The organism is Pseudoxanthomonas sp. YR558, assembly GCF_900116385.1.
In the GTDB taxonomy this organism is placed as follows: Bacteria; Pseudomonadota; Gammaproteobacteria; order Xanthomonadales; family Xanthomonadaceae; genus Pseudoxanthomonas_A.
Genome location: NZ_FPCI01000001.1, coordinates 960,546 through 1,015,813 on the forward strand (window position 1 = coordinate 960,546; position 55,268 = coordinate 1,015,813).

Annotated in this window: 57 protein-coding genes and 1 pseudogene (1 of these 58 only partly in view); 12 read left to right on the top strand and 46 right to left on the bottom strand. The window is 65.3% G+C overall.

What is annotated here, in order from left to right:
• Window positions 1–142: 142 nt before the first annotated feature.
• Window positions 143–364: an AbrB/MazE/SpoVT family DNA-binding domain-containing protein gene (locus tag BM365_RS04595; protein WP_093486993.1), complete on the top strand. Its 222-nt coding sequence runs from the start codon at window positions 143–145 to the stop codon at window positions 362–364.
• 9 nt (window positions 365–373) lie between these two features.
• Window positions 374–802, top strand: coding sequence for a type II toxin-antitoxin system death-on-curing family toxin (locus tag BM365_RS04600; RefSeq protein WP_093486995.1), 429 nt, complete (start codon window positions 374–376; stop codon window positions 800–802).
• Between the two features lie 11 nt (window positions 803–813).
• On the opposite strand, the gene BM365_RS04605 is transcribed toward BM365_RS04600, so the two are convergent.
• The 3 genes from BM365_RS04605 to BM365_RS04615 form a co-directional block, all read right to left on the bottom strand.
• Window positions 814–2,913, bottom strand: a complete 2,100-nt coding sequence (locus BM365_RS04605; protein WP_093486997.1) for a putative bifunctional diguanylate cyclase/phosphodiesterase — start codon at window positions 2,911–2,913, stop codon at window positions 814–816.
• Between the two features lie 215 nt (window positions 2,914–3,128).
• Window positions 3,129–3,620: a TspO/MBR family protein gene (locus BM365_RS04610; protein WP_093486999.1), complete on the bottom strand. Its 492-nt coding sequence runs from the start codon at window positions 3,618–3,620 to the stop codon at window positions 3,129–3,131.
• Window positions 3,621–3,668: 48 nt separating this feature from the next.
• Complete coding sequence (locus tag BM365_RS04615) at window positions 3,669–4,301, bottom strand: DUF2878 domain-containing protein (RefSeq protein WP_254772656.1); 633 nt, start codon at window positions 4,299–4,301, stop codon at window positions 3,669–3,671.
• Window positions 4,302–4,624: 323 nt separating this feature from the next.
• Here BM365_RS04615 and BM365_RS04620 point away from each other — a divergent pair, with 323 nt between their 5' ends.
• Complete coding sequence (locus BM365_RS04620) at window positions 4,625–5,407, top strand: hypothetical protein (protein WP_093487003.1); 783 nt, start codon at window positions 4,625–4,627, stop codon at window positions 5,405–5,407.
• Between the two features lie 81 nt (window positions 5,408–5,488).
• On the opposite strand, the gene BM365_RS04625 is transcribed toward BM365_RS04620, so the two are convergent.
• Both BM365_RS04625 and BM365_RS18280 read right to left on the bottom strand, forming a co-directional pair.
• The gene (locus tag BM365_RS04625) at window positions 5,489–6,640 is read right to left on the bottom strand and encodes a sensor histidine kinase (RefSeq protein ID WP_093487005.1); all 1,152 of its coding nucleotides are present in this window, start codon (window positions 6,638–6,640) and stop codon (window positions 5,489–5,491) included.
• A 100-nt stretch (window positions 6,641–6,740) separates the two neighbouring features.
• Complete coding sequence (locus BM365_RS18280) at window positions 6,741–7,064, bottom strand: hypothetical protein (protein WP_139227320.1); 324 nt, start codon at window positions 7,062–7,064, stop codon at window positions 6,741–6,743.
• Window positions 7,065–7,239: 175 nt separating this feature from the next.
• On the opposite strand from BM365_RS18280, the gene BM365_RS04630 reads away from it, so the two are divergent.
• Window positions 7,240–7,464 (top strand): hypothetical protein, encoded by a 225-nt coding sequence (locus BM365_RS04630; RefSeq protein ID WP_093487007.1) that lies wholly within the window; start codon window positions 7,240–7,242, stop codon window positions 7,462–7,464.
• Window positions 7,465–7,496: 32 nt separating this feature from the next.
• Here BM365_RS04630 and BM365_RS04635 read toward each other — a convergent pair whose 3' ends face one another.
• The 18 genes and pseudogenes from BM365_RS04635 to miaA form a co-directional block, all read right to left on the bottom strand.
• The gene (locus BM365_RS04635; RefSeq protein WP_093487009.1) at window positions 7,497–7,865 is read right to left on the bottom strand and encodes a response regulator; all 369 of its coding nucleotides are present in this window, start codon (window positions 7,863–7,865) and stop codon (window positions 7,497–7,499) included.
• A complete protein-coding gene (locus tag BM365_RS04640) occupies window positions 7,862–8,806 on the bottom strand; it encodes a sensor histidine kinase (protein ID WP_233210854.1) in 945 nt (314 codons plus the stop codon). Before BM365_RS04640 ends, BM365_RS04635 begins: the two co-directional genes overlap by 4 nt.
• A gap of 33 nt (window positions 8,807–8,839) precedes the next feature.
• A pseudogene (locus BM365_RS18115) lies at window positions 8,840–9,253 on the bottom strand (PAS domain-containing protein); the annotation flags it as partial.
• 158 nt (window positions 9,254–9,411) lie between these two features.
• Window positions 9,412–9,885 carry a hypothetical protein gene (locus BM365_RS04645; RefSeq protein ID WP_093487013.1) on the bottom strand — a complete coding sequence of 158 codons (474 nt, stop codon included), beginning with the start codon at window positions 9,883–9,885 and terminating at the stop codon, window positions 9,412–9,414.
• 438 nt (window positions 9,886–10,323) lie between these two features.
• Entirely contained in the window at window positions 10,324–11,397 is a 1,074-nt protein-coding gene (locus BM365_RS04650) for an HNH endonuclease (RefSeq protein ID WP_093487015.1), read from the bottom strand.
• A complete protein-coding gene (locus BM365_RS04655; RefSeq protein ID WP_093487017.1) occupies window positions 11,397–13,271 on the bottom strand; it encodes a restriction system-associated AAA family ATPase in 1,875 nt (624 codons plus the stop codon). Before BM365_RS04655 ends, BM365_RS04650 begins: the two co-directional genes overlap by 1 nt.
• Window positions 13,268–14,881, bottom strand: coding sequence for a restriction endonuclease subunit S (locus BM365_RS04660; RefSeq protein WP_093487018.1), 1,614 nt, complete (start codon window positions 14,879–14,881; stop codon window positions 13,268–13,270). Before BM365_RS04660 ends, BM365_RS04655 begins: the two co-directional genes overlap by 4 nt.
• Entirely contained in the window at window positions 14,878–16,563 is a 1,686-nt protein-coding gene (locus BM365_RS04665; protein ID WP_093487020.1) for a type I restriction-modification system subunit M, read from the bottom strand. Before BM365_RS04665 ends, BM365_RS04660 begins: the two co-directional genes overlap by 4 nt.
• Before the next feature lie 15 nt (window positions 16,564–16,578).
• On the bottom strand, window positions 16,579–19,377 hold the full coding sequence (locus BM365_RS04670; RefSeq protein ID WP_093487022.1) for a type I restriction endonuclease subunit R: 2,799 nt from the start codon (window positions 19,375–19,377) through the stop codon (window positions 16,579–16,581).
• A gap of 111 nt (window positions 19,378–19,488) precedes the next feature.
• Window positions 19,489–19,791: a hypothetical protein gene (locus tag BM365_RS18120; protein WP_093487024.1), complete on the bottom strand. Its 303-nt coding sequence runs from the start codon at window positions 19,789–19,791 to the stop codon at window positions 19,489–19,491.
• 208 nt (window positions 19,792–19,999) lie between these two features.
• A complete protein-coding gene (locus BM365_RS04680; protein WP_233210766.1) occupies window positions 20,000–20,314 on the bottom strand; it encodes a hypothetical protein in 315 nt (104 codons plus the stop codon).
• 179 nt (window positions 20,315–20,493) lie between these two features.
• Window positions 20,494–21,786, bottom strand: coding sequence for an adenylosuccinate synthase (locus tag BM365_RS04685; RefSeq protein ID WP_056881352.1), 1,293 nt, complete (start codon window positions 21,784–21,786; stop codon window positions 20,494–20,496).
• A 221-nt stretch (window positions 21,787–22,007) separates the two neighbouring features.
• Window positions 22,008–22,193: a DUF2065 domain-containing protein gene (locus BM365_RS04690; RefSeq protein WP_093487026.1), complete on the bottom strand. Its 186-nt coding sequence runs from the start codon at window positions 22,191–22,193 to the stop codon at window positions 22,008–22,010.
• A 91-nt stretch (window positions 22,194–22,284) separates the two neighbouring features.
• Window positions 22,285–23,148, bottom strand: a complete 864-nt coding sequence (locus BM365_RS04695; RefSeq protein WP_093487027.1) for a protease modulator HflC — start codon at window positions 23,146–23,148, stop codon at window positions 22,285–22,287.
• Window positions 23,145–24,284 (bottom strand): FtsH protease activity modulator HflK, encoded by a 1,140-nt coding sequence (hflK, locus tag BM365_RS04700; protein ID WP_093487029.1) that lies wholly within the window; start codon window positions 24,282–24,284, stop codon window positions 23,145–23,147. The genes BM365_RS04695 and hflK overlap by 4 nt, the downstream gene beginning before the upstream one ends.
• Window positions 24,285–24,507: 223 nt before the next feature.
• Window positions 24,508–25,854 (bottom strand): ribosome rescue GTPase HflX, encoded by a 1,347-nt coding sequence (gene hflX / locus BM365_RS04705; protein ID WP_093487031.1) that lies wholly within the window; start codon window positions 25,852–25,854, stop codon window positions 24,508–24,510.
• A 34-nt stretch (window positions 25,855–25,888) separates the two neighbouring features.
• Window positions 25,889–26,167 carry an RNA chaperone Hfq gene (gene hfq, locus BM365_RS04710; protein WP_056881347.1) on the bottom strand — a complete coding sequence of 93 codons (279 nt, stop codon included), beginning with the start codon at window positions 26,165–26,167 and terminating at the stop codon, window positions 25,889–25,891.
• Window positions 26,168–26,332: 165 nt separating this feature from the next.
• The gene (miaA, locus tag BM365_RS04715) at window positions 26,333–27,289 is read right to left on the bottom strand and encodes a tRNA (adenosine(37)-N6)-dimethylallyltransferase MiaA (protein ID WP_093487033.1); all 957 of its coding nucleotides are present in this window, start codon (window positions 27,287–27,289) and stop codon (window positions 26,333–26,335) included.
• 233 nt (window positions 27,290–27,522) lie between these two features.
• Between miaA and BM365_RS04720 the strand changes: the two genes are divergently transcribed.
• Entirely contained in the window at window positions 27,523–29,904 is a 2,382-nt protein-coding gene (locus BM365_RS04720; RefSeq protein WP_093487035.1) for an HzsA-related protein, read from the top strand.
• A 26-nt stretch (window positions 29,905–29,930) separates the two neighbouring features.
• On the opposite strand, the gene BM365_RS04725 is transcribed toward BM365_RS04720, so the two are convergent.
• From BM365_RS04725 to rlmE, 5 genes are all read right to left on the bottom strand, one after another.
• Window positions 29,931–30,725: a c-type cytochrome gene (locus tag BM365_RS04725; protein WP_093487037.1), complete on the bottom strand. Its 795-nt coding sequence runs from the start codon at window positions 30,723–30,725 to the stop codon at window positions 29,931–29,933.
• A gap of 57 nt (window positions 30,726–30,782) precedes the next feature.
• Window positions 30,783–31,682 carry a dihydropteroate synthase gene (gene folP, locus BM365_RS04730; protein WP_093489497.1) on the bottom strand — a complete coding sequence of 300 codons (900 nt, stop codon included), beginning with the start codon at window positions 31,680–31,682 and terminating at the stop codon, window positions 30,783–30,785.
• Window positions 31,682–31,846: a glycine zipper domain-containing protein gene (locus BM365_RS17955; RefSeq protein ID WP_175502040.1), complete on the bottom strand. Its 165-nt coding sequence runs from the start codon at window positions 31,844–31,846 to the stop codon at window positions 31,682–31,684. Before BM365_RS17955 ends, folP begins: the two co-directional genes overlap by 1 nt.
• Window positions 31,847–31,949: 103 nt before the next feature.
• Window positions 31,950–33,875 carry an ATP-dependent zinc metalloprotease FtsH gene (ftsH, locus tag BM365_RS04735; protein ID WP_175502041.1) on the bottom strand — a complete coding sequence of 642 codons (1,926 nt, stop codon included), beginning with the start codon at window positions 33,873–33,875 and terminating at the stop codon, window positions 31,950–31,952.
• Between the two features lie 49 nt (window positions 33,876–33,924).
• Window positions 33,925–34,557 carry a 23S rRNA (uridine(2552)-2'-O)-methyltransferase RlmE gene (rlmE, locus tag BM365_RS04740; RefSeq protein ID WP_093487041.1) on the bottom strand — a complete coding sequence of 211 codons (633 nt, stop codon included), beginning with the start codon at window positions 34,555–34,557 and terminating at the stop codon, window positions 33,925–33,927.
• Between the two features lie 102 nt (window positions 34,558–34,659).
• On the opposite strand from rlmE, the gene yhbY reads away from it, so the two are divergent.
• The 3 genes from yhbY to BM365_RS04755 are packed head-to-tail and all read left to right on the top strand — an operon-like array spanning window position 34,660 to window position 35,978.
• The gene (gene yhbY / locus BM365_RS04745) at window positions 34,660–34,965 is read left to right on the top strand and encodes a ribosome assembly RNA-binding protein YhbY (protein WP_093487043.1); all 306 of its coding nucleotides are present in this window, start codon (window positions 34,660–34,662) and stop codon (window positions 34,963–34,965) included.
• Window positions 34,966–34,987: 22 nt separating this feature from the next.
• On the top strand, window positions 34,988–35,365 hold the full coding sequence (locus BM365_RS04750) for an Mth938-like domain-containing protein (RefSeq protein WP_093487045.1): 378 nt from the start codon (window positions 34,988–34,990) through the stop codon (window positions 35,363–35,365).
• Window positions 35,366–35,378: 13 nt separating this feature from the next.
• Window positions 35,379–35,978 (top strand): D-Ala-D-Ala carboxypeptidase family metallohydrolase, encoded by a 600-nt coding sequence (locus BM365_RS04755; RefSeq protein ID WP_093487047.1) that lies wholly within the window; start codon window positions 35,379–35,381, stop codon window positions 35,976–35,978.
• Here BM365_RS04755 and BM365_RS04760 read toward each other — a convergent pair.
• From BM365_RS04760 to surE, 5 genes are read right to left on the bottom strand one after another with little or no spacing between them, the layout of a single operon-like run.
• Window positions 35,930–36,799, bottom strand: a complete 870-nt coding sequence (locus BM365_RS04760) for an endonuclease/exonuclease/phosphatase family protein (protein WP_093487049.1) — start codon at window positions 36,797–36,799, stop codon at window positions 35,930–35,932. The genes BM365_RS04755 and BM365_RS04760 overlap by 49 nt on opposite strands.
• Window positions 36,799–37,590, bottom strand: coding sequence for a peptidoglycan DD-metalloendopeptidase family protein (locus BM365_RS04765; RefSeq protein WP_093487051.1), 792 nt, complete (start codon window positions 37,588–37,590; stop codon window positions 36,799–36,801). The genes BM365_RS04760 and BM365_RS04765 overlap by 1 nt, the downstream gene beginning before the upstream one ends.
• Window positions 37,591–37,622: 32 nt before the next feature.
• Window positions 37,623–38,276, bottom strand: coding sequence for an exopolysaccharide biosynthesis protein (locus BM365_RS04770; RefSeq protein WP_093487053.1), 654 nt, complete (start codon window positions 38,274–38,276; stop codon window positions 37,623–37,625).
• Between the two features lie 4 nt (window positions 38,277–38,280).
• Window positions 38,281–38,958 (bottom strand): protein-L-isoaspartate(D-aspartate) O-methyltransferase, encoded by a 678-nt coding sequence (locus tag BM365_RS04775; protein WP_093487055.1) that lies wholly within the window; start codon window positions 38,956–38,958, stop codon window positions 38,281–38,283.
• The gene (gene surE, locus BM365_RS04780) at window positions 38,955–39,734 is read right to left on the bottom strand and encodes a 5'/3'-nucleotidase SurE (protein ID WP_093487057.1); all 780 of its coding nucleotides are present in this window, start codon (window positions 39,732–39,734) and stop codon (window positions 38,955–38,957) included. Before surE ends, BM365_RS04775 begins: the two co-directional genes overlap by 4 nt.
• A 100-nt stretch (window positions 39,735–39,834) precedes the next feature.
• On the opposite strand from surE, the gene BM365_RS04785 reads away from it, so the two are divergent.
• Window positions 39,835–40,380, top strand: coding sequence for a Smr/MutS family protein (locus BM365_RS04785; protein ID WP_093487059.1), 546 nt, complete (start codon window positions 39,835–39,837; stop codon window positions 40,378–40,380).
• 20 nt (window positions 40,381–40,400) lie between these two features.
• On the opposite strand, the gene BM365_RS04790 is transcribed toward BM365_RS04785, so the two are convergent.
• From BM365_RS04790 to BM365_RS04835, 10 genes are all read right to left on the bottom strand, one after another.
• A complete protein-coding gene (locus BM365_RS04790; protein WP_139227322.1) occupies window positions 40,401–40,631 on the bottom strand; it encodes a hypothetical protein in 231 nt (76 codons plus the stop codon).
• A gap of 119 nt (window positions 40,632–40,750) precedes the next feature.
• Window positions 40,751–41,812 carry a tRNA pseudouridine(13) synthase TruD gene (gene truD / locus BM365_RS04795; protein WP_093487064.1) on the bottom strand — a complete coding sequence of 354 codons (1,062 nt, stop codon included), beginning with the start codon at window positions 41,810–41,812 and terminating at the stop codon, window positions 40,751–40,753.
• Entirely contained in the window at window positions 41,809–42,300 is a 492-nt protein-coding gene (gene ispF / locus BM365_RS04800; RefSeq protein ID WP_093487066.1) for a 2-C-methyl-D-erythritol 2,4-cyclodiphosphate synthase, read from the bottom strand. The genes truD and ispF overlap by 4 nt, the downstream gene beginning before the upstream one ends.
• 16 nt (window positions 42,301–42,316) lie before the next feature.
• Window positions 42,317–43,012: a 2-C-methyl-D-erythritol 4-phosphate cytidylyltransferase gene (gene ispD, locus BM365_RS04805; RefSeq protein WP_175502077.1), complete on the bottom strand. Its 696-nt coding sequence runs from the start codon at window positions 43,010–43,012 to the stop codon at window positions 42,317–42,319.
• On the bottom strand, window positions 43,009–43,353 hold the full coding sequence (ftsB, locus tag BM365_RS04810; RefSeq protein ID WP_093487070.1) for a cell division protein FtsB: 345 nt from the start codon (window positions 43,351–43,353) through the stop codon (window positions 43,009–43,011). The genes ispD and ftsB overlap by 4 nt, the downstream gene beginning before the upstream one ends.
• A 3-nt stretch (window positions 43,354–43,356) precedes the next feature.
• The gene (gene eno / locus BM365_RS04815) at window positions 43,357–44,640 is read right to left on the bottom strand and encodes a phosphopyruvate hydratase (RefSeq protein ID WP_093487072.1); all 1,284 of its coding nucleotides are present in this window, start codon (window positions 44,638–44,640) and stop codon (window positions 43,357–43,359) included.
• Window positions 44,637–45,023 carry a hypothetical protein gene (locus BM365_RS04820; RefSeq protein WP_093487074.1) on the bottom strand — a complete coding sequence of 129 codons (387 nt, stop codon included), beginning with the start codon at window positions 45,021–45,023 and terminating at the stop codon, window positions 44,637–44,639. Before BM365_RS04820 ends, eno begins: the two co-directional genes overlap by 4 nt.
• Window positions 45,024–45,112: 89 nt before the next feature.
• Window positions 45,113–45,946: a 3-deoxy-8-phosphooctulonate synthase gene (gene kdsA / locus BM365_RS04825; protein WP_093487076.1), complete on the bottom strand. Its 834-nt coding sequence runs from the start codon at window positions 45,944–45,946 to the stop codon at window positions 45,113–45,115.
• Between the two features lie 49 nt (window positions 45,947–45,995).
• Window positions 45,996–47,657, bottom strand: a complete 1,662-nt coding sequence (locus BM365_RS04830; RefSeq protein WP_093487078.1) for a CTP synthase — start codon at window positions 47,655–47,657, stop codon at window positions 45,996–45,998.
• 137 nt (window positions 47,658–47,794) lie between these two features.
• Window positions 47,795–48,046: a hypothetical protein gene (locus BM365_RS04835; RefSeq protein WP_093487080.1), complete on the bottom strand. Its 252-nt coding sequence runs from the start codon at window positions 48,044–48,046 to the stop codon at window positions 47,795–47,797.
• A 164-nt stretch (window positions 48,047–48,210) separates the two neighbouring features.
• Here BM365_RS04835 and BM365_RS04840 point away from each other — a divergent pair, with 164 nt between their 5' ends.
• Both BM365_RS04840 and parE read left to right on the top strand, forming a co-directional pair.
• Window positions 48,211–48,927, top strand: a complete 717-nt coding sequence (locus BM365_RS04840; protein WP_139227324.1) for a hypothetical protein — start codon at window positions 48,211–48,213, stop codon at window positions 48,925–48,927.
• Window positions 48,928–48,942: 15 nt separating this feature from the next.
• The gene (parE, locus tag BM365_RS04845; protein WP_093487084.1) at window positions 48,943–50,832 is read left to right on the top strand and encodes a DNA topoisomerase IV subunit B; all 1,890 of its coding nucleotides are present in this window, start codon (window positions 48,943–48,945) and stop codon (window positions 50,830–50,832) included.
• A gap of 187 nt (window positions 50,833–51,019) precedes the next feature.
• Here the strand turns inward: parE and BM365_RS04850 are convergent, their stop codons facing one another.
• A complete protein-coding gene (locus tag BM365_RS04850) occupies window positions 51,020–52,378 on the bottom strand; it encodes a hypothetical protein (RefSeq protein WP_139227326.1) in 1,359 nt (452 codons plus the stop codon).
• A gap of 106 nt (window positions 52,379–52,484) precedes the next feature.
• On the opposite strand from BM365_RS04850, the gene BM365_RS04855 reads away from it, so the two are divergent.
• Window positions 52,485–53,627, top strand: a complete 1,143-nt coding sequence (locus BM365_RS04855) for a carboxylate-amine ligase (RefSeq protein WP_093487088.1) — start codon at window positions 52,485–52,487, stop codon at window positions 53,625–53,627.
• Between the two features lie 10 nt (window positions 53,628–53,637).
• Here BM365_RS04855 and BM365_RS04860 read toward each other — a convergent pair whose 3' ends face one another.
• Together BM365_RS04860 and hutG are read right to left on the bottom strand one after the other, a co-directional pair.
• On the bottom strand, window positions 53,638–54,504 hold the full coding sequence (locus BM365_RS04860) for a DMT family transporter (RefSeq protein ID WP_233210853.1): 867 nt from the start codon (window positions 54,502–54,504) through the stop codon (window positions 53,638–53,640).
• Window positions 54,505–54,631: 127 nt separating this feature from the next.
• A protein-coding gene (gene hutG, locus BM365_RS04865; RefSeq protein WP_093487092.1) for an N-formylglutamate deformylase crosses the window boundary here: on the bottom strand, window positions 54,632–55,268 show its 3' portion. The gene runs 140 nt beyond the window's last position; the window shows 637 of its 777 coding nt (coding positions 141–777); the start codon falls outside the window, past its right edge — the gene reads right to left on this strand; its stop codon occupies window positions 54,632–54,634.

Consider the following 55,268-nt stretch of genomic DNA (forward strand, 5'->3'; position numbering starts at 1 on the left):
CCCGGGACAGGTGCCCCCGGGCGCCTGCGGTGACGAGGCCGCAGGCGCCTTTCTTTTTGTCCGGATCGCGCGCCACGGCGCGGGTTGCGGGCGCGGGACCGCGAGCGTATAACGCACGTTATAACACTCGGAACCCCGCGCCATGAAGCTCAAGATCACCACCATCGGCAACTCCGCCGGCGTCATCCTGCCCAAGGAACTGCTCGCCCGCCTGCGCCTGGAAAAAGGCGACGAGCTGCATGCGCTGGAGACGCCCGACGGCATCCGCCTGACCGTGTACGACCCCACCCTCGCCGAGCAGATGGAGGTGGCGGAACAGGTGATGCGTGATCGCCGCACGTTGCTCAACAAGCTGGCGCAGTAAGGAGCTCCGATGATCACTTGGATCAGCAGGACGCTGGCCCTGGCCATCCACGACCGTCAGCTGGCCGAACATGGTGGCGGCACCGGCGTGCGCGATGAAGGTCTGCTCGACAGCGCACTCGCGCGTCCGCAGCAGCTGTTCGCCTACGGCGATCCTCCGCCCGACCTCGCCGCGCTCGCGGCCAGCCTCGCGCATGGTTTGGCGCGCAACCATCCCTTCGTCGACGGCAACAAGCGCACGGCCGCCGTCGCCTGCGAAGTCTTCATCGTGCTCAACAGCGGCCGGTTGCATGCCACGGACCCGGAGCTCTATCCGCAGTACATCGGCCTCTCCGAAGGCTCACTCAGCGAAGCCGACTTCGCCACCTGGCTGCGTGCGCACCTGGTGGTGACACGCAAGGGCAAGCTGCAGGAAAAACGCGCGGCCTATCGCCGTTAGCGGGGAACCCCTCAGCCCAGCAACCCGTACGCCGCGATCGTGGCGGCGCGCTCGGGTTGTTCTTCCACCGGGCGCGGCGGGCTGATCAGATAGCCCTGCAGGCGCGTGCAGCCCATGCCGGCGAGCAGTTGCTTCTGCTCCAGCGTTTCGACGCCTTCGGCGACCACGTCCAGGCCCAGTTGCCGGCCCAGGTGCACGACCGATTGCACGATGGCGGCGTGGCGCGAACCGGGCACGAGCTGGCGCACGAACTGGCGGTCGATCTTCAACTCGTGCACCGGCAGGTGCGCGAGGTATGAGAGGCTGGAATAACCGGTACCGAAGTCGTCCACCGAAATGCGCGCGCCGGCCTCGGCGAGTTCTTCCAGCACGCCGGCGGTGCGTTCGGGTTCCACCATCGCCATCGATTCGGTGATCTCCAGCGTCAGCACGCCGGGCGGCAGGCCGTGGCGACGCATCGCGTTGCGCACCTGCGCGACCAGCTGCTCGCTGCGCACCTGCGCGGCGGACAGGTTCACCGACACGGTGGGCACGCGCGCGCCAGCGCGTTGCCAGGCGGCCCACTGGCGGCAGGCTTCGTCCAGCACCCACGCGCCGAGTTCGACGATCAACCCTACCCGCTCGGCCAGGGTGATGAAGCGGTCCGGCATCACCAAGCCCAGGCGCGGATGCTGCCAGCGCACCAGCGCTTCCATGCCGGCGAGGCCGTTGTCGAGGGCGCGGATCTGCGGCTGGTAATACAGCACCAGTTGGCCGCGCTCCAAGGCGCGGCGCAAGTCGTAGGTCATCTGCAGCTGGCCCTGCGCGCCTTCGCTCATCGAGGGCTCGTAGAGGGCCATGCCGTTGCGGCCGGATTCCTTGATGCAGTACATCGCCGCATCGGCGTGCGCCATCAGCGCGTCGGGGTCTTTGCCGTCGCCGGGATACAGCGCGATGCCGATGCTGGCGCTGACCATCACATCGTCGTGGTCTTCCAGCTTCATCGCTTCGCCCAAGCGCGCGAGCAGGCGTTGGCCCAGCACGGTGGCTTCGTTGGCGCCGCCCACGGCCGCGGCCATGACGAACTCGTCGCCGCCCAGCCGCGCGACCGTATCGCCGGGCGCGATCATCTGCCGCAACGTGCTGGCCACGCGCACCAGCAGCGCATCGCCCACGTGGTGGCCGAAGCTGTCGTTGACGCCCTTGAAACCGTCCAGATCGATGAAGAGCACGGCGAAGCGACTGTCGTCGCGCTGCGCTTGCGCGATCAGCTGCTGCAGGTAGTCGACCAGTTGCAGGCGGTTGGGCAGGCCGGTGAGCGCGTCGTGCAGGGCCAGGTGGGTGAGCTGCTGGTTGGCCTGTTGCAGCGAGGCCGACAGCCGCGCGGTGCGTTCGTGCAGCAGGCGGTCCAGCACGCTGGCGCCGATCGCGGTGCCGAGCACCGCCGCGTTGATGACCACCACCAGCCAGGCGAGCGAATCCGGCGAGAAGCCATCGCGCAGCGCAGCGCCGCACATCGAGCCTTCGGGGAAATGCGCGGCGGCCATGCCGGTGTAGTGCATGCCCACGATGGCCACGCCCATCACGCCCGCGGCCAGGGCGCGGTGCAGGCGTTCGTGGTGCACGTCGTCGCGCAGGCGGTAGGCGATCGCCAGTGCGCCACCGGCGGCGGCGATGGCGATCAGCACGGAGGCGATGAACCAGCCCGGGCGGTAGACGATGTCCGGGTTCATCCGCATGGCGGCCATGCCCACGTAGTGCATGGCGGCAATGCCCATGCCCATCACCACCGCCCCGCTGAAGAGGCGTGCGCGGCTCACGTGGTCACGGGTGACCAGCCACAGCGCATAGCCGCTGGCGGCGACGGCCAGCACCAGCGACAGGAAGGTGATGCCGATGTCGTAGCCCAGGCGGATCGGCAGGCGCAGGGCGAGCATGCCGATGAAGTGCATGGACCACACGCCGATGCCCATCGCCAGCGCGCCGCCGGCCAGCCACCAGCGCCGGGCCACCGGGTCGCTGGCCCGCACGCGGCCGGTGGTCTTCAGCGCGGCGTACGAGGCCAGGGCGGCCACGAAGAACGAGGTGACCACCAACTCCGGCACGTAGGTTGCGACCAGCCCCTTGTCCATCAGGTCCTGCTTGTTCCTCTTCCTGACGGCCTTAACGGCCGCCTGCCCCGCAGCATGATGGTGTATGCGTGGTTACAAGCTTTACATGCTCCGGAGTGAGGGCTGTGTCACGGAATGGGAGCGCCCCGCAGGGGCTGGCACGGGCACAGGGGCCCGAAACGGCGGCGACGGCATGGCGAGGCGGCGATGCCCCGCCTCGCCCCATGCCCCGCGCATCACCCTCCCAACGCCGCGCCGTTGGCCTGCCACACGGCGTAGTTCAGCGCGGCCGCGAAGGTGATCCACAACAGGTAAGGCACCATCAGCGCGCCCGCGATGACCCGGATCTTCCAGAACGCCGTGAGGGTCCACGCGACGAGGATCCACAGCAGCACGATGTCGGCGAAGGCGAGCGCGCCCTGCTTCCATCCGAAGAACAGCCAGCTCCATAGCGCGTTGACGAGAAGCTGCAGCACGAAGACGGTCAGCGCGGCCTTGCGACGTGCCCATCCCCCCGTGCGCCAGACGATCCAGGCGGCGAGCGCCATCATCCCGTACAGCACGGTCCACACCGGACCGAACAGCCACGCAGGCGGCGCCCAGACGGGCAACGCCAGCGAGGCGTAGAACGTGCTCGCCTCCACGGACGCCAGCGCACCCACGCCCGCCGCGGCGTAACACGCCACGATCCATCCCACCAAAGCCCATGCCTGTCGGCCACGCGTCATATCGGGTCTCCCTGTGTGTTCAACGTTGCAACGAAGTGATTGAAGCCGTCATCGCGTGTCGGCCGGTGCATCGGCATTGCACTGCCTGTCCGGTGCGACGGCGCTCCACTCCCGCGCCGCCCACAACAGACCCGGCAGCGCCGTCGCCCACGCCACGGCGAGCCAGGCGATACCCCGCCACGCGGGATCCGCGAATCGCGCCGCGTCCCACCCTTTGCTCGCGGCCAGGTACGCCAGCGGTCCGCCGATGCCTCCGACCAGCACGCCCAGCCAACGCCGCCGCTGCAGGCTGCGCATCGCCACGTTGAGGGTGACGGCGAGCGAGGCCCACAACGCCAGAATCCACGCGGGCGGCAAGCCCTCGCCCCCCGGCAGCGGCGCGGCATAGCGGAGCCACCCCTGCGACGCCGCGACGCCATCCACCACGACGCCGCACGCCAGCGCCGCGCCCACCAATTTCAGTTCCACGCGCGGCGCCGTCGCGGTGATCACCTGGACGCCGACGAACACCGCGGCCGCGAGCACGCCCGGCCACGCATGGCCATGCGACGCGGCGATCACCGCCACGAACCAGACCGCCTGATTGCCCGCCACGTTGATGAGCAGGCGCGGCCATCGCACCGCGCCCGTTGGCCGGAGGCGTCTTTCTTCCTCGGCCATGACCGTGCGTCGAGGGTTCAAGGCGTCGGCTCGTGAAAGTACGTCCGCACGCGTGCCATGCCGATCGGCAAGCCGGTGTGGAATGCATCGACGCGACGCGGGGTCATGATCGTAGGTCCTGTGATTCAAGAGGCATACGCAGAGCGATGCGCATCGGATGCGCGCGTCGCGCCGGATGCGCACGACGCCGACGAACGGCCCGCGCGTACAGCCACGTGGAGCGCGCGTGAAGCGTTCTGAAAGTACGCTTACGTCCTGCGTTCTCTTGAATCCATCTGCACCGCGTTCGCGTAGAGGACGTGCCTACAGTCGGTAGGCGCAACCCGTTCTGGTGGGAGAGGCACATGCAGATCAAACTTCTTGGCGCTGCCCTGCTGATGGCCGCAGGGCCGGCCTTCGCAGCGGGACCCGAGCAGGGAAAATTCTCGATGTCCGTGTTCGGTGGCGCCGACAGGCCGATCAGCGGCGACGTCCACACGGGTGCCGTGGCGCCGGTACCGGATCTCGGCCCGTTGAATCCCGACCTCGCCGGCGTCAGCGCGGAGTTGCGGATCCGTTCGCGCAACCACGAGCAGATCTACGGCACCGCCAAGTCGTTCGGCCTGGAAGTCGGCTATGGACTGAGCGACCGCAGCGAAGTCTTCCTCCAGGCCAAGGAGACCAGTGCCGATGACGGTCGCGTGCGCGTCGGTGCCGCCTACGTGCCGGCGCTCGATACCGAGCTCGATGTCTTCGGCCGATTCTCGCGCTACGACGCGTACACCTGGGAGGTCGGTTACCGGCACTACTTCGGCGACGGTGGCCGGGTCAGGCCGTTCGTCGCGGCGCGCCTGGGTGCGACCGAAACCGATGACATCCGGGCCACCTTCGAGATTCCCGACGCCGCGATCACCATCCCGAATGCGCCGTTCTACAAGAAGGATTGGGCGCTCAGCGGCGGGCTCGAGACCGGCGTGCATGTCCCCTTCACCGAGCGCTTCAGCATGCGGTTCACCGCCGGCGTGAACTACATCGACGAGCTGTCCGACGACGACTCCGCGATCGGCGGGCTCGGCCTGGCCGCGATCAACGACACCGGCCGCCGCGTCTCCGTGCCGCTCTCCGTCACCGGCCGCTGGGACTTCTGAGAACGTCCCAAGGGAAGGCCCCGCGATGCGGGGCCTTCTTCGTTGACGCGTGGGTGGCGGCGTGCGAACGGCGTCAGCGCGTCACGCGAAGACGTAGCGCGCCTCGTTGCCGCTGAGGTCCTCCTCGGTGGGCAGCGTCATCACGAACGTCGTGCTGCCGTCCTCCACCCGTGCGGCGACGTCGCCGCCATGGGCGCGGGCGATCTCGCGCACGATGAACAAGCCCAGGCCGAGGCTGGAGTGTTCGCCCTTGTTGGCTGCTTGAGAGCCGCGCCGCAACGGATCGAACAGGGCGTTGAGTTTTTCGCTCGGCAACGGGGCGCCGGCGTTGCTGACCGCCAGGTGCAGCCGCTCGCCCTCGCCCTTCAACGACACCCGGATCTCCTCGCTCGGCGCACCGTATTTCGCCGCGTTGGTCACCAGGTTGTGCACGGCTTCGCGGATGCGGGTGTCGTCGAAGTGTCCGCGCGTGCCGCCTTCCAGCTGCAGCGCAATCGTCGCGCCGGGCAGCGTGGAGCGCAGCAGCTCGACCTCCTCGGCCACCGCCGGCGCCAGGTCGCAATCGGCGCGCTGCAGCGTCATGCCCGCGCCCAGCGCGCTCTTGCTGTAGTCCAGCAATCCATCCACCAGCCGGCCCAGCTGCAGGCCGCCGTTGAGGATGCGCTCGGCCGGCCGCGCGTGCGGCGTGTCCTTCACGCTGTCCATCAGGAATTCCGCCGTGCCGACCACGGCCGTCAACGGGCCGCGCAGATCGTGGCCCAGCGCGCCCAGGAACACGCTGCGCCACGACTCCACCGTGCGGGAGAACTCCACCAGCGATTCGGCCACGGCCTGATCGATGGCTTCATTGAAGCGGATCATGTCGTCCAGCGCGTCGACGACCAGCGCCTGATCGGCCGCCCACAGGCGCAGCACCGAGGCGCGCAGTGCGCGGTACTCGGCGATCATCTGATTGACGCCGAAGCCATCATCGGCGCGGCTGCGTCCGTGGCTGGTGGCCGCCGACTCCGGTCCGACGTGGGCCGGCGCGCGGCCAAGGGATTTGGCGCGCTGTTGGGCCTCACTCTGCGGCGTGCGCAGGTCGGCGACGATCTCGCGCAGGATGTGCGGAATGTCGTTGCGCAGGCGCTTGATGTTCAAACGCGCGCCGCCGGGTGCCTGGCTGACGGCGAAATGCACGGCGTCGTCGAGGATCGTCTGCGTGTTGGCTTCGATGAAATCGGCAAGTCGCATAGGCGCTCCCTGGTGTGGGTACGGTGTCGTGGTCATGGGGTGGATGGCCCTTCCCTGGCGCGCCTTTCCTGGCGTGCCTCTCCTGGTGTGTCGCAGCGGATCAGTCGGCGAGTGCGCGCGGATCGCGCGGATCGTCGATGTGGGTCTGCGCATCCGGCGGTTGATCCGGTCCGCCGGGGACGTCGTCCGGATCGCCCGGATCGCGCGGCATCGGGGGCGTGGACGGTTCGTCCGGGCGATACGGATCACTCGGCGTACCCGGCGCGCTGGGCGCGCCGGGAGTCGACGGTGTCCCCGGCTCACTCGGTGTGCCGGGGACCGAAGGTGTTGGCGTGCCGTGCGCCGCAACTTCGCCTTCGGACGAAGACGATGCGGGTGTCGGCGCGGGCACCACGGGCGTGGCGCCTTGGGTCGTGGGAACCATGGCGGAGTCCTCGCTTGCGAGGGTCAAGCGTGGCGGCCGCCATGTTCGAAATCCGTGAGGAAGACACGCGAATTTTCAGCGTATTTTCACGCTCGGGGCCCCAACTCGACCGCGGGCTGAACGCGTCCACGCGATGCGCACGATCTCTTTACCGAATGCGACCCACCATCGCGGCATGCTCTGCCAAGAACGCATCGATGCACGTCTCAACGACGCCGAATTCCTGGTGCTCTCCGGTGCCGACATCGGCGATCCGCAGGCCTTCATTCGCGGTCTGTGGCTGCAGGTGTACGAGTGCGCGCCGATGCATCTGCGCTCGTCGGTGCTGCGCCGCCTGCATGCGCTATCGCGGCGACTCGGTGTGCAGTACGTGCATGGCGAGCACGACGCTTCCGCCTGATCGACGCCGCTACGCAGGCCTGACGAATCCCCTCACGCCCCCGGGCGCAAACGCGCCAAGGCGGTCTCGAGATCCTGACGGCGGAACGGCTTGGCCAGCACGGCCGCCTCGGCGAAGCGGTCCGGCAATCCCTGCTGGCCGTAGCCGGTGGTGAAGAGGAACGGCACGCCACGTTCGCGCAGCGCATCGGCGATGGGGAATGACGGCGTGCCGGCGAGGTTGACATCCACCACGGCCAGGTCGATCTGCGCGTGCTCCAGATCCGCGAGCGCCTGTTCCAGCGAACCCGCGCTGCCGGCCACGGCATAGCCCAGCGTAGGCAACAGGTCTTCCAGCAGCATCACCAGCATGGATTCGTCTTCCACGATGAAGACGCGCGGCGCGGGGTCGGAGGTCGTCATGCGGCTACGTCCAGGTCGGGCATGGGGGCGGTGATGCGGCAGTGCACGCCAGCCGGTTCGAATTCCAGGGCGACATCGCCGCCCAGGTCGTGGCGCAGGCCGCGCTCGATCAGGCGCGATCCGTAACCGCGTTGCGCAGGCGGGGCCACGGGCGGGCCATCGTGCTCCTGCCAGTGCAGGACCAGCACGCGGTGTCCGTCGCGGGCCTCGGACCGCCAGTGGATGCGCACGCGACCGTGCGCGACCGACAAGGCGCCGAATTTCATCGCATTGGTGCACAGCTCGTGCAGGGCCATCGACAGGGCCAGGGCGCGTTGCGGTTCCAGCTCGATCGGCGGGCCGTCGATGTCGAAGCGGCCGGGGCCGTCCTGCAGGCACGGCGCCACGGCGGTACGCACGATGTCGTGCAGCGGTGCGTGTTCCCACTCCTGCCGGGTCAGCACGTCGTGGGCCTGGGCCAGGGCGTGCAGGCGCGATTCGAAGCGGCTGACCGCCGGCCCCATGCCGTCGTCGCCGCGCAGGGTCTGCAGGGCGATGGACTGCACGATGGCCAGGGTGTTCTTGACGCGGTGGTTGAGTTCGTTGAGCAGCAGGCGCTGGTGGTCTTCGTGCTGCTTGCGCGCGGTGATGTCGGTGGCGGCGCCGAACCATTCGGTCACCTCGCCGCCGATCGGCTGGATGGGCACGGCCCGCGAGGCGATCCACGACCACGCGCCTTCTTCGTTGCGGACGCGGTGCTCGACGCTGTAGGTGCTCTGGGCCGCGCGCGCGCGGGCGATGGCATCGGCGACCAGCGTGCGGTCATCGGGGTGGACCAGCACGTCCAGCCAGTCCGGCGTCAGTGAGCCATGCCGGCCCAGCAGTTGGTTGCCGCCCACGATGTCCACTTCGCTCCAGTCGGCGTTGGTGCGGTAGACCAGGTCGGAGGTGGCATCGACCATGGCGGCCAGGCGTTCTTCGCTGCGGCGGCGGGCTTCTTCGTGCTGTTTGCGGTCGGTGACGTCGCGGGTGGTGCCGGCGACGGCTTCCACTTCGCCATCGGGGCCGATGACGGGCATCAGCAGGTAGTCGTAGATGCGGCGGCCGTTGGTGCCATTGAATGGGACGTCGCCGCGCACGGGCTGGCGGGTGGCGATGACCTGGTCGATCTCGCGGTCGTGCATGGCGGCGTGCCACGGTTCGTAGCCCAGTTCCAGGCAGTGTTTGCCGATGGCCTCGTCCCAGGTCTTGCCCCACATGGCCAGCAGCGCGGCATTGGCGTAGATGAAGCGGTGCTGCAGGTCCCACATGTAGACCAGGTCGGGCGTGGTCTGCAGCAGGGTTTCGTACAGGCGGACGCGCTGCTCTGCCGGGGCCTGCGCGCCGCCTGCGGTCGATGCGCTATCCATGGAAGCAGGGGTTTCCGAGGGGGATGAGGCACCTTATCGCCGGGGGGCGTGCGCTACCCGTGAAACTTGGCAGGGGTGGCGCCCCGATGGGTGCTCCGGTTCAGAAAGCAGGCAAAAGAAAGGCCCCGCGGTGCGGGGCCTTCGGTTGCGTGTGGAATTCAGTTGCCGCCGGTGCCCGCGGGTTCGCGGGTGCTGCGCCGGCTGAATCGCGCGGCCAGTTCGCGGCGGGCTTCATCCACGCCCTTGTCCTTGCCGGCCACCTTGATGACGCCGTAGACCTCCAGCGAGGCGGCCATCAGGTCGCTGCCGAGGGCGAGTTCGGTGTCGGACGCGCGTTGCATGAGGTGGGCGAGCCGGGCGGTGCGCGGGCGCAGGGCTTCGAGGGCGCGATGGTCGTGGCGGAAGGCATCGAAGTCGAAGTCGCGCGGCATCAGGCCGGCGTGCTGTTCGGCCACGGCCAGTGCGCTGGTGCAGAAGGCGCGCGATTTGTTGCCCATCTTCACCAGGTCGGAGCGTTCTTCGAGGGTGAGGGCGATCAGCAGGTCGAGGTCGGCTTCGAGGGCGGTCAGGGCGCCATCGATGCGTGCCAGGCGGTCGGCGTCGAACGTCATGGCGATGCGGTTCTGTGTCATGTGGTTGCGTCCTTTCAGGTTGTACCGGCCGGATCCGGCCGGCACAGGCAGCCTACTGCCGCCCGCCCGCATTGCGACGCCCTGCCCCGCTAATGGAGTAGTTCTCACACTGCGCGCGGCGATTGCCCAAAAAGAGGGTCGCGACACCGAAATACATCCAGCGTTGGACCTAAACGGGGGAACGTTGGATGTAGGTGTGAGAAGAAACACCGAAGAAGGCGGAACGTTCCACCTTAGTGAGAGAAGAAACACCGAAAAACATCCAACGCTGGATGTTTGTGTGAGATGAAACACTGAAAAAGAGGGAACGTTGGATGTTTGTGTGAGAAGAAAGACCGGAAAACATCCAAGGGTGGATGTTTGTGTGAGGAGAGGCACTCCAGGTACCGACCGGTCTCCCGAGCTTATGAGCACTGGTTTGGCGTGGCGCGAGAAAGCTCAAAGAACGCCGATCTGCTGGCAGGCATCCAGAAACGGTTTTCTTAGGAAGTTGCAGTCCGCGTAGGGTCGGTGCTGAGCCTGGTGGGCACGCATTGCCAGGATGTCGGCGGGCTGCTTGTCGTAAGCCTGGCATTCATCGAGCACCTGCGTCAGCCAGTACTTGCCGTCATTTTCTCCACAGAGTTTGGCTTTGTAACGCTCTTCAATGCCATACACGTCCTTCCAGGTTTCGATCTCCTGCGCAATCGCAGCGGGGCCGAACTGCAGCGTGATATCTGCCGGGATCAGTTTGGCCACGTCCGAATGCTGCAAATAGATTTGAAGCTCGATGCAGTGCGCGGCCCTAAAAGGATAGAAAACGGCACGGCGATGAACTGCTCTTGCGGGATCTTTGGGTGTGTAAGCTGGGTCCTTGCTGGTCTTGTAGCTGCTGTTACAGTGGTGACAGGCCGGGACAAGGTTGCGGAAGTTGATGGAGTTGAACGGGTACAGCGCCTTGGGCAAGTAATGGTCGTAGGCCTCACGAGGAATGTGGTTCGGCCCGAGTAAGTCGTTCACGCCACAAAACGGGCATTTACCTTCCTTATTGGTCCCTACGAAAGTCTTATAGTGGTCGTCAATGTCGCCGATCTTTCCGCGTAGTACTGCGAGATCTAGCAGCGACTGTGAATATAAGCCCTTGAAGAACGTGCCAAGCAGGTCGGCAATATCCTTGTGACTAACAGCGATGTCGATGTAACGGGCAAGGTGCGTCGCCGGATCATTGGCACACACCTTCTCCAGATCATTATTGCCCTGATACCACTGCTGAAAATGATTGATCTGAACGGCGGTCAATGCCGAAAAAAGAGCGTAGATTCGCTCCACATGACCGTAGAAGAAATCGGCGCCTTTCGCGTCGGAGTAATAGAAGGCTTCCATTACCTCGCGCAGTTCCGCGTTGGCGTCGAACAGATTCAGACCGAATGGACCACTTTCCGCTCCCTTGCACCACACTTCATGAAATATGAAGTCGATGAACTCCTGCATCCTCTCCATCTTATGAGGCACATAGGTGTACGGAAACAGCATCAGCCCCGCACCTCCCTATCGCCCCGCTGATCAGCATCAAGGATGGCATTGATCAGTAGCACTTTCTCCACAGAGTCGCCGAGCTGCTGGTGAATCTCCGTGATCAAGGCTTCCTTGTCGTCGATACCCTCTTCAAAACGCGCCCGCAGCATCTCAAGCAGGGTCTGCGCATGGCCGCCGATGGTTTCGCGCTTACCGAAGGTGCTCATGGTGATCTTGTTGATCGAGGCGCCCAGCGTGTTGTAGTCCGGTTGAATGATGCTGACCTTGCCACTGGATTTGTCTTTGGCAAATACAAGCACCTTCTCCGGCTTGCTATCGGAAATCAGGAACGGCGTGTGGGTAGTGATCAGCATCTCTTGCGCGAAATCACCGTTGCCGGGCAGGCACTGGCGCAAGCGGCTTATGAAGTTGGCACGCCAGTCAGGGTTGAAGTGCGTTTCGGGCTCGTCGAGCAGGAACAGGCTGTTGGTCTCACGGAATAGCAGGCACAAGCCGATGCTATGCAGCAATTGATGCTCGCCGTCCGACAACTCCTTGAGCATCATCGGCTCGACCACGCCCTGCTTGGTGAAGCGCACGAACTTGAAGCGCATGATGCGCTGGTCAGATGCCAAGGTTGGCACCGTCTCGCCGACGTAGTGGCTGGTGGATTTGTAGAGATCGGCCTTCAGAGCTTCGCTGACGGCATACAGGTTGAGCGTCAACAGCACCTGAAACGCCCGAAAGAGCACCAGGGCATTGCCATCGAAGTTATCGCGAAATGCCTGCCGGGTTGCCTCATTCACCCGGTAGTCGAGCACCAATGTATCGCTGGCGTCGTCGATATAACTGAGCGTGGCACAACGCTTGAGCGCGCTCACCACCAATGAAGACTTCTCGTCGCCCTCCAGCAGCTGCAACACGTTCAGACGATAGCGGGCACTTCCTGGTTCATCAGTTTCCGACAGTGCGGGATTGCCTTTGATGATCTCGCGGCGAACCCAATCATCAACTGATTGGCTGATCTCAGACTCTGATAGTCCGCGTGTTCGAGCTTCCGCCTGTAGTCGATTTCGTCGCTCTTGCTTCTGATCTTCATCTGCAAGATCGAAGGCGTCCAGTTGCACTGCGTCGATGGGAACTCGGCGGCGCAGGATGATGCGAAATTCCCGCAAGGCCTCGATACCCACATCCTCGCGGAAGGGCTGCAGTGTGGCCTCGTTCTGAAACAGCAGGTTGCACAGCAGGATGGCCTGGCTGAATCCACTGTCCAGATAGGCCAAGCGTGTCTCCGGGTGGCCAGGATAGCTCAGTTGCCGGCTCAACGCATTCCAGTACTCGTCGAATTGCACGAAACGCATTTTGAAGAACGGCAGGCTGAGGATCTCGTTCTCACCCGAGGAGTAGCCCAGCACATATTGCGGCAGCAGGAGATCCCGCTCTTCATCTGTCAGACGACTGGAAGCAAAGCTCTCGGAAGGCAATGCCTTGTGGTTCTCCCAGCGTAGCCAGAGCGACCCTCCTGCCTCTTTGATTACCACAACGTGGGCGAACGTTGGACTGTCGGAGGTTCTGCGTTCCTTTGGAAGCTTGATCAAGTATTCGAGTTCATAGGCAACAGGCGAATTCTCCTGCACCTCGTCTTGGAGAGCCTCAGGCAGAAAGCTGCGGCGCACGCGCAACACTTCCAACTGAAAGAAGATGGCTGCAAGCGCTTCAAGCAGGTTGGATTTTCCGCTGCCGTTGGGGCCGGCGCACACGAAGGGCGCAAAGTCGTTCGCGCGCTCCAGCTCATCCTGCAAACTCCATCCGGTTCGGAAGTGGTGCTCGAACCCGCAGGGCAGACTTCGAAAGCCTTTGGGGTCGGTGATCTTGAGACGCAGCAGCTTCATGTCTGAGCAATCCTAAGCTCAATGAGGTTGCCGAAGATCGGATTTCCTTTGTCATCATGGCCAGTGACGTTACGAGTTTGCTCGAGACGAGAGTCGCGCAGCGCATCAAAAGTCCACGATTTCAGAAAATCGTAGTCGTCTATAGCAAGGTCGTGGTCGGCATCGTCCAGCACAATCAAACGAAAGTTCATGGCGTCCAACAGCTTCGCTGCATCGAACATCTTCCCCGGCGACAGCATGGCTAGGTAGGCCTCAACCCAGAAGTGCAATGCATCCTTTCGTCCGGATGCGTTAGATAGCGATATCGTTGTTGGCAACTCGGGAAGTGACAAAGGTCGATTGGCTGCGATTTCTGGCTGCAGCTCGACCTTGGCCTTTAGGTCTCCCTGATCCATTTGCGAGGTTGGGAAAGGGACTCGCGACAGATCCAGCTCACCCTTGAAGGCCTGCTGGCTCAGAGCGCCATAGAGTGCCTCAAGATCGGCAAGGCTCTGCTGATAACGCAACTTGAGCTGATTGACGCGTTCGTGAACCTTAGCAAAGCGGTTTTGCAGCTCAATATGTGGGCGTTTTATCTTGGTCTCTTTGATGAGGCCCAAGTTGAGTCCACTCATGATCGCTCCGCGATTCTTGCTCTCGAACTGATTTAGGACAAAAGGACTGGAATGAATCGAATACGAAAGAAAAACTGGGTTTGCGATCTCCCGATTCAGCGTAATTGCAGCAAGATGCTTAGTGTTTACAGCGACAGGAATGTCGTCAGGGATTACTGCAGAGCGACCGATGGTCCCCATGATCGTGACGATCACGTCACCCGGAAAGACGCGATAACTCTGGAGCTCCTGATATTTCTCATTCGAGATAAAGCGACGCTCGCCCCACGCAAAATAATTGTTCACGGCATTGTCGATACCCAACACTGCCACGTCCCCGTCCGTAGAGAATTCACTATGCAATAAGTTGGAGCCGAACGGCCCCGTTCGCATGGCGCCTTTATGCTTGGCCGCGAGCTCGCGAACTTCCACCAGTGGCCAATTTTCATAGCCAGGGCTCCCAGGTCCGAACATCTCTAGAAAAACGCTCTTAAGCAGGTCGTCGAGTTGTTGCAGGTGTTGTTTGCGCTGGGCGATCAGCCCTTCCACTTTGCCGAGCAGATGGGCAATGCGGATCTGGTCGTCGAATGGCGGGAACGGTATCTCAATTTCGGCCAGCGATTTTGAATTGAGTGTTTTGCCCATCACGGCCTGGTTTGAACCGCCATAAGTTGCCGACTGCAATGCGTAGTAGAGAAACTCTGGGTGCAGCTCTTTTTCATCTTTGATTGCAAAGGCTGCAATCGCTTCGTTTGTGAAGAGATCGCAACCTGCAAATGCCATCTTGCCAATGGTTAGCTTGAAACTGAATAGCAAAGTTCCCTTCTTAACGATTTTGCATCTGGCGCCTATTACAGCTCGATCCGTGATTTGCTCCTTCGTCTCAGTGACGACTTTCGAATTTAAATCGCGAATTGAAACCCAGCGATGCCCCTTTCCCCAATAGCTCGGCTCGTTTCTCGGCGGTGTTCTGCCAATGGAGATATCCAAAAGCTTGGACAGCCTTTCCTGCCTCATCCCACCATCCTCTTCAATTCCAGCAACTCGCGCACGATACCGCTTTGCACCTTGGTAAGTTCCGTGTCGTCCACCTCACCCACCTCGGCCTGAAGCAGTCGATCAAGGATCACGCCCGGCGCGTCGTAGCTCACTTCTTCGAAGACATCCTGCTTGTAGCGAGAGAGCGAAAGGTCGTAGTTGTTCTTCTCGTCGGCAATCTCGCTGAGCGGCACCATGAAGCACTGTGCGGTGCGATCGGCATTAGATGCGGCATCGCGGGTGTGATATTGGGTGACAATGTCTTGGAGGTCGCCCCAGCTGTCCCTTCCATCAGGCGTCTTCTGCTTGTTGCGCTTGTCGTCAAGCGAATAGCCATCGGCGGCCATTTCGTAGAACCAGACGTGCTCTGTGGCCGGTTTGCTCACCTTATCTTTCGGCCCCCAGACCTTGGTGAACAACAAAATTGCAGTGCTGACCCCGGCGTAGGGTTTGAAAACGCCGCTGGGTAGGGTGATCACGGCCTTCAGGTCGCAGCGCTCCACCAACATCTGACGCAACGTCTTGAAGGCCCCGCCGGAGCTGAACAACACGCCCTGTGGCACGATCACGCAAGCGGTTCCGCCCTTCTTCAGCAGGCGGTAGATGTTCTCGACAAACAGCAGCTCGGTCTTGGTGGTAGCCAGTTGCAGGGCTTCGTTAATGTCGCCCTTGTCGATGCTGCCGGTGAAGGGCGGGTTGGCCAGCACAATGTCGTACTCAGCTTCCTCGGTGTAGCCCTTGCTGAGGGTGTCCTTGTAATCGATGTTCGGCTCGTCGATGCCGTGCATCATGAGGTTCATCAGCCCAAGGCGCACCATGGTCTGGTCGATGTCATAGCCCCACAGCGAGTTGGACAAGATGGCTCGCCGTTTTTCATCGAATGCCGCCGCCACCGAAGTGCGGATAAAGCCATCCTCATCTGGCTTGAGGTCTTTGGTGCCCGCCTTGATTGCAAGCTGTGTGACGATGTACTGGTACGCACCCAACAGAAACCCGCCCGAGCCGCAGGCAGGGTCAGCGATCTTGTGACCCAACTGCGGCTGCACCAGATCGACAATCAGTTTGATGATGTGGCGTGGGGTGCGGAACTGACCATTCTTGCCAGCGGTCGCGATCTCGGACAGCAGGTACTCATATACGTCGCCCTGAATGTCCTGGAAGGACTGTCCTTTCTCCTCCGAGTCCTTCTCCATCACTTCGAAGATGTCGTCGATGGTCTTCACCGCTTCCACCAGCAGGGCGGGCTTGGGGATGATGAAGACCGCGTTCTTCATGTGGTGGGTGAAGTTGGATTCGGCGCCGTTCAGGTCCTTGAGAAACGGGAACACCTTGCCCTGAACGTGCTGCAGCATCTCTTCGGCCTGCATGCGCTTGAATTCGCTCCAGCGAAGCGTGCGTTTGTCGATGGGGCGCTGTTCCGCCACAGGCCAGTTGCGTTCCTCAGGTGGAATCCAAGTGCCTTCAAACCTGGATTGATACGGATCGCTCCAGCCATCTCTTGCATCTGCCTGACGCTTCTGATCGAGCTCATCCAGCCGTTTCATGAACAGCAGGTAGGTGATCTGCTCGATGGCGGTGAGCGGGTTGCTGATGCCGCCGCTCCAGAACTTGTTCCAGAGCTGGTCGATCTTGCTTTTGAGTTCGGGGTTGTTTTGCAGCATGGTGTGCTCTGATATTTAGGCAGCCAACCGTTCGGTCAGCTGCAGAATCTCGTTGATTTCAAGTGGGCTGAACACGCCACGGATGCCTTGCGGGTGGATGACCGTGAAGGGGGCGTTGATCAGGTCTTTCTTCTCCACCTTTTCGCGCTCGATGATGAAGCCCTTCAACAGGTCGAGGAACTCCATCTGCCGGCTGCTGAGCGTCGTGTGGGCGCGAATGAACTGGTCGAAGGCGGCGCTGACCTCGTCCGGGAAGCTCCTGAGCACTTCAATACCCAGGATGTGGCGGATGAACTGGATGAAGCGCGCCTTGCGGTTCTTGTAAACCTGGCGCAGCAGGTCTTCGGTGATGTGCGGGTGTTCTTTGTGCAGCAGTTCGGCCAGTTCGTTGGCCTCTTCGCTGCCCACTGTCTCGCCGTTCTTGATCTTCTTCAGCACCGGGTTGTGCGCGGTGAGTTCGACTATCAGGCTTTCCACCATTTCGCGGTAGCGGGTGATGCTGACCGCCTCGTGCTGCGGGCCGAACTCCACCCATTCCTTCCTGTTCAGTTCATCGGCCAGATCGAGATGCGTTTGTTGCTGGCCAGTGGATTGCTCGCGGAACTTCATCAGCGGGCCGAGTTTGGCGATCAGTTCGTCGAAGGCGTCTTCATCTGCCTTGGCCCAGTAGTGGCTGGTTTGCGCGGCGCGGATCAGGGCCTCTTCCTGCTTGACAAAGCTGACGGAGAGCGGCAGTTCGCTGATCTGCTCGACGATGCCTTCTTTGAGGGTGTCGGCTTGCTCCTTTTCCTCGCTCAAAACGGCCAGCGAGTACTCCAGCAGGTCGCGCTCGAAACGCATGGCCTTGAAGTCGGCCTCGGACACGGTGCGGAACAGCGGCTTGATTTCTGCGCGCAGGAGCTCCAGCCGGTCGTGGCTCAGGTTGATCCAGAAGTTGTCGTCGTCCAGCCGCGTCAGCGCAGCGGCGGCTTCCTTGATCACCACCGACTCTTTTGGCAGCGCCGCAATCTGCTGGCGGAGCTTGGCGATCTCCCGCTCAGCGATGTCGGCATGGCCGCTGTCCTTGGCTTTATCGATCTTGTCCAGCCGCAGGCCAACCAGTCGCACCGGCAGCGGCAACTGCGGTTTGAGCTCCTTACCCTTGGGGTTGAGCTTGAAGTATTCGAAGTTGTCCCAGCAATCGAGGATCAGAAACACTTCCTTCTCGAGGCACCAGGGCTTGGGCTTGCTGGTTTCCAGCAGGCGCGTGCCGCGCCCGACCATCTGCCAGAACTTGGTGTACGAGTAGACCGGTTTGGCGAATACCAGGTTGACGATCTCTCGTACATCGATGCCGGTATCCAGCATATCCACGCTGATGGCGATACGAGGCATGTCGTTATTGGTGAACTGATCGAGCAAGCCGCCTTTGCCGTAGACGCGCGGGTCATCCGACACCAGCACCTTCGCAAGCTCGCCGTGGTACTGCGGGTAGAGCTTGTCGAAGATTTCTTCCATGCGCCGGGCATGGGCCTTGGTGGCGCAAAAGAAGATGGTCTTGCCCGGCAGCACGCCGTTGGCGTCCTTGATGGCCTCCTCCATGAATTCGCGGACGATCAGGGTGTTAGTGCCCTTGTTGATCACCTGCTTTTCAAGCTGGGTGCCCTCGAAGTTGATGTCTTCGACTTCCTTACCTTGGAGGATCAGCTTTTTCTGATCCTCCAGGGAAATGGTGCGTTTACTGATGCCTTCCATCTGGAACTTGGTCTGAATCTTCATGACCTGGAAGTTGCAGAGGTACGGCGGCACGTTATTGACAGCCTCTTCATAGGTGTAGGCAAAGGTGGGAATGCCGTCTTCGCAATGAAAGAGCTGAAAGGTGTTGTGGTCGATGATGTCGGTAGGGGTGGCCGTCAGGCCCAGCGTGATCGCTTTGAAGTAGTCGAGCACTTCGCCGAAAGTGTTGTAGATGGAGCGATGACTCTCATCGACGACGATGAAATCGAAGAAATGCGGCGACAGGTGCTGCCCGTCGTCCCGAATGATGTTCAGCATCGTCGGATAGGTGGCGACATACACACGGCGGTCCGTGGCAATCAGCTTTTCACCCACATTAGGCCAGCGCGGCTCGTTCGGCATATGCTCCTTGAAGGCGGCCAGTGCCTGCTCGCGTAACGCAATGCGGTCTACGAGAAACAGCACCTTTTCTGCATGCCCGGCGCGCATCAAGGCATCGACCATGGCAATGCAGGTGCGCGTCTTGCCTGTGCCGGTGGCCATCACAAGCAGGAAATCACGCTTCTTCTGCTCGATGCCTTCAAGCACCGAGCGAATCGCGCGGATCTGGTAGTCGCGTCCGGCAATCGAGGTGTTGATGAATTCCTGTGTCAGCGGCTTGCGGTTACGGCGGATGTAGGCGAAGCGCTCCAGGTCGTCACGGGAGGGAAAGCCGAGCACTCTGCGTGGCGGGGCGTTCTCCAAGTCCCAGAAATACAGATCATGGCCGTTGGTGTAGAAGCAGAACGGCAGCTCACCGCCCAGCTGCTTCTGGACGTTGTAGCAGTACTGCTTAGCCTGCTCACGGCCATTGGCGGCATCACGGCTAGTCTTCTTGGCCTCGATCACTGCCAAGGGTTTTCCATCTTTGCCGAGCAGGACGTAGTCGCTGAACTGATGGCCCTGGTATTCGGTGCGTGGCTCGGCCACACCTTCTGTTGGCACAGTGAGAATGTCGAATTCTTCGATGACCTGAGTCTGGTCGTTGACGTTCCAGCCTGCTACCGCGAGCTGCTGGTCAATCAAGTCGGCTCGTGTTTGCGCCTCGGACTTAGACATGCGGTGCCCCCCCTGTGTTCTCGGTCCGCCGTCTACGCAGCGTGAACTACCGAGATTCTGTCACAGGAGGCAGGTCGGGGTGGCGCCGACGCTAGGCGCTTTTCCTACTCCTCAATCCCTCAACACCAACGTCGGGTTCTCATCGATCGTCCCATCCTCGTTGACCACCACATAGCGACCTTCGCGGTTGAACAGCACGGGGATGGGCGTCTTGAAGAGCGGGCGGCGGACGAACTTCAGGTGCCAGCGGAAGTTTTCCATCGTGTGGATGGTGGCCTGCTGCGCGGGCGTGAGGCCGGCCAGCAGCGTGGCGTCGTCGTGCTTGGGAGCGCCCTTGCGGCGCTCGGGCGTGCGGGGTGCGGCGCCGGGGGCGTCCGGGGGTGGGGTGTCGCCTGGGCGGTGCGGATCCGACATCCGGTGGGGGGCTCCTGATGGCGTGGAACGGGAACGGACCTGCCGCCGTGGCGGCAGGAGTCCACCTTGTATCGGCCGACTTCAAGAAAACGTGAGGGTCGCGTTGCCGCGTGGGGAGAGGGTTCAGCCACGGACTGCCGTGGGCGCCCTGCCCGCCTGGCGCGGGCCGATGACCGCGCACCGGCGTGCGCGGGAAGGACGGGGCGCGTCAGGCGCGCAGGACGAGCGTCTGGCTTTCGTCGAGGGTGCCGTCTTCCTGGATGACCACGTGGCGCGTGTGGTCGCGGTCGAACAGCACCGGGATGGGCGCCTGGAACAGCGGACGGCGCACGAAGGCCAACTTCCACTGGAAGATCTCCAGCGCTTCCAGCGTCATGACCTGCGCGGGGGTGAGGCCGGCGCGCAGCGCATCGCCCGACGGCGCGGGCTTGCGGCGCTCGGACGCACGCGGCGCGGCCGCGGCGGGTGCGACGGACGGCCAGGGGCCGGTGATGACGGCGGATTGGGCAGCATTGCGATACATGGGGGGCAACTCCATCGACTACGGGCGACACCTGATGTTTCTAACGGCAGGGATCGGCCGCTATTTAGGGTCGTGATGACGTTGCAAGCCGCGTGCCGAAATGAAGCGCGGGCAAGAAAAAGCCCCGCAGATGCGGGGCTTTTCTTCGCGACGGACCCGGCAGGCGCCGGGCCGGGCGATCAGGCGAACGGATCCTGCAGGACCATGGTGTGGTCGCGGTCCGGGCCGGTGCTGACGATGGCCAGCGGGCAGCCGGAGAGTTCTTCCAGCGCGCGCAGGTAGGCACGCGCGGCCGGCGGCAGCTTGTCCCACTCGGTGATGCCGTGGGTGTTCTCTTCCCAGCCCGGGAACTCCAGGTACACCGGCGTGCACTCTTCCCAACCGCCGGCATCCAGCGGCGCGTACTCGGTGCGCTTGCCGCGGTACTCGTACGCGATGCAGATCTTCAGCTTCTCCATGCCGTCGAGCACATCGAGCTTGGTGATGCACAGGCCCGAGATGCCGTTGATGGCGACGGCACGCTTCAGCGCGACAATGTCCATCCAGCCGCAGCGGCGCGGACGGCCGGTGGAGGCGCCGTATTCCTGGCCGCGGTCGCGGATGCCCTGGCCGACTTCGTCGTCCAGCTCGGTCGGGAACGGACCGCCGCCCACGCGCGTGGCGTAGGCCTTGCAGATGCCCAGCACGTAGTCGATCGCGTCCGCGCCGACGCCGGTACCGGCGAACGCGCCGCCGACGGTGGTGTTGGAACTGGTGACGTAGGGATAGGTGCCGTGGTCGATGTCGAGCAGGGCGCCCTGCGCGCCTTCGAACAGCACGCGCTTACCCTGCTTGCGCAGGTCGTGCAGGATGCCGGCCACGTCGGACTTCATCGGCTGCACGTAATCGCCGAAGGCGAGCGCTTCGTCGTAGGTCTTCTGGAAATCGACCGCTTCCACGCCCAGGTACTTGGTCAGCACGAAGTTGTGGTAATCCAGCGCGGTGCGCAGCAGTTCTTCCAGCTGCTTGGGGTAGTGCAGGTCGGCCACGCGGATGCCGCGACGCGCCACCTTGTCTTCGTACGCCGGGCCGATGCCGCGGCCGGTGGTGCCGATGGCCTTGCCGCCGGCGGCCTTCTCGCGCGCCTGATCCAGGGCGATGTGGTACGGCATGATCAGCGGGGTGGCCGGGGAGATCTTCAGGCGCGAGCGCACTTCCACGCCGGCGGCTTCGAGCTCGGCGATTTCCTTCATCAGGGCGGCGGGCGACAGCACCACGCCGTTGCCGATCAGGCACAGCGCGTCGGGGCGCAGGATGCCGGACGGAATCAGGTGGAGAACGGTCTTCTTGCCACCGATGACCAGGGTGTGGCCGGCATTGTGGCCGCCCTGGAAACGGACGACGGCACCGATTTCCTCGGTGAGCAGATCGACGATCTTGCCCTTGCCTTCATCGCCCCACTGGGCGCCGAGAACGACGACTGACTGACCCATGACGGGTAACTCCTCGCTTGGTGGCGGCCATCGGGGCCGCCGGGAAGGGTCGTGCTGGGTTTGGCGCCACTGATGCCGGCAGGCTCCATCGGGGAGCCGCCCGCCACGCCGGGCCCAGACACGGAAAAAGCCGGCGGTCTTCCCACGCAGGGAGCCCGTCCGGCTTTTGTGCATTATCCGGGTTTCCGGGGACGGGGGCTACCCTGCCCGGCGGTGATCGTTCAGCGCTTCAGCGCCCACAGGACGGTCAGGCCGAAGATCAGGATGAAACCGCCCACGGCGCGGACCTGGCCGTCGGACATCTGCAGCAGCTGGATGACCGCGCGCTTCCAGCCGGCGGGGATGGCGAACAGCACCAGGCCTTCCAGGATGGCGACCAGGCACAGGGCGGACCAGAGTTCGGGCATGGCGGGGTTCCTGGCCCGCGCGACGGCGCGGGCGACGAAAAGAAGGGGCCGGAACGGAACCGGCCGCCCTGGGGCGGCCGGCGGGGTGACCTCAGCGGTCGCTCTTCATGTACTGGAGGAACGGGTCGTCCTTGTCCAGCACGATCACGCCCTGCCCATCGGCGAACGAGGCGCGGTAGGCCTCCAGGCTGCGCTGGAAGGCATAGAACGCCGGGTCGCGGTTGGCGGCCGCGCCGTAGATGCGGGCGGCTTCGGCATCGCCTTCGCCGCGCAGCTTCTGCGCATCGCGCTCGGCTTCGGCCACGAGCACGATCTGGTCGCGGTCGGCCTGCGCGCGGATCGTGCGCGCCCGCTCTTCGCCCTCGGCGCGCAGACGGCTGGCTTCCTGCTGGCGTTGCGCGCTCATACGCTCGTAGACGTTCTGCAGCACGTTGTTGTCCGTCGGCAGGTCGACCTGCTTGAGGCGGATGTCGACGATGCGCATGCCCAGTGCCTTGGCGCCTTCATTGATCGCGGTCAGCTGCTTGGCGATCAGCTCGTTGCGGTCGCCCGAGACGAGTTGGCGCAGCGTGCGCGCGTTGATCTCGTTGCGCAGCGAGCTGGTGATGATCGGCGACAGGCGCTCGGTGGCCAGCTTGTCGTCGCCACCGGTGGCGCGGTAATACGTGCTCACGTCCTGGATGTAGCCGATGGCGATGAAATCGACCAGCACGTCCTTCTGCTCGGAGGTGAAGTAACGCGCGGGCGTCATCTCCAGCACCTGCAGCTTGGTGTCGAACACGCGCTGCGTTTCCACGAGCGGCAACTTGAAGCGCAGGCCGGGCTTGATGTCGGTGCGCACCACGCGGCCCAGGTTGAAGACCATCGCGGTCTCGCCTTCGCGCACGACATAGACCGAGCCCATCAGGCCCAGCAACAGGGCCACGGCGATACCCACCAGCAATGAAATCCTCATGGTTGGGCCTCCTCGCGGCCGGCCGGTCGTGGCGTGCGCACCGGACTGCGGATAGTGGATGGGGTGCTCTCGACCTGCGGCATGATCATGTCGGCCGGCAGCGGCGCGGCCGGCGCCGTCGCCGTGGGCGAACTGGCGCCCGCCATCGGCACGTAGATCAGCTGGCGGCCATCGCCACCGACGACCTTGCGGTTGTCCGTCAGCACGCGCTGGACGGTTTCCAGCCACAGGCGCTTGCGGGTGACGTCGGGCGCGTTCTTGTACTCGGCCTGCAGCAGCTCGAAGCGCTGTGCGTCGCCCTGCGCGCGCGCCACGACCTCGGACTTGTAGCCTTCGGCCACGGTACGCCTGCGGGCGGCTTCACCGCGGGCTTCCGGCACCACCTTGGCCGCATAGGCCTGGGCGCCGTTGATCAGGCTCTCGCGCACCTGCTGCGCACCGTTGACGGCGTCGAACGCGGGCTGCACTTCTTCCGGTGGACGGGCGTTGAGCATTTCCAGCGTGGTGACGATCAGACCCGTCTTGTACGCGCCCAGCGATTCCTGCAGGCGCAGCTTCGCGGCATCGGCCATGGGGCCGCGCTGGTTGATGACGGCATTGAAGTCCGAACGGCCGACCTGCTCGCGCACGGCACTCTGCGCCGCCTGCTCCAGCACGGCCACCGCTCCACGCGTGCCATACAAGTACAGCTGCGGATCGCTGACGCGGTACTGGACGTTGAATTCGATGCGGACGATGTTCTCGTCGCGGGTCAGCACCGAGACCGTGTTGTTGAAATTGCTGAACTGGGTCGCGTTGACCTTGGTGACGCTTTCGATGGGCCACGGCCACTTGAAGTTGGGCCCGGGCTGCATGGTGCGCGCGTACTGGCCGAAGCGCAGGACCACGCCGCGCTGCTGTTCGCCGATCAGCTGGAAGCTGGAGAACAGCACCAGGATGCCGATGCCCAGCAGGACCCAGCGCAGCGGGTTGCCGCCACCGCCGCCCCCGGCGCCGCCGAGCAGGCCGCGCAGGCGGTCGATCACGTCACCCAGGCCACCGCCCTGGCTCTTGCGTGGCTTCCAGTTGTTGTTCCGGTTGCCGTTGTTGCCGGATCCGCCGCTACCAGAGCCGCTTCCAGGGGTGTTCCAGGCCATGCCCACTCCATTTGAAAGGTTCGCGCGGGCCGCGGGGCCGGCGCGTTCTCGATTCTACTAGATAGGGGCGCCCCGACCGGGAGGCAAGGCCGGGAGGTCATGGGGCGAGCACCCTGTCGTGGGAGCGACGTAAGTCGCGAAGGGCCTTACCGATCAGGCTTGGTTCCCATGCACGCCCCGTTCGCGACTTGCGTCGCTCCCACAACAACCGAACCCGGCCACCCTACTGCCAGTCTTCCGCTTCCGCCGGCGGCAACAGCGCTTCCAGCGGATGGCCGCCGGCCTGCGAGGCCAGGCGCTGCGCGTCGGCCAGAGCAAGGTCGACGGTGACGCGCCAGCCGTGTTCGTCGAAATCCTCCGACAGCACGGCGCCGAGCGCGTGCAGGCGCGAACGCAGGCGGGCCGAGTGCGCAGGCAGGTGCAGTTCGCCGCGCACGCGCTGGAAGCCCAGCCGCTGCGCCAGCGCGCCCTTGAGCAGGTCGATGCCCTCCCCGTCGCGCGCCGAAATCCACACGCGTTCGCGCGCGCGGCCGATGCCGACGGCGTCGCCGCCTTCTTCGCCGGCGTCCGGATCGGGCTGGTCGTGGCGCGGCTCGGCGCCTTCGATGCGGTCGATCTTGTTGAACACCAGCATCTGCGGCAGGTCGCCGGCGCCGATTTCCTGCAGCACTTCATCGACCTGGGCAATGCGTTCCTCACGGTGCGGATCGGCGGCGTCGACGATGTGCAGCAGCAGGTCGGCTTCGCGCGCCTCGCTCAGGGTGGAACGGAACGCAGCCACCAGTTCGTGCGGCAGGTCGCGCACGAAGCCGACGGTGTCGGCGAGCACCACGGCACCGCCGGGCAGATCGATGCGGCGCACAGTGGGGTCCAGCGTGGCGAACAACTGGTCGGCCGCGTAGGCCTCCGCGCCGGTCAGCACGTTGAACAGGGTGGACTTGCCGGCGTTGGTGTAGCCCACCAGGGCGACGCGCGGCAGTTCGCTGCGCACGCGGGCGCGACGCATCTGGGTGCGCTGCACTTCCACTTTCTCGAGCCGCTTCTGCAACTGCTCCACGCGCTTCTGCAGCAGGCGGCGATCGGTTTCCAGCTGGGTTTCGCCGGGGCCTCGCAGGCCGATGGAACCGCCGCGCTGGCGCTCCAGATGGGTCCAGCCGCGGATCAGCCGGGTGGCCATGTGGCGCAGCTGTGCCAGCTCCACCTGCAGCTTGCCTTCGTGGCTGCGTGCGCGCTGGGCGAAGATGTCCAGGATCAGCCCGGTGCGGTCGAGCACGCGGCGCTGCAGGAGTTTTTCCAGGTTGCGTTCCTGGCCCGGCGACAGCGGGAAGTTGACCAGGATCAGGTCGGCGCCGGTCGCATCGGCGGCCGCCTTCACTTCGTCCAGCTTGCCGCTGCCGATCAGGGTGGACGGATTGGGACGGTCGATGCGCGCGGTGATCAGCGCGGCGATGCTGGCGCCCGCCGAGCGCGCCAGGTCGCTGAATTCCTCGGTGATGCCGTCGTCCAGACGGCCGCTGGCATACGGCTGGATCAGCAGCGCATGCTCGCCCTTGCGGGATCTTTCAAACAATGGGGTCGTGCCTCTTCAAACGAGGCACGCATTATCACGCGGTTTCGTCGTCGCCGCCTTCCGCGCCGTCTTCACCCTGCTGCACGTAGCCGCCACCGGGGCCCACGCGCACGTTGCGCGCCGGCACGACCGTGGAGATGGCGTGCTTGTAGACCATCTGACTGACCGTGTTGCGCAGCAGGACCACGAACTGGTCGAAGGATTCGATGGTGCCCTGCAGCTTGATGCCGTTGACCAGGTAGACCGACACCGGCACGCGCTCGCGCCGTAGTGCATTCAGGAAAGGATCCTGCAGGGATTGCCCCTTGGACATGACGTACTCCCGCCTTGCGTTCTTATAGTAGGTATGGGTGCTGACCCCGGTGCGGCAAACAGCTCCCCTGCCGTCCCGGAGCCCCGATGTTACACAACATCGGCCCCGGCAGGCGCCGCCAAGGCAGGCAGCCGGTCCCAGTTCCACCACGCTGCCCCCCGCGACTCATCCGCGCGGGAGGAACAGGTCCAATGCCTGCGCCAGGCGCGCGCGGTCGGTGGCGGGGTCGAACCAGCGGGCGTCCAGCTCGCCGCGCAGCCAGGTGAGCTGCCGCTTGGCCAGCTGGCGGGTGGCGGCGATGGCGCGTTCGCGGAAGTCCTGGGCATCGCCCTGCCCGTCCAGGAACTCCCAGGCCTGCCGGTACCCCACGGCACGCACGGCCGGCAGGTCCAGCGGCGTCGCCACTGCCTGCATGCCGGGCAGCGCGCGCAGCCGGCGCACCTCCTCCAGGAAATCCTGCGCCAACATCAGGTCGAAGCGTTGCGCGATCCGCGCATGCAGCACGGCGCGATCGGCCGGCGCCAGCACCAGCTTGAGCACGCGGAACGGCGGGCGTTCGCGCTGCGCCTCGCGCTGCCATTGGCTGATGGGTTTGCCGGTCAGCCGGAAGACTTCCAGCGCACGCTGGATGCGCTGTGGATCGGTGGCGTGGATGCGCGCGCCCGCGTCGGGATCGATGCGCGCGAGTTCGGCATGCAACGCTGGCCAGCCGACCTGCTGCGCTTCGGCGCCGATCCGTTCGCGCAAGGCCGCGTCGGCCGGCGGCATCGCCGCCAGTCCTTCGAGCAATGCCTGGAAATAGAGGCCGGTGCCACCGGCCAGCACCGGCAGGCGGCCGCGCGCGGCGATGTCGTCCATCGCCTTGCGCGCGTCGGCAGCGAAGTCGGCGGCCGAATACGTCTGCCACGGATCGCGCACATCGAGCAGGTGGTGCGGCACGCGCGCCTGCTCGGCTGCGGTGGGCTTGGCCGCGCCGACGTCCAGGCCGCGATAGACCAGCGCGGAATCGACACTGACGATCTCGCCGTTGAAACGTTCGGCCACGTCCAGCGCGAACGCCGTCTTGCCCGAGGCGGTCGGACCCATGATGGCGATGGCGAGGGGGCGGACACCGGACGGCATGCGGGCGAAACATCGTGCGTGAGGGCGCCCAGCTTAACGCGCGACCCCACCATCAAACGCGTTCTGCGATGCCGGTCATGCTTGGCGAAGCTGGGCCATCGGGCAGGCGTGGCGCTCAGGTACAGTCGGCCCGCGTCCACAGGGGGATGCCGAGGGACGCCGATGCGCGCGATGCAGATCGTCGCGATGTCGCACACCGTGGACGTTGATGTTTCCCAGCGCGAGCCGACCGGATGCCCGTTCTCCACCTGTTTTCGCAGCGACCACTGCTGCCCTTGTTCGCCATGGCTGCGCTGCTCTCCGCGTGCCGTGCGGACGACGCCACCCATGTCGATGCGACGGCCGCGCAGGCAACAGCGACCGCATGGCCGACCGCGGCGGCATCGCCCGTGCGGGTCACGGCAGCGGCCGTTCCGACGACCGCGGTGCCGACACCGATCCTGTTCGTCACTCAGGTGCCGACGCAGGGCGATCCGTTCGCCAGCCGGATGTCGACCTTCGCCAACCATCTGCCCAGCATGGCGGCACTGCCGCGGGGCGGCGACCTGATGATCCGCTATCCCGACGGCACGCTACGCAACCTGACGAAGGAAGCGGGCTTCGGCATGGAAGGCCAGCAGGGCGCCACCGCGATCGCGGTGCGCGAACCAGCCGTGCACTGGAGCGGCACCAAGGCCGTCTTCAGCATGGTGGTCGGCGGGCCACCGCAGCGCTACGTGCATCCCACCGCGAAGTGGCAGCTGTTCGAAATCACCGGCCTCGGCCAGGGCCAGGCGGCCGTCATCACGAAGGTCGCGAATCAGCCGGCGGACTACAACAACGTCTCGCCGCTCTACGACAGCCAGGACCGCATCCTGTTCACCTCCGACCGCCCGCGCGGTGGCGAGGCGCACCTGTATCCGCAGCTCGACGAATACGAGAGCACGCCCACCATCACCGGCATCTGGCAACTGGACCCGTCCAACGGCCAGCTGCGCCTGCTCAACCATGCGCCAAGCGGTGCGTTCTCGCCCAGCATCGATAGTTACGGCCGGGTGGTCTTCATCCGCTGGGACCACCTGCAACGCGACCAGCAGGCCGACGCCGGCACCTACGGCGCCTACGATCTGGCCAGTGAAGCGTCGGGCGCCGCGAGCATCGGCCTGCAACCGGAAACCTTCCCCGAATCGCGCAGCGGCATGGACAGTGCGTACGGCAACGTCAACGGCTTCACCTACAACCTGTTCACACCGTGGCAGATGAACCAGGACGGCACCGAGGAACTGACGCTCAACCATATCGGCCGGCAGGAACTGTCGTTCGGTTACCTGCCCAAATCCTTCTCCACCGACAGCGCCCTGTCGGACTATTCCAACACCGCGCTGATCGCCAACAAGAAGTACATCCGCATGGATGGCGGCCTGTTCCAGCTGCGCGAAGATCCGACCGTCGCGGGCAGCTACTACGCGATCTACACCCGCGAATTCGCTACCGGCGGCACCAACCAGATCGTGCGCATCACGGGCGCGCCGCATCTCAATGCGGAGCAGATGGAGCTCGTCGACGCCTCACCGCCCGTCGACGGCAACGGCAACCTCGCGGGTGGCCGCTTCCGCAGCCCGTTGCCGATGAGCAGCGGCCACATGGTCGCCAGCTATACCAGCAGCCCGGCGTTCCAGGCCGGCGTTCCGCTGCGCTTGCATCAGTTGCAGACCGATGCCAGCGGCCTGCTGGTCGCGGGGCCGGCGTTGACCCCGGGCATCACCAAGAACCTGACGTGGTGGGACCCGGACAGCCAGCGCAGCTACAACGGTGTGTTGTGGGAGATCGATCCCGTGGAAGTCGTCGCGCGCACGCGTCCGCAGGTGACCACCACGCCGATCGCATCGCCGGAGCAGTCGGTGTTCGCCAGCGAGCAGGTCAACGAAGCTGCGTTCCGCGCCTGGCTGAAAGCGAACCAGCTCGCCCTGATCGTCACCCGCAACCAGACCGCGCGCGATCGCGACGACAAGCAGCAGCCTTACAACCTGCGCGTCCCCGGCGGTGTGCAGACACTGGGCGGCAGTGGACGGATCTACGAGATCTCGCACTACCAGATCCTGCAGGCCAACATGATCCGCGCCTACAACACTGGCTCGATCTACCAGCGTGGACGCCGCCCGATCGCGCAGCCGATGGCGGTCGCAGCGAATCCATCCAACGCAGGCGGCCCGGCCGGCAGCGTGCGGATCGCCGCCGATGGCTCGACCGCGGCTTTCGTGCCCGCGAGCCGCGCACTGACGTGGCAGAGCACCGATCCCGCTGGCGTGCCCGTCGTGCGCGAACGTCTCTGGGTGACGCTGCAGCCCGGCGAAATCCGTACCTGCACGGGTTGCCATGGCGAGAACGTGCGCAACCAGGCGGGCGCAGCGCCCTCCACCACGCCTCCCGAAGCCTTGCGACTGCTGTTGCGCCATTGGAAGCAGCAGAACGGTGGCGATCCGATCCGGGTCAACGGCTCGCAACCGCTGATCCGGACGCCGCCCGCGGCCACCACCCAACCGACGGCCGGCGCGCGCGTAGCGCCCGCGACCGAAGGCGCAGCGCTGACGGCGGGATGGCTGGAGAACGTGCGACCGCATCGCGCTGACCGCTGACCGCCAAGTCCAGACGCCGGCGACGCTCAGCGCGAGTCGAGGAACAGCTTCAACGCGGCGATTTCCTCATCGGTCATGACGGGATACCGATAAGCCGCCACGCCACTCATCATCCCGGTCTTCGACTTGCCTCCGGCGGCGATCTCGCCGGTGCGCATCAGCCGGGTGAACTGTTCGAGCGTGTAGGCCTTGGCGACCACCAATGAGGGCGCCGGATCGCCTTCCCAGCCGTTGAGGTCCCAGGCGTGGCATTCGGTGCAGGACGTGTAGGCCAGGTGCCGGCCAAGCGCGAGGGCCTGCGTCGGCGGTGCGGCCGGTGGTTCATGGCCCGGGTCGGGCACCATGTCGACCAGCCAGGGATGCGTGCCGTCGTTGGTTGTCCTGATGAGCGATTCGGACCACTGCCCGGCAGGAAGGGTGGGGTTGTCCACGGCCGGCAGGCCGCGCAACCAGGCAGTGATGTCGCGCACCTCGCGGTCGCTGAGGTGCTGGAACATCTTGATCGGCATGCCCCACGGCACATGACCATCGTGTGTGCGGCCTTCGCGCAACAGGGCGGTGAGCGCGGCATCGTCGTAGAGCGCGCGGCGCTGGGTGAGGTTGGGTGCGACGATGCGGCCGAGTTCCGGGTTCTCCTGGAATACCTCACCGGCCCCGTGGGGCCCATGGCAACCGTTGCAGCCGACGCGCGTGGCGACGCGCAGGCCTTCCACGGGATCGCCCGCCGGCGGCGCGGGTGCCGACACCACGGGCGGTGACGGCGGCGCGCGGCTGCATGCGACCAACGACAGGCACAGCAGGACCAGCGATGCGACGCGCATGGACGACTCCCCTCCCCGACGCTGATGCCAACGCGGCGGGCGGCCTGCGCCGGCCAGTCAGTCGTCGTCGGGCCAGCGGATGGTCGGCGTGGCCGCGGCCTTGCGGGGCGCGGGCACGGCAGCGACGGCGTTCCAGATTTTCAGTGCATCGACCGTGGCGGCGACATCGTGCACGCGCACGATCAAGGCGCCACGCTGCGCGGCGATCAGGTGCGCCGCTACGGAACCGGCGGCACGATCCGCCGGCACGTCGCGGCCGGTCAGTTCGCCGATGCTGCGCTTGCGCGATAGCCCCGCCAGCACCGGCACGCCGAGCTCGACGAAGCGCTCGAACTGCGCGAGCAGCTGCAGGTTGTGCGCGGTGTCCTTGCCGAACCCGAAGCCCGGATCGATGACGATGCGCTTCTTCGGAATGCCCGCCATCTCGGCGGCGAAGATGCGCTCGGCCAGGAAGCGATGCACGTCGCCGACCACGTCGTCGTACTGCGGCGCGGCCTGCATCGAACGCGGTTCGCCCTGCATGTGCATCAGCACCACCGGCACGTCGAGCGCGGCGGCGGCATCGAGTGCGCCGTCGCGGCGCAGGCCGTAGACATCGTTGATCATCCCGGCGCCGGCCTGCACGGCGGCGCGCATGACCTCGGGCTTGGAGGTGTCGATGCTGATCGGCACGGACACCTGTGCGGCCAGCCGCGCGATCACCGGCACCACGCGGCGCAGTTCTTCTTCGACCTCCACCTCGGCGGCGCCGGGGCGCGTGGACTCGCCCCCGATGTCGAGGACGTCCGCCCCCTCCTCCACCAGCTTCACCGCATGCGCGACGGCGGCGTCGGTCGTGTCATGCGCGCCACCATCGGAGAACGAGTCCGGGGTGACGTTGACGATGCCCATGACCTGCGGACGATCGAGCCTCAGGATGCGGCCGGCGCAATCGAGTTGGGGAACGGTGTCGAACATCATTCGGAATCCTTGGGCGTGCGCGAGGAAGAGGCCGAGAGCGCGGCGCCGATCGCCACGCCAAGGGCGAGCCAGAGCGCCAGGTTATCGGTCGCGGCGCCGACCGCAGCACCGATCGCGATGCCCAAGCCCAAGCCCCAGCCGTTGCGCTTCTTGTCCTGCATGGTGAGCCTCCCGCATGGCGGCTGCGTCATGCAGCGCATTATCCATACAAAACAAAAGACGGCCGAAGCCGTCTCTTGTGACCCACGCGTCCCGCGACGACCCTCAGGTCTGCGCGGCCGGTCCGCCGAGCGGCGGCAGCGGACGCGATTCCGGCTTGTCGTCCTTGTCCGCCTTGTTCCAACCCAGCGGTGGCGGCACTTCGCGGCCTTCCATGATGGCGTCGATCTGCGGGGCGTCGATGGTTTCGTACTGCATCAGCGCATCCGCCATCGTGTGCAGCTTGTCGATGTTGTCGGTGAGGATCTTGGTCGTGCGCGCGTACGCCTTGTCCAGAATGTTGCGGACGACCTCGTCGATCTTGCGGGCGGTGTCGTCGGACACGTTCTTGTGCTGGGACACCGAGCGTCCGAGGAAGACTTCCTCTTCCTCTTCGGCATAGGTGATCGGCCCGAGTTCCTCGGACAGGCCCCACTTGGTCACCATGTTGCGCGCCATCTTGGTCGCGCGCTCGATGTCGTTGGACGCACCGGTGGTGACCTTGTCGGCGCCGAAGATCAATTCCTCGGCGACACGCCCGCCATACAGCGTGCACAGGCGGCTCTCGATGCCAGTGCGGTTGATGCTGTACTTGTCGCCTTCCGGCAGGTACACGGTCACGCCCAGCGCGCGATCGCGCGGGATGATGGTCACCTTGTAGACCGGGTCATGCTCGGGGACCAGTCGGCCGACGATGGCGTGGCCGGACTCGTGATAAGCCGTATTGCGCTTCTCTTCCTCGCTCATGGCCATCGAGCGACGCTCGGTGCCCATGATGATCTTGTCGCGGGCGCGATCCAGGTGGTCCATCCGGACCTCTTTGGCGTTCTCGCGGGCAGCGAACAGCGCAGCCTCGTTGCAGAGGTTGGCGAGGTCGGCGCCACTGAAACCGGGCGTACCGCGCGCGATCACCATCGGCTCGACGTCGTCGGCCAGCGGCAACTTGCGCATGTGAACGCGCAGGATCTGCTCGCGACCCCTCACGTCCGGCAGGCCCACGGTGACCTGGCGATCGAAGCGGCCCGGACGCAGCAGCGCCGGGTCGAGCACGTCGGGGCGGTTGGTCGCGGCGATCACGATGACGCCTTCGCCACCCTCGAACCCGTCCATCTCGACCAGCAACTGGTTCAGGGTCTGCTCGCGCTCGTCATGACCACCACCCAGGCCGGCGCCGCGATGGCGGCCGACGGCGTCGATTTCGTCGATGAAGATGATGCACGGCGCATGCTTCTTGGCCTGCTCGAACATATCGCGCACGCGGCTGGCGCCGACGCCGACGAACATCTCGACGAAGTCCGAACCGGAGATGCTGAAGAACGGGACCTTGGCTTCGCCTGCAATGGCCTTGGCCAGCAGCGTCTTGCCGGTGCCGGGCTGACCGACCATCAGCACGCCGCGCGGGATCTTGCCGCCCAGCTTCTGGAACTTGCCCGGGTCGCGCAGGAACTCGACCAGTTCGCCAACTTCCTCCTTCGCCTCGTCGCAGCCGGCGACGTCGGCGAAGGTGACCTTCACCTGATCCTCGCCCTGCAGCTTGGCGCGCGACTTGCCGAAGGACATCGCGCCCTTCGCACCGCCGCCACCGCCCTGCATCTGGCGCATGATGAATATCCAGAACCCGATGATCAGCAGTACGGGCAGGAAGTTGAACAGGATCGCGACCAGCGAGATGCCGCTTTCAGGCTGCTCGCGGTCGATGGTGACGTTCTTGTCCAGCAGCGTATCGACGAGCTTGTCGTCCTGCGGACCATAGACGGTACCGGTGGTGCTGTCCTTGCGCTTGAAGGCGATCGCGTTCGTCGCGAGGTTGCTTTCGTTGGTGAATTTCACCGACGACACGCGCCCGGATTCCACTTCCTGGAGGAACTCGGAATAGGTGATCGGGCCGCCGGGCGTGCTGGCGCCGCCCTTCGGCGAAAAGCTCTGGAAGACCACCATCAGCACGACGGCGACGACTACCCACAGCAGGAGGTTCTTGGTCAGGTCGTTCATCCTCATCGGCTCCGCTGTTCCTCTTTCCTGTTGCGCACGTTACGTCACCTTACTTGATCTGGGCCCGCTTGCCCTGTCCCAGGGCGTACACCTCGGGAGAGCGCTTGCGGGAGGCATCCGGCTTGCGGATCGCCACCTTGTCATAGCGGCGGCGAAGCTCACGGATGTAGTCGTCGGAACCGGCGCCCTGGAACAGCTTGATCAGGAACGCCCCGCCCGTCTTCAGATGGGCGTCGGCGAACTCCATCGCAAGTTCGGCCAGATGCATCATCCGCGGCTGGTCGACCGCATCCACACCACTCTTATTGGGGGCCATATCCGACAGCACAAGGTCCACCGACGCGCCGTCCAGCATGGCTTCCAGTTGGGATAGAACGCTGTCCTCCCTGAAATCCCCATGAAGGAAGTCCACCCCGGCCAAGGGGGGCATATCCAGGATGTCCATGGCCACCACGCGGCCGCTGTCGCCCATCGCCTGGCGGACGAACTGCGACCACCCCCCGGGGGCGGCGCCCAGGTCGACCACCACCATACCCGGCTTGAGCAGGCGGTCGCGTTCCAGGAGTTCCTCCAGCTTGTAGGCCGCACGCGAGCGCAGACCCTCGGCCTGGGCCTTCTTCACGTAGGGGTCGGAGAAGTGTTCCTTCAGCCAGCGCTGGCTGCTCTTGCTGCGGGTAGCCATGGGCGGCGAGGTCTCCGGGCACGCTGCGACGGGAGCCGCCGGAGCCGTTCTGGGGGGCCGCCATGATACCCTGATCCCCCTTTTCGACCCGTACCGTGCCGCATGCCTGTAGCCCTGACCGCCGCCCAGACCCGTTTCCTGCGCGGCCAGGCCCATGACCTCAAGGCCCTGCTGCAGATCGGCAACAAGGGCGTCACCCCCGCCTTCATAGCGGAGCTGGATGGCGTGCTGGAGCAGCACGAGTTGGTCAAGGTGAAGGTGGCAGGCGAGGACCGCGAAGCCCGCGACGCCATGATCAGCGACCTGGCCGACAGGACCGACGCGGCTCTGGTACAGCGGATCGGCCACACCGCCGTGCTGTACCGCCCAAGCAAGGAACGCCGGCACATCGTGCTGCCGCGCGGTTGATCCAACGGCGCAGGCCCCCGCCATGCAGCTGAGCCACGAACTGCCCGACTACGCCTTCACTCTGCGGTCCGCCGACGGGCAGCACGCCCGGGTGAACGACCGCATGCTGGTCGCCAGCTTCATCCTGTCGCCCCAGCAACTGACCGAACACTGGTCCGCCAGCGACAGCAGCGCGCTCACGCCCGAAGATCTGGCACCCCTGCTCGCGCTGCAGCCTGAAGTGATCCTGCTCGGCACCGGCGACCGCCAGGTCTTCCCGCCCGCGGCCGTGATGGCGGCCTGTCTGCGTCAGGGCGTGGGGCTGGAAGTGATGACGAACGCCGCCGCCGCGCGCACCTTCAACGTGCTGGCCGGCGAGTCGCGGCGCGTGGTCGCCGGTTTCCTCTTGGCGCCCCGCTGATCCTGCCGCGACGATGCGTCGCGTCCTCCTGCTTTTGCTGATCTGCCTGCCGATCCCGGCGTGCATCGCCCCGGGACCCGACGAGGCCGCGCGCTACGCCACGTGGAAAGCCACGCACCACGCCGCCGGCTTGGCCGATTACGAGCGCGTGTTGAGAAAAGGCCACGTGGCGGATGTCGTACCGATGCAGGCGCTGCTGCGTTCGAGCCGCCGCTGGCGCGCCTGCGACGCGGAAGAATTCCTGCTGCCGCCACCGGACCGCGCCGCGGCGATCATCCCCACGTTGCGCGTGGTGCAACGGCTCCAGGCGTCGGGTTGGCTGGAGGGCCAAGGCATCCGTTCGGGCTATCGTTCGACGGCGCTGAATGCGTGCTCCGGCGGCAGCTCGCGCAGCCGGCACCTGCACAACACCGCACTGGATTTCGATCTGGCCAGCGATGCGCATGTGGAAGACCTGTGCCGTTTCTGGCGCGAGCAAGGCCCCGCATTGGCGATGGGTTTGGGCTTCTACACCCCGACGAAGATCCACATCGACACATCCGGCCACCGTACATGGGGCAAGGACTATCGGCGCGGAACGTCGCTCTGCATCACCCGCACCCAGACGCCGTAATGATCTGAGGGCCACGCGTCAGCGTCGTCGGCCTGGTCGAGGATGACCCGCGCATCCACGACGCGGAATGCATCGCGCTGGACGAAGACATGGTCGATGCGTTCGGGCGGATGCCCCAAGTGGGTGTTCAGCGTGGTGTGTGCAGGCGTGTTGGTGTCCTGGTGCGCATGTGCGCCTGCATACGTCTCGACGAACGTCGCCTTCAACGCGGTCAGTTCCGGCGTGTCGGAACGCGTGTTGAAATCGCCGCCAAGCACGGAGGGCACATCGCCCGCAGTCGCTTCGATCAGTTCCAGCACGCCTGCGACCTGCTCGGCGCGAATCGCGCCGCCTTGCGGCGTATGGTGCAAGTGGGTGACATAGAGGTTCAACGGCCGGCCCTGCACCGTAGCGCGGACCCAGCCCGCATTACGGTAGTCGTCCAACGGGGCCAGCTTCACTTCGCGGGATGCCTCGATCTTTCCCCTGACCAGGATCGCGTTGCCATAGCGCCGCGCCTGCGAAGGCGCATCAACGGAGAAGAACCGGTAGTCGTAGCCCAGTCGCGACGCCAGGACCTGCGCCTGGTTGGGTAGTGCGACGTCCTGCAGCACTTCCTGCAACACGATCACGTCGGGTGCGAGGGTGCGCAGTTCGGCCACGATCATGTCCTGCCGATGCGGCCAGTCCTGCTTGTCGTGCCAGAGATTCAACGTGACCACGTCGAGCGGCCTGTCCGCCCCGTTTTCGCGATGCGTTGTCGACGCACACCCTGCCAGCACGAGCGCTGACGCCAGCAGCAGCGCCGCCATGAAGCGCACGCTCCGCGCCGAACCAGGCATCAGCGCGCCGGCAGGTACTGCAGCGGATCGACCGGCTTGCCGTTGTGGCGGATCTCGAAGTGCAGCATCTCGCGCGACGCGCCGCTGCTGCCCATCTCGGCGATCTGCTGGCCAGCCTTCACGCTCTGCCCTTCATTGACCAACCGCTTGCGGTTATGGCCGTAGGCGGACAACCACTGCTCGTTGTGCTTGACGATGATGAGCTCGCCATAGCCGACCAGACCGGCGCCGGAATACACCACCACGCCATCGGCGGCGGCGCGTACCGCCTGGCCGTTGCTCCCTGCGATGTCGACGCCCTGCTTGGTGGCATCGCCGTTGACGAACCGGCCGATGAGATGGCCGTCGGCCGGCCAGCGCCAGGCGAACCCGCTGTTCGCAGGTGCCGGTGTCGCGGCGGGGCGCGTGATCGGTGCCGGCGGCGGCGTGGGTCGCGTCGTCGTGCCGGTCGCGGGCCGTGTCGGCGTGGTGGTGGTCGCCACAGGGCGGCTACCGGAAGCCGGATAGAGCTTGAGCGACTGGCCGGGGTAGATCGTGTACGGCGGCGCGATGCCGTTCCAGGCCGCGAGGTCCTTCACGTCCACGCCGTTGCGGAACGCGATGCCGTACAGCGTGTCGCCGCGCTGCACGCGCACGGTGGCGCCCGGCTTGGCCTGCGAAGGTTTGCGGGTGGACGACGACGAGGTGGGTTCGCGCACCACCGTGGTGGAGCACGCCGCGAGCGTCGCGATGGCGAGACCGATCAGGAGGGCGCGCACCATGCGGGTGCCGGAGTGGTGCGTCGTAGTCATGCGTTCTCGTCGTTTCCTCACGGGGCGCGGCGTCAGCCGGTCAGGCGCTGGAACAGTTCGCGTACCGCCACACCACCACCGCCGATCAGCACGCTGAAGTAGACGATCGTCCCGATGTTCGCCAGATGCCCCAGCAGGATCGCACCACCATCGCGCTGGATGAAACCGATCGCATACAGCAGCAGGGCCAAGGCTGGCAGGGTATTGCTGAACGGGACGAATCCGAAAGGCGCCATCAGCAGCAGAGCCGCGAGGATGAAGGCCAGGTTGTTGAACACCCCCTGCCCCGTCCCGTCAACAAAGAAGCGCAGCCGGTGCGGGCGGCTGATCTTCTCCATGCGGCGCACCCAGACCAGTCCTGCCGTGAGGCCCGGGCGCAAACGATCCGCGGGCAGCGCCTTGTGCTTCACCCGCGCCGGCAACCAAAGCGGCCGATTGAACAGGCGGCTGATGCCGACCAGCAGGATGGCGGCGCCGAACACCGTGCTCACGCCGGGAATCGATACCGGGATCAGGAATACCAGCGTGAGCAGGATCGTAAGCAACAGCAGGCCTTCATCGCTGAAGACGTCCAGCAGCTCGCCCAGGCTCAGGGTGTCCGGTGGCAGGCGCTCGATGATGTCCGCGAGTTGCTGGCCCAGCGACGCAGCCGGATCGACGTTTCCCGTATGTGGTGTGCCGGTCATGCGATCAGTCCAGCGTGCCCGACAGCAGTGGGACGAACACGACCGGTGCCAGCGTGGTCTCTTCGATGCTGCCATCTTCGCGCTTCACCAGCCGCACCAGCGACTGCGAACCACTCCCGCCGACCGGCGCGACCAGTTGCCCGCCCACGGCGAGTTGCTCGATCAGCACCGGCACCAGCGCCGGCGCGGCGGCGGTCACGATGATGCCGTCGTAGGGGCCATGTTCGGCCCAGCCGACGCGTCCATCGTCGTGCTTGCTGCGCACGTTCATGCCCAGCTGACGCAGCCGCTTGCGTGCCTGCCGCAGCAGGTCGCCGATGCGTTCGACGGTGTAGACCTCAAGCCCCAGGATCGCCAGCACCGCCGCCTGGTAACCGGAACCGGTGCCGATCTCGAGCACCTTCTTCGGTGCGTTCTGGAGCAGCACTTCGGTCATGCGCGCCACCACCCACGGCTGTGAGATCGTCTGGCTGTGGCCGATCGGCAACGCGGTGTCTTCATACGCGCGCGTCGCCAGCGCCTCATCCACGAACAGGTGGCGCGGCAGCGTGCGGACCGCATTGAGCACGCGTTCGTCGGTGATCCCGGATTCGCGCAGGCGTTCGACCAGGCGGTCGCGCACGCGCTGCGAGGTCATGCCCATGCCCACCGCTTCGGGTTGCAGGCGCAACCGCGGCGTCATTCAGCTGTCTCCAGGGCGGCCGTCAAACCTCCCACCCAACCGGCGACTTTCTCCAGCGCCTGGTAGCGGGTCAGGTCGACGTGGATCGGCGTGATCGAGATATGGCCCGTGCGGACGGCGTGAAAATCCGTACCCGGACCGGCATCCTGCTCACGCCCTGCCGGACCGATCCAATACACCGTGTGGCCACGCGGATCGGGCTGCGGGACGCAAGGCTCGGACCGGTGGCGGTTGCCCAGCCGCGTGACCTCGAAACCGCGTACGTCGGCCCATGCCAGGTCCGGCACGTTGACGTTGAGGATGGTGTCGGCGGGCAACGGGTCGGACTTCAGGCGCGCCACGATTTCCACGGCAGCGCGCGCGGCGGTCTCGTAGTGCTTCGCGTCGTGGTTCTTGGTCGCCAGCGACATCGCCACCGCCGGCAGGCCCAGGAAGCGCCCTTCCATTGCGGCCGACACGGTGCCGGAATAGATCACGTCATCGCCCAGGTTCGCGGTGTTGTTGATGCCCGACACCACGATGTCCGGCTCGAACTCCAGCATCCCGGTCAATGCCAGGTGCACGCAGTCGGTCGGCGTGCCGGCGATGCTGCAGGTGTAGTGATCGATGCGCTTGAGCCGGATCGGCAGATCGAGCGTCAGCGAGTTGCTGGCACCGGAGCGGTCGCGGTCGGGTGCGACCACGTACACTTCGTGGCCCGCGCTCCGCAGGCCCTCTGCCAGGATTCGGATGCCGGGGGCGTCGACGCCGTCGTCGTTGCTGACCAGTACGCGCATGGGTTTCCTCGGGGACGGCCCCATGATACCGGAACAGCGCCTACGCTTCCCGCTTGTGCAACAACTGGTCGCGATCCAGCGATGCCGCTACGCTGGTGACATGGTCAAGCCCTCGATCCCGGATGACGATGACGCTGCGCTGTTCCGCGACGCGATAGGTGACGTCCGGCGCCTGGAAGACACCCCGCTACCGCCTCGCAAGGCACCGCCGAAGCCCCGCGCCCGCATGGCCGAGCGCGACGAGCTGGACGCGCGCAGCGAGTTCCAGCGCGGCATGGAAACACTCGAACTCCACGCGGCAGGCGATGTGCTCAGCCATCGGCGCGAGGTGGTGCCGCCGCGGGTGTTCCAGCGTCTGCGGCGCGGCCAGTTCTCAGCCCAGGATGAGTTGGATCTGCATGGTGCGACGGCATTGCAGGCCGAGGGACTGTTGAGGCACTTCCTGGCCGACGCCCAGCAGCACGATCATGGTTGCGTGCGCATCATCCACGGCAAGGGGGCACGTTCGGACGCGAGTGCGCCGGTTCTGAAGAACGTTGTCGATCGCATCCTGCGCCAGCGCGCGGACGTGCTGGCCTTCCATTCGGCGCCGCCCGCGCAGGGCGGCACCGGAGCGGTGCTCGTGTTGCTGGCCCGCCACCGATAGCGGCGACGGACACGCGGGCCTCAATTGGTCGAAGCGATCGGCTTTACCACGGTCCGCTTCGGAGGATTGACCCAGAACACGCGCGTACCGCGCTGTTTGGCGACATTGTCGACATAGGTCACGTAGACCTTGTCCACTTCGGTATCACGCTGCATCAACGGCTTGTCGTGCATCGCGCTCTGGGTGCTGGCGCAGCCCGTGGACAGCGCGGCGAGGACCAGTGCACAGCAGAGAAGGCTGAGACGTTTCATGGCGACCTCCAGTCGGTTCGAGTGATCGGACAACCACCAACACCAGAGGACGCGATGCTCAAGAAGTCCCCTAGCTCACCTTCGGCTTATACGCTTGCCGCAATGGGCTTCCAGTCCCGTCAGTGGCTTTCCGACGAACGGTCAGCGAGGCTCCTCTCGACTTCACTCACTTGGCCCAGTTCGTGCAGCACGGCCGTGGCGTAGCTGCCAGGCGGCAGCGCGAACTCGACGTGCAGCGTGGATGCATCTTGCCAATGCCATGCCAAACCCTCGAGCTTGAGGCGCAGCGCGCGACGCTCCTGACGAAGTCCCTCCTGCTCAAGTCCGGCCCGCAGCGCGAGCGCGTCCTCGGCTTGCAACGCCGCGTCCTCGCATGCCCGCGCCGTCGCCTGCGCACGCGATTCGCCCGTGCCCCACAACGGCCCCGTGGGGTGGATGTCGAAATCGGCGAGGCGCTGTGCCAGCAGTTCGCTCCACGGCTCCGGTCCGAACACGCTGCGGCTGCCGGCGAGCATCCATACCTCGCCTTCTAGGCCGCGATTCCAGCTCCCATCTGCCAGCCGGGCGGCGAGCACGCGATTGAACAGTTCCGAGCGCGCGGCGGACAAGAGGATCGATCGCTGGTCACGACGCACGCGGCGGCCGGCGAACATCGTCAACGCAGCGGCGACGTTGCCACCATCGCGACCGAACCGCTGCTCGCCGAACCAGTTGGGCAGCCCGTGGGACCCGATGTCACCGAACCGCGCATCGATCGCATCACGGTCGCCTTCGACGTCGCGTAGCACCAGCACGAAGCGGTTGCCGGCCAGCGCACCCCGCGGCAGCTTCCGCGAATGCCAGGTTGCGTCGATGACCTTGAGATCGTCTGCCGCCAGATCCGCCAGCTCAGGCGCGACCTTGCGCGGAAGGTGCACGCTGAAACGCTGGCGCGTGACGGCGTGACGATCCTTCAGACCGGCATAACCCACGCCCATTTCGGCGATACCTGCCCAAGCGGCAATGCGCTTGGCGGCGAAGGCGGTGTTCATCCCGCGCTTCTCGACCGTCAACAGCAAATGCTCGCCTTCACCCGAGGGTTCGAAGCCTGGGAGCTCCTCGACAAAGAAGTCCTCGGGCGTGCTGCGGAACCGCGCCTTCAGCACGGGCGCGCCGAATGCGCGCGACAGGCCTTCGCTCACGCTTTCACCAACAACACGACGGCTTGCGCCGCAATGCCTTCGCCGCGACCGGTGAAGCCGAGCTTCTCCGTCGTGGTGGCCTTGATGCTGACGGCATCCAGGTCGACACTCAGGTCCTCCGCCACGCAGGCCCGCATCGCATCGGCGTGCGGACCGACTTTGGGGCGCTCGCAGATAACGGTGACGTCGGCATTGCCGACACGCCAGCCGCGTTCGCGCAGCAAGGCGTCGCAATGGCGCACGAAGGCACGGCTGTCGGCGCCTTTCCAGCGATTGTCGGAGGGCGGGAAGTGCTTGCCGATGTCGCCCAGCGCCAGCGCGCCCAGCATGGCGTCGCATAGCGCGTGCAGCACGACATCGCCGTCGCTATGCGCCACTACGCCGCGATCATGCGGCACGCGTACGCCTCCGAGCATGACGTGGTCGCCTCCGCCGAAGGCGTGCACGTCGAAGCCCTGGCCGATGCGGATGTTCAAGGTGTCTTGCATGCCGGTACCGTGTCGGTCAGGCGCGGCGAGCCAGTTCGAATTCGAACCGCTCCAGGTCCGCGCGCGTAGTGATCTTGAAATTGCTTTCCGCGCCTTCCACCAGCAACGGGCGCTGACCCTGCCGCTCCATCGCCATGGCCTCGTCGGTCACTTCGATGCCATCGGCCGTTGCCGCTTCGAGCGCGCGGGTCAGTTGAAGGCGGCGGAAGAGCTGCGGCGTGAAGGCGCGCCACAGACGTTCGCGCGACTCGGTGCCGTCGATGCCGCCGTCGTCGCCTGCCCGCTTGAGGGTGTCGCGCACGGGCGCCGCGAGGATCGCGCCGACGGGATCGTTCCGTCCCCGTTCCAGCAGTTGCGCCAGGTCCTCACGTCCCAGGTTCGGGCGCGCGGCGTCGTGCACCAGGACGAAATCATCCGCGCGCACGCTGGCCGGCAACGCCTGCAAACCTGCCAGGACCGAGGCTGCACGTGTCGCACCACCGGTACACGCAATCAGCGGCCTACCTTCGAATTCCGTCCAGCCCGGCCAGTCCGGATCATTCTCCGACAGCGGCAACACGACGCCATCGATGGCGTCGTGGGCGAACAGGGCCTGCAGCGTCCAGGCAAGCAACGGGCGGTCGCGCACGGTCAGGTACTGCTTGGGCAGTTCGCTCCCGAAGCGGGTACCGCGACCGGCAGCCGGCACCACCGCCCAGACACCCGCCATCAGGGCGCAGCCTCTTCGTCCGCGTCGGGGGCTGCATCGTCGCCAGCGGCAGGCGCGGTGGGCACCGGCTCGACCACGCGATAGAACTTCTCGCCGGGCTTGATCATGCCCAGCTCGCTGCGCGCACGCTCCTCCACCGCTGATTCGCCGGACTTCAGGTCCTCGACCTCGGCGGCCAGCGCGTCGTTGCGCTCCTGCAAGCCCGCGTTTTCCCGCTTCTGCACCTCGACCTGCTGTTCCAATGCGACGACCTGGCCCGAACTGCCGACGCCAAACCAGAACTTGTACTGCAGCCATCCCAGCAGCAGTACCAGCACCAGCAAGAGCCAGGGCGCCTTGCGCATGGATTACTTCTTCAGCGAGACGAAAGCGTTGCGGCCGGCGTAGCGCGCCTTGCTGCCCAGCGCCTCTTCGATGCGCAGCAGCTGGTTGTACTTGGCCACGCGGTCGCTGCGGCACAGCGAGCCGGTCTTGATCTGGGTCGCCGTGGTGGCCACCGCGATATCGGCGATGGTGGTGTCCTCGGTTTCGCCCGAACGATGCGACACGACCGCCGCGTAATTGGCGTGGTGCGCCATCGCGATCGCTTCCAGCGTCTCGCTCAGCGTGCCGATCTGGTTGACCTTGATCAGGATGGCGTTGGCGGTGCCCGACTCGATGCCTTCCTTGAAGATCTTCGGGTTGGTGACGAACAGATCGTCGCCGACCAGCTGCACCTTCTTGCCGATCCGGTCGGTCAGCAGCTTCCAGCCCGCCCAGTCGTCCTCGGCCAGGCCGTCTTCGATGGTGATGATGGGGTACTGCGCGGCCCAGTCGGCCAGGAAGTCGACGAACTGCTCGCTGGTCAGGCGCTTGTTCTCGCCGACCAAGTGGTACTTGCCGTTGTCGAAGAACTCGCTGGAAGCCACGTCCAGGCCCAGCAATACGTCTTCACCGGCGGTGTAACCGGCCTTGCCGATCGCTTCCAGGATCGTGTCCAGCGCTTCCACGTTGCTGCGGAAATCCGGGGCGAAGCCACCTTCATCGCCGACCGCCGTGCTCAGTCCATGGCCCTTCAGCACCGACTTCAGCGAGTGGAAGATCTCGGTACCGGCGCGCAGCGATTCGGCGAACGAGTCGAAACCGACCGGCAGCACCATGAACTCCTGGAAGTCCACGTTGTTGTCGGCGTGCGCACCGCCATTGATGATGTTCATCATCGGCACCGGCAGGGTCACGTCGCCGGTGGCGAGGTACTGCCACAGCGGCTGCTTCTTCGACGCCGCCACGGCATGCGCATTGGCCAGCGAAACGCCGAGCAGCGCATTGGCGCCCAGGCGACCCTTGTTCTCGGTACCGTCCAGGTCGATCAGGCGGCGATCCAGGCCTTCCTGGTCGGCGGCATCGAATCCCTTCAGCGCGGTCGCGATCGTCGTGTTGACGTTCTCCACCGCCTTTCGCACGCCCTTGCCCAGGTACCGGGTCTTGTCGCCATCGCGCAGTTCGACCGCTTCCTTGGTGCCGGTCGAGGCGCCGGACGGCACCATGGCGCGACCGAAGGAGCCGTCTTCCAGCGTGACCTCGGCTTCGAGGGTGGGATTACCGCGGGAATCGAGGATTTCGCGGGCGTGGATCTTGGCGATGGTGGTCATGGAGTTGATTGGACAGTCGAAGGTTGGGGTTTAAGAGCGATCTGAAGTTCCGCCATCAATCGGCGATGTGGCTCGACGTACTCGTAGTACTCCTGCGTCCCCGTTGGAATGCCGTCAACTTCGGGAATGCCGAATCTGGTGCGCTGCAAGTCTACAAAGAAAAGTACCTGCGAGCCGACTTGCAGGAAAGCGCCGCAATTGCTCGTGTTCGTAACGACCACCCCGATCGTCGCCGGACTACCTTTCAGCACTTTATTCAGTCGGTAAGTCGCGACCACCTGGTTGGCCTTGCGATTGCTAGCACTGCGCGGCAGCAACTCTGCCTTGATGACCTGTGCGATGAATATCTGCTCAGAACGCCCAACAGCCCCTTCAACACTCATGTTGTGATTAGGGGACGGCGAACATGCCAAAGCCTGGCCGACTGCCGTCAGCGATGCCAGCCCGATTGCAGAGGCAATCGAGCGGCATTTCAAACCGTGGACTCCAGAAACCCGTTCTTCTTAGTGATCGAATCCAGCGCCAGCAACGTTTCCAGCAGCGCTTCCATCTTGTCCAGCGGCCACGCGTTCGGGCCATCGGACAGGGCCTTGGCGGGATCCGGATGCGTTTCGGCAAACAAGCCGGCCACGCCGACCGCAACGGCCGCACGCGCCAGCACCGGCACGAACTCACGCTGGCCGCCCGAACTGCTGCCCTGCCCGCCCGGCAACTGCACCGAATGCGTCGCATCGAACACCACCGGGCAACCGGTATCGCGCATGACGCTCAGCGAACGCATGTCGCTGACCAGGTTGTTGTAGCCAAAGGACGCGCCGCGCTCGCAGACCATGATGTCCTGGTTGCCCGTGGACTTGGCCTTGTCGACGACCGGCTTCATGTCCCACGGCGAGAGGAACTGGCCCTTCTTAATGTTGACCGGCTTGCCGGCCGAACAGACCTTCCTGATGAAGTCCGTCTGCCGCACCAGGAACGCCGGCGTCTGCAGCACGTCGACGACGGCGGCGACTTCGTCCATCGGCGTGTATTCGTGCACATCGGTGAGGACCGGTACGCCGACCTGCTTCTTCACCGCGTCCAGCACCTTCAGGCCCTCTTCCATGCCCGGGCCGCGGAAGCTGGTGCCGGAGGTACGGTTGGCCTTGTCGAAGCTGGACTTGAAGATGAAGTTCATCCCCAGCTTGCCGGTGATTTCCTTCAGGCGGCCGGCGACGTCGATCTGCAGCTGCATCGACTCGATCACGCACGGGCCGGCGATCAGGAACAGGGGCTGGTCCAGGCCAACATCAAATCCACAGAGCTTCATTCACCACTCCTTCGTTGCAGGCGCCGCGAGCGGCGCCGGTGCAGGACAGTTATGCGCGCGCTTCCTTCAACAGCTTCCCGCCCGCCTTCTTCTCGCGGGCGGCGCGGATGAAGCCGACGAACAGCGGATGGCCGTCGCGCGGCGTGGACAGGAATTCCGGATGCGCCTGGCAGGCCAGGAACCACGGATGCACGGCGCGCGGCAGCTCGACCATTTCCACCAGCAGGTCGTCCATCGACTTGGCGGCGATCACCAGGCCGGCGTCTTCCAACTGGGTGCGGTACCGATTGTTGAACTCGTAGCGGTGGCGATGACGCTCGGCCACCACGTCCTTGCCGTACAGGTCGCGCGCCAGCGTGCCGGGCTTCAGGCGCTGCTCCTGCAGGCCCAGGCGCATCGTGCCGCCCAGGTCGGAGCGCTCGTCGCGCTTCTCGACATCGCCGGCGGCGGTGCGCCATTCGGTGATCAGACCGATGACCGGATGCGGCGACTGCTTGTCGTTCTCGGTGCTGTTGGCGTCGTCCAAGCCGGCCACGTGGCGGGCATAGTCGACGACCGCCGCCTGCATGCCGTAACAGATACCGAAGTAAGGCAGTTTCTGCTCGCGCGCGAAGCGCGAGGTCAGCACCTTGCCTTCGAAACCGCGGTCGCCGAAGCCGCCGGGCACCAGGATGCCGTCCACGCCCTGCAGCAGGGCCATGTCGGTGCCTTCCAGGTCCTGCGCTTCGATCCACTTCAGGTTGACGCGCGTGCGCTGACGCAAACCGCCATGCTTGAGCGCCTCGCCCACGGACTTGTACGCATCCTGGTGGTCGACGTACTTGCCGACGACGGCGATGGTCACTTCGTCCAGCGGATTGAGCGTGGCGTCGACCGCGGCTTCCCACTCGGACAGGTCCGCGGACTTCGCGTTCTCGATGCGGAACTGGCGCAGGACGATTTCGTCCAGCCCTTGGCCGTGCAGGCCCATCGGGATGCGGTACAGCACGTCGACGTCCGGCACGCTGATCACGGCGCGCTCGGGCACGTTGGTGAACAGCGAGATCTTGCGGCGCTCGGAATCGGGGATCGGCTGCTCGGACCGGCACAGCAGCACGTCAGGCTGGATACCGATCGAACGCAGTTCCTTCACCGAGTGCTGGGTGGGCTTGGTCTTCAGCTCGCCGGCGGCGGCGACGTACGGCACCAGCGTCAGGTGCATGAAGAGGGCCTTCTCGGGGCCGCGCTCGGTGCGGATCTGACGGATGGCTTCCAGGAACGGCAGCGACTCGATATCGCCGACGGTACCGCCGATCTCGACCAGCGCGACATCGAAGCCTTCAGTGGCCTCGTCGATGCAGCGGCGGATCTCGTCGGTGATGTGCGGAATGACCTGGACGGTGGCGCCGAGGTAGTCGCCGCGGCGCTCCTTGCGGATCACGTTCTCGTAGATCCGGCCGGTGGTGACCGAATTCTTGCGACTCAGGCGGGTGCGCACGAAGCGCTCGTAGTGGCCCAGGTCCAGGTCGGTTTCGGCGCCGTCGTCGGTGACGTACACCTCACCGTGCTGGAACGGGCTCATGGTGCCCGGGTCGACGTTGATGTAGGGGTCCAACTTCATCATCGTGACCTTCAGGCCACGTGCTTCAAGGATGGACGCAAGCGAAGCGGCGGCGATGCCCTTGCCTAGCGAGGACACAACGCCGCCGGTAACGAAAATCAGGGGAGTCATGGGCGGGGCTCCGGAAAGCCATAGTCTACAGGCAACGCGTGTCGCCCGAAAGCGCGACGCCCCGCCGGAGCGGGGCGCCTTGGATCATCAAGTGGACGCGAAACCCTTGTCTTGCAAGGGTTTCGGAGCGGAAGCCGTCAGGGCTTGCGCTCTTCCTCTTCTTCGCCGGCTTTCTTCTGCTGGCCTTCGGCGGCCTTGCGCTTGGCGGCGGCCTCGTTGGCCGCGCGGCGACGCGCCTTGGCCTCCGGATCGGAAGGGTCACTGGTCTGGGACTGGTCCTGCTTCGGCTTGTCGGCGTCAGCGCCCGCCTTGGACTGGGCGAACGCATGGACGGCGAACAGCGTGCCGGCGACAGCGGCGGAGAGCAGCAACAGGTTGCGCGACTTCATGGCAGAGGCTCCTCGTGGATGGCGGAAATCTGGGGGCGCCGGACGGCAATCCCAAGGGCATCCCTGTCCACGCGCGCAGTTTCAGCCTGTGCGACTGAACATGGCAAAAATCCGGGTCAGGCGGCACACTGCCGCACCCCTCCAGCCCCGACAGAGGAAGTCGAATGCGTTTCCCGCTCCGCCTGCTCGCCGCCCCTTTGGCCGCCTTCGTTCTGGCGTTCCCCGCGACAACGTGGGCGCAACGCGTCCCGCTTCCACCGAAGGATATCCGGCTGGATCAATTGGCACGGGATACCCAGCGCACCGACATCGGCGACGACACTCTGGAGCTGGTATGGCTGATCCCGCAACGATACTGGGAAGCCTCGGCAGCCCAGCAGCCCAGCCTGTCCGACGAGGACCGCAAGCAGTTCCTGGCCCAGCTGGACGGCTACCTCCTGTTCGCCACGGTGCGCGGCAAGGTCGGGATTGCGGGCATCGACCAGTTCGCCAGTGCGGAGGCTGTGCGCGATGGCCTGCGGATCGTCGACGCCGCCGGCACGTCGCATGTACCCCTCGCGCCTGAGCAGGTTCCCGCGCACCTGAAGAATCTGCTGTCGGTGCTGCGCCCGGTGATGGCGAACATGATCGGTCCGATGGGCGACAACATGCATTTCGTCGTGTTCGCCTCGCGCGATGCGAAAGGCAGGCCGGTGTTCGACCCCTTGTCCGAAGGACGTATGCAGGTGATTACCAGCCGGCGCGCGTACCCGTTCCGCACGCCGCTGGGCAGCGTCCTGCCCCCGCGCCTGGACGCTTCCACGGGCGAGAGCTTCCCCGGCGACTATCACTACAATCCCTATACCGGCGGCGCCCTGAAGGACGCTGCCCAGCCTCGCTGAGAACCCGTAGAACCCATGAGCAGCCGCTACAACGCCGCCGATATCGAAGTCCTGTCCGGCCTGGACCCCGTCAAGCGCCGGCCGGGTATGTACACCGACACCGCGCGCCCCAACCATCTGGCGCAGGAAGTCATCGACAACGCTGTGGACGAAGCGTTGGCCGGCCATGCCGGCAGCATCGAGGTCGCCCTCTTCAAGGACGGCAGCTGCGAAGTATCCGACGACGGCCGCGGCATGCCCGTGGACATTCACCCGGAGGAGAAGATCCCCGGCGTCGAACTGATCCTCACCCGCCTGCATGCCGGCGGCAAGTTCAGCAACAAGAACTACACCTTCTCCGGCGGCCTGCACGGCGTGGGCGTGAGCGTAGTGAACGCGCTGTCGACGCTGGTGGAAGTGCACATCAAGCGTGAGGGCAGCGAACACCGCATCACCTTCCGCAACGGCGACCGTGCCTCGCCGCTGGAAGTGGTGGGCAGCGTCGGCAAGAAGAACACCGGCACCCGCGTGCGCTTCTGGGCCGATCCGAAATACTTCGACACGCCGAAGTTCAACGTGCGGGCGCTGCGCCACCTGTTGCGCGCCAAGGCCGTGTTGTGCCCCGGCCTGAACGTTACCTTGTTCGACGAAGCCACCGGCGAGCGCGACACCTGGCATTACGAAGACGGCCTGCGCGATTATCTGAAGGGCGAGATGACCGGCCGCGAGCTGCTGCCTCCGGACATCTTCGTCGGCCAGTTGAAGAAGGATAGCGAGGTTGTGGATTGGGCCGTGGCCTGGGTGCCCGAGGGCGAGCTGGTGCAGGAAAGCTACGTCAACCTGATTCCGACGGCGCAGCATGGCACCCACGTCAACGGCCTGCGCAGCGGCTTCACCGACGCGCTGCGCGAGTTCTGCGACTTCCGCAACCTGTTGCCGCGCGGCGTGAAGCTCGCGCCGGAAGACGTGTGGGACCGCGTGGCGTTCGTGCTGTCGTTGAAGATGACCGATCCGCAATTCAGCGGACAGACCAAGGAGCGCCTGTCGTCGCGCCAGGCCGCCGGTTTCATCGAAGGCGCCGCGCACGATGCTTTCAGCCTGTGGTTGAACCAGCACGTGGACCTGGGCGAGAAGATCGCGCAGATCGCCATCGAGCGCGCCAGCGCGCGCCTCAAAACCGAAAAGCAGGTCGTCCGCAAGAAGGTCACCCAAGGCCCTGCCCTGCCCGGCAAGCTGGCCGACTGCATCAGCCAGGATCTCTCGCGCACGGAACTGTTCCTGGTGGAAGGCGACTCGGCCGGCGGCTCGGCCAAGCAGGCGCGCGACAAGGATTTTCAGGCGATCCTGCCGCTGCGCGGCAAGATCCTGAACACCTGGGAAGTCGCGTCCGGCAGCGTGCTCGCGTCGCAGGAAGTGCATGACTTGGCCGTGGCGATCGGGTGCGACCCCGGCAAGGACGACATCAGCGGGCTGCGCTACGGCAAGGTCGTGATTCTGGCGGACGCGGACTCCGACGGGCTGCACATCGCCACGCTGCTGAGCGCGCTGTTCCTGCGCCACTTCCCCGCCCTGGTCGCGGCCGGCCATGTCTTCGTCGCGATGCCGCCGCTGTTCCGCGTCGACGTGGGCAAGCAGGTGTTCTACGCGCTGGACGAAGAAGAGAAGCGATTGCTGCTGGAAAAGATCGAGCGCGAGAAGATCCGCGGCGCGGTCAACGTCACCCGCTTCAAGGGCCTGGGTGAAATGAACCCCTCGCAGTTGCGCGAGTCCACCATCCATCCGGACACGCGCCGCCTGGTGCAGCTGACCGTGGACGACGACCTGCAGACGCGCGGTCTGATGGACATGCTGCTGGCGAAGAAGCGTTCGGGTGATCGCAAGACGTGGCTTGAGACCAAGGGCGACCTGGCTTCGCTGGAAGCCTGATTCCGGCCCTTCGTTGCATGGGGCCGTTGCGACGGCCTCGTTATCCTGCAGTAAGTGCTATCGCGGGGCGCGGCTGGAGACCAAGGGCGACCTGGCTTCATTGAAAGCCTGACCGGGCCTTTGGAGCGCGCCGTGCCGTTGCGGCGCGCCCTGCCTCCGGTCTTACTGCTGGCGCGCTTTGCAGTGCTTACCAAGCATCGGCGCGGATGTTCGCGACCAGCGTATCCAGCGCTTCGGGAAATGCCGCGACATCCGGCAATCGGATCCGGTAGACGAGACGACCGTCCGCGGCTTCCTCGCGTGTCCATCTCGCTGCTTCGGCGCCCTCGGCTATCTCTACGCGCAGGATCGTGGCCGCTTCTTCCGGCATCTGGTCCGCGGACGCCTCGCTGACGACCGTCATCGCGCGCACCCGCATCCGTTCGCGTAGCGCACGCTGTAGCTGGCCCGCCACGTCGCGCCCCTGGGAGGTGACGAGGACCAGGTGCTGCAGCAACACATCCGGGTTGCGGCGAGCGTCCGGTAACGCCCGATCGAACGCGGCAGCCCATCCGGCCATCAGCGCATCGTCCATGGGCGCGTTGGCGTCCAGGCGCGCATAGACGGCAGGTGCAATGGCGCGTGCGTAAGCATCGATGACGGCATCGTCGTACCAGGGCGCTCTGTCATCGTGGCCCGCCATGCGCCGATAGGCCCATCCATTGCCCACCGCCGTCGCCAGGGCTTCGTTGAGCCAGGCTTCGGCGTAGCGCCGGTTAGGCGACGGCGCATCGCGGAAGGCGGCGCGGATGCGCTCCACCTCAGGGAGCGGCTGGCGACCGAACAGGACATGGGCCACTTCGTGCACCACGACGCTCGCGTAGCCCGTGTAGTCGCGGCTGTCCACCGGCATGAAGCTGCGCACCACGTACCCATTCACCGTCGCGCTGAACGAACCTCCCCCCGCCGGAACGGGCGACAGGCCGATGGTCCAAGGCACGTCGGCGGCACCCGGCAAACCGTAGAACCTCGCGGCCGCGGCAAGCAACGTGTCCACCCTGTGCTCCTGCAGATGGCCGCGCATGCCATCCGCCATCGCGGACGCCTGGCCTCCCAGGCCACCTTCCACCTTTTCGACATACCAGGGTTCTACGGCTGCCAGCGCGTCCAGGACGATCTTCTGCTCTTCCGGCCCATAGTCGCCAGCGATGCGCTGCTGAAACGTCTTGAGGTCGGGGGAGAGAACGGCTTCATCCTGGAGCCTCCACCAGGGCGACGACCACCGGCCGTAACCGCGCGGCCGCTCTTCCGATGAGCGAAAGTCCCTCCACCTGTCCATCCCGCAGAAGCGGTGCAGGCGATCCGCATCGGCGGCGCTCGGCGGCGCCATGTCTGCAAGCACCTTCTGCAGGGCAGGCGATCCCTCGTCGCCTCCGCAGTAGGACAGCGCCAGATCGAGCAGGCCTTGCAGCCTGTTGATCCGGACATCCAATGAGGCCTGCGCTACCGAAGGGCCCGCGGCGAGCATCAGCGAAAGGAATACCAGCACAACAGCGCAACGGATCATCGAACGCCCGATCGGAGTGAATGACGTACAGGAGATGCAGGGATCGTGCAAAGGGTCGCAGCGCCGTTGAACATCACGTTCACTGTGCCGGTGCGATAACCCCGGCATGGCATCGACATCCGGACCCGACCTTCACGCCTATACATTCGGTCTCGAGGAAGAATATTTCCTCGTACGCCGCAATGGTCGCCGGCTGCGGCACATGCCACGGCGGTTCTTCACCGAATGCCGCGCAACATTGGGCGAGCGTTTCGGCAGCGAGATGCTGCAGACCCAGGTCGAGGTCCAGACCGGCGTGCACGACGACACGGATGCCGCCGAAGCCGACCTGCGCTCGCTGCGCCGCAGCGTAGGCGATATCGCGCACCGACACGGACTCGGCATCCTCTCGGCGGGCACCCACCCTTCGGCACAATGGCGCGGGCAACGCAGCACGGACAAACCCCACTACGACAAGGTGATGGGCGAACTGCAGATGCTCGGCCAACGCAACCTGCTGTGCGGCCTGCACGTGCACGTGCAACCGGCCGATCCCGCGGATCGCGTCGCGCTGATGGCACGCATGCAGCCTTTCCTGCCGCTGCTGCTCGCCCTCAGCACCTCGTCGCCCTTCTGGATGGGCCACGCCACCGGCTTGATGGGTTATCGGCAGACGGCTTACCAGGAGATCCCGCGCACGGGATTGCCGCCGCTGTTCCGCGACCAGGCCGAATACGATCACTATGTCCAGCGCATGACCGATGGTCGCGCTATCCAGGATGCAAGCTTCCTCTGGTGGGCGCTGCGACCGTCGCTCGCCTTCCCCACCCTGGAACTGCGTGTCACCGACGCCTGCACCGATCTGTGCGATGCGTTGGCCATCGCGCAGCTCTATCGCTGCCTGGTACGGCATCTCGATCGCAGGCCAGAACTGTACGCAGACCTGCATACCGGCGACCAGGCGATCGTCGCGGAGAATCTGTGGCGCGCGCAGCGTTACGGATTCGATGCCGGCCTGATCGACCTGGGCAGCCGCCGCCTCGTGTCGGTGCGCGAGATGCTGGAGAACACCCTGGGAGCACTGGACGGAGACATCCGCGCACTGGGCTGCATGCGCCAGGTCGAACGCGTCTGGCAGATCCTCGAGGACGGCACCAGCGCACACGGGCAACTGCAGCGCTACCGAGAGCGACGCGACGCAGGCGACAGCCACGCGGAAGCGCTGTCCCACGTGGTGCAATGGCTGGCGGACGCCAGTGCCATCGCCTAGGCGCGCTTGATCAGCGGGCGACCGTCTTCTGCTGGGATACGACGAACACGCCTGCCATCACCAGCACGGTGCCGGCGACCTGCCACGGCCCCATGGGTTCGCCCAACAGCAACAGGCTCAGGATGATGGTCGAGACCGGCCCGATCATCCCCACCTGCGCGGCCAGCGCAGACCCGATGCGCGCAACCGCCATCATCACCGCCAACACCGGCAGCACGGTACACAAGGTGCCGTTCACCAGCGAAAGCGCGTAGACCTCCCACGGTAGCGCCAGCGCTTCCATCGGCCGTAGTACGACGAACTGCAGCAGGCACAGTACGCTCGCCACGCTGCTCGCATAAGCCGTCAGGCGCACCGCACCCACGCGCTGCACCAGTTCGCCGCTGCCCACCAGATAAAGCGCATACGCTAGCGCGCTGCCGAACACCAGCACGCTACCCAGCGCGATGTTGGCGCCGCCCACCTGCAGGTCATGGCCGAAAGCGAGCGCCACGCCGAGGTAACTCACGAGCAGCGCGACGGCCTGGCGCCGCGAGATGCGCCGGCCGAACGCCAGCCAGCCGATCAGCGCTACCAGGGTCGGGGTGAGGTAGAGGATCAGCCGTTCCAGCGTGGCGGTGATGTACGCCAACCCGGCAAAATCCAGGAAGCTGGCGAGGTAGTAGCCGAGGAATCCGAGCAGCAGGATCCGCCCGCGATCTGCCGGACTCAGCGGTGAACTACGTCGTGCAGCCCACGCGCCCATCGCGAGGAAGAACGGGAATGCCACCAGCATCCGCAGCGCCAGCAGCGTGACCGCATCGGTGCCGTAGCGATAGCCGAGCTTGACGATGATGGCCTTGCCCGAGAACGCGATGGCGCCCATCGCCGCGAGCATCAGCCCGGAACGGCTCACGGCATGCAAGGCCGGATGCGCCGGTGGCGCATCGACCGCCTCGGCCGGCGCCACGTCCAGCGGCTGCGCCAGCTCGTCCTCCGCGCCGGGACGGGTCATCGGCGCGCGATCATGCCAGCGTGCATTCCAGCAGCCGCCGGATCAGCGACTGGGTGCGACCGGCGCGTTCGGGCAGGTAGGCGAAGCTGTCCTCGTCCATGTAGTTCAGCTGCGCCAGTTCCAGTTGGACGGCTTGCACCTGCTGCGCCGGATCGGCGTAATGCCGGGTGATGTAGCCACCGCGGAACCGGCCGTTGACCACGAAGCTGTAGTCCGACTGCGACGCTAGGATGCCTTCGAGCGCCTGCTGCAAGGCGGGTGAACAGCTCGCCCCCGCCGCCGTGCCGAGGTTGAAATCCGGCAGCCGTCCTTCGAACAGGAACGGCACTTCGCTGCGGATGGAGTGGCCTTCCCACAACACCACGCGACCATGCGCCTCGCGGATGCGGGCGAGTTCCTGCTGCAACGCCTGGTGGTAGGGCCGCCAGTAGGTGTCGACGCGCGCGGCGATGTCGTCCGGCGTGGGCGCCTGGTCCGGCAGGTACACGGGGTCGCCGCTGAAGCGCACGAGGGGACACAAACCGGTGGTGTTCTGCCCGGGATACAGCGAGACATCGTCTTCCGGGCGGTTGAGGTCGACCACGTAGCGCGAGTACGCCGGCACGATGATCGATGCGCCCAACGAGCGCGCAAAGTCGTACAGCTCG

Coding starts and splice junctions, on each gene's coding strand:
- BM365_RS04630 (WP_093487007.1), top strand. CDS start 7,240: ATGCTCTGCCAAGAACGCATCGATGCACGTCTCAACGACGCCGAATTC.
- BM365_RS04755 (WP_093487047.1), top strand. CDS start 35,379: ATGCGTCGCGTCCTCCTGCTTTTGCTGATCTGCCTGCCGATCCCGGCG.
- BM365_RS04660 (WP_093487018.1), bottom strand. CDS start 14,881: ATGAGGCAGGAAAGGCTGTCCAAGCTTTTGGATATCTCCATTGGCAGA.
- BM365_RS04620 (WP_093487003.1), top strand. CDS start 4,625: ATGCAGATCAAACTTCTTGGCGCTGCCCTGCTGATGGCCGCAGGGCCG.
- folP (WP_093489497.1), bottom strand. CDS start 31,682: ATGTTCGACACCGTTCCCCAACTCGATTGCGCCGGCCGCATCCTGAGG.
- BM365_RS04655 (WP_093487017.1), bottom strand. CDS start 13,271: ATGAAGCTGCTGCGTCTCAAGATCACCGACCCCAAAGGCTTTCGAAGT.
- BM365_RS04680 (WP_233210766.1), bottom strand. CDS start 20,314: ATGTATCGCAATGCTGCCCAATCCGCCGTCATCACCGGCCCCTGGCCG.
- yhbY (WP_093487043.1), top strand. CDS start 34,660: ATGCCTGTAGCCCTGACCGCCGCCCAGACCCGTTTCCTGCGCGGCCAG.
- surE (WP_093487057.1), bottom strand. CDS start 39,734: ATGCGCGTACTGGTCAGCAACGACGACGGCGTCGACGCCCCCGGCATC.
- BM365_RS04650 (WP_093487015.1), bottom strand. CDS start 11,397: ATGCTGTTTCCGTACACCTATGTGCCTCATAAGATGGAGAGGATGCAG.
- BM365_RS04860 (WP_233210853.1), bottom strand. CDS start 54,504: ATGCTCGCGGCGATGGGCGCCATCGCGTTCTCGGGCAAGGCCATCATC.
- BM365_RS04685 (WP_056881352.1), bottom strand. CDS start 21,786: ATGGGTCAGTCAGTCGTCGTTCTCGGCGCCCAGTGGGGCGATGAAGGC.
- ispF (WP_093487066.1), bottom strand. CDS start 42,300: ATGCAAGACACCTTGAACATCCGCATCGGCCAGGGCTTCGACGTGCAC.
- kdsA (WP_093487076.1), bottom strand. CDS start 45,946: ATGAAGCTCTGTGGATTTGATGTTGGCCTGGACCAGCCCCTGTTCCTG.
- BM365_RS04750 (WP_093487045.1), top strand. CDS start 34,988: ATGCAGCTGAGCCACGAACTGCCCGACTACGCCTTCACTCTGCGGTCC.
- BM365_RS04695 (WP_093487027.1), bottom strand. CDS start 23,148: ATGAGGATTTCATTGCTGGTGGGTATCGCCGTGGCCCTGTTGCTGGGC.
- BM365_RS04640 (WP_233210854.1), bottom strand. CDS start 8,806: ATGGTCGATGCCACCTCCGACCTGGTCTACCGCACCAACGCCGACTGG.
- BM365_RS04850 (WP_139227326.1), bottom strand. CDS start 52,378: ATGATCCGTTGCGCTGTTGTGCTGGTATTCCTTTCGCTGATGCTCGCC.
- rlmE (WP_093487041.1), bottom strand. CDS start 34,557: ATGGCTACCCGCAGCAAGAGCAGCCAGCGCTGGCTGAAGGAACACTTC.
- BM365_RS04645 (WP_093487013.1), bottom strand. CDS start 9,885: ATGACACAGAACCGCATCGCCATGACGTTCGACGCCGACCGCCTGGCA.
- BM365_RS04840 (WP_139227324.1), top strand. CDS start 48,211: ATGCGTTTCCCGCTCCGCCTGCTCGCCGCCCCTTTGGCCGCCTTCGTT.
- BM365_RS04595 (WP_093486993.1), top strand. CDS start 143: ATGAAGCTCAAGATCACCACCATCGGCAACTCCGCCGGCGTCATCCTG.
- BM365_RS04635 (WP_093487009.1), bottom strand. CDS start 7,865: ATGACGACCTCCGACCCCGCGCCGCGCGTCTTCATCGTGGAAGACGAA.
- BM365_RS04830 (WP_093487078.1), bottom strand. CDS start 47,657: ATGACTCCCCTGATTTTCGTTACCGGCGGCGTTGTGTCCTCGCTAGGC.
- BM365_RS18280 (WP_139227320.1), bottom strand. CDS start 7,064: ATGGTTCCCACGACCCAAGGCGCCACGCCCGTGGTGCCCGCGCCGACA.
- BM365_RS04670 (WP_093487022.1), bottom strand. CDS start 19,377: ATGTCTAAGTCCGAGGCGCAAACACGAGCCGACTTGATTGACCAGCAG.
- BM365_RS04610 (WP_093486999.1), bottom strand. CDS start 3,620: ATGACGCGTGGCCGACAGGCATGGGCTTTGGTGGGATGGATCGTGGCG.
- BM365_RS04725 (WP_093487037.1), bottom strand. CDS start 30,725: ATGCGCGTCGCATCGCTGGTCCTGCTGTGCCTGTCGTTGGTCGCATGC.
- BM365_RS04770 (WP_093487053.1), bottom strand. CDS start 38,276: ATGACCGGCACACCACATACGGGAAACGTCGATCCGGCTGCGTCGCTG.
- ftsH (WP_175502041.1), bottom strand. CDS start 33,875: ATGAACGACCTGACCAAGAACCTCCTGCTGTGGGTAGTCGTCGCCGTC.
- BM365_RS04785 (WP_093487059.1), top strand. CDS start 39,835: ATGGTCAAGCCCTCGATCCCGGATGACGATGACGCTGCGCTGTTCCGC.
- ftsB (WP_093487070.1), bottom strand. CDS start 43,353: ATGCGCAAGGCGCCCTGGCTCTTGCTGGTGCTGGTACTGCTGCTGGGA.
- BM365_RS04775 (WP_093487055.1), bottom strand. CDS start 38,958: ATGACGCCGCGGTTGCGCCTGCAACCCGAAGCGGTGGGCATGGGCATG.
- BM365_RS04835 (WP_093487080.1), bottom strand. CDS start 48,046: ATGAAGTCGCGCAACCTGTTGCTGCTCTCCGCCGCTGTCGCCGGCACG.
- BM365_RS04690 (WP_093487026.1), bottom strand. CDS start 22,193: ATGCCCGAACTCTGGTCCGCCCTGTGCCTGGTCGCCATCCTGGAAGGC.
- eno (WP_093487072.1), bottom strand. CDS start 44,640: ATGACCACCATCGCCAAGATCCACGCCCGCGAAATCCTCGATTCCCGC.
- miaA (WP_093487033.1), bottom strand. CDS start 27,289: ATGCCGTCCGGTGTCCGCCCCCTCGCCATCGCCATCATGGGTCCGACC.
- hfq (WP_056881347.1), bottom strand. CDS start 26,167: ATGTCCAAGGGGCAATCCCTGCAGGATCCTTTCCTGAATGCACTACGG.
- BM365_RS04665 (WP_093487020.1), bottom strand. CDS start 16,563: ATGCTGCAAAACAACCCCGAACTCAAAAGCAAGATCGACCAGCTCTGG.
- BM365_RS04855 (WP_093487088.1), top strand. CDS start 52,485: ATGGCATCGACATCCGGACCCGACCTTCACGCCTATACATTCGGTCTC.
- BM365_RS04720 (WP_093487035.1), top strand. CDS start 27,523: ATGCCCGTTCTCCACCTGTTTTCGCAGCGACCACTGCTGCCCTTGTTC.
- BM365_RS18120 (WP_093487024.1), bottom strand. CDS start 19,791: ATGTCGGATCCGCACCGCCCAGGCGACACCCCACCCCCGGACGCCCCC.
- BM365_RS04625 (WP_093487005.1), bottom strand. CDS start 6,640: ATGCGACTTGCCGATTTCATCGAAGCCAACACGCAGACGATCCTCGAC.
- BM365_RS04765 (WP_093487051.1), bottom strand. CDS start 37,590: ATGACTACGACGCACCACTCCGGCACCCGCATGGTGCGCGCCCTCCTG.
- BM365_RS04605 (WP_093486997.1), bottom strand. CDS start 2,913: ATGGACAAGGGGCTGGTCGCAACCTACGTGCCGGAGTTGGTGGTCACC.
- BM365_RS04820 (WP_093487074.1), bottom strand. CDS start 45,023: ATGAGTGTTGAAGGGGCTGTTGGGCGTTCTGAGCAGATATTCATCGCA.
- BM365_RS04760 (WP_093487049.1), bottom strand. CDS start 36,799: ATGCCTGGTTCGGCGCGGAGCGTGCGCTTCATGGCGGCGCTGCTGCTG.
- BM365_RS04600 (WP_093486995.1), top strand. CDS start 374: ATGATCACTTGGATCAGCAGGACGCTGGCCCTGGCCATCCACGACCGT.
- BM365_RS04790 (WP_139227322.1), bottom strand. CDS start 40,631: ATGAAACGTCTCAGCCTTCTCTGCTGTGCACTGGTCCTCGCCGCGCTG.
- hflK (WP_093487029.1), bottom strand. CDS start 24,284: ATGGCCTGGAACACCCCTGGAAGCGGCTCTGGTAGCGGCGGATCCGGC.
- BM365_RS17955 (WP_175502040.1), bottom strand. CDS start 31,846: ATGCAGGACAAGAAGCGCAACGGCTGGGGCTTGGGCTTGGGCATCGCG.
- parE (WP_093487084.1), top strand. CDS start 48,943: ATGAGCAGCCGCTACAACGCCGCCGATATCGAAGTCCTGTCCGGCCTG.